Source organism: Microcoleus sp. AT9b-C3 (assembly GCF_036705485.1).
Taxonomy (GTDB): domain Bacteria; phylum Cyanobacteriota; class Cyanobacteriia; order Cyanobacteriales; family Microcoleaceae; genus Microcoleus.
In genome coordinates this window covers 115,344-172,284 of record NZ_JAUBUR010000013.1, presented here as the reverse complement: position 1 = coordinate 172,284, position 56,941 = coordinate 115,344, and the positions used below count along the sequence as shown (strand labels likewise).

At 44.2% G+C, this 56,941-nt stretch carries 38 protein-coding genes (1 of these 38 running past the window's edge); 16 read left to right on the top strand and 22 right to left on the bottom strand.

Going from position 1 to position 56,941, the window contains the following annotated elements; all coding sequences use genetic code 11:
* Positions 1-513 precede the first annotated feature (513 nt).
* From QUB77_RS14675 to QUB77_RS14665, 3 genes are read left to right on the top strand one after another with little or no spacing between them, the layout of a single operon-like run.
* Positions 514-2,208: a hypothetical protein gene (locus QUB77_RS14675; protein ID WP_333323249.1), complete on the top strand. Its 1,695-nt coding sequence runs from the start codon at positions 514-516 to the stop codon at positions 2,206-2,208.
* A 23-nt stretch (positions 2,209-2,231) separates the two neighbouring features.
* Positions 2,232-3,554, top strand: coding sequence for a hypothetical protein (locus tag QUB77_RS14670; protein WP_333323247.1), 1,323 nt, complete (start codon positions 2,232-2,234; stop codon positions 3,552-3,554).
* A complete protein-coding gene (locus QUB77_RS14665) occupies positions 3,547-9,318 on the top strand; it encodes a DEAD/DEAH box helicase (RefSeq protein ID WP_333323245.1) in 5,772 nt (1,923 codons plus the stop codon). The genes QUB77_RS14670 and QUB77_RS14665 overlap by 8 nt, the downstream gene beginning before the upstream one ends.
* 140 nt (positions 9,319-9,458) lie before the next feature.
* Here QUB77_RS14665 and QUB77_RS14660 read toward each other — a convergent pair whose 3' ends face one another.
* From QUB77_RS14660 to QUB77_RS14630, 7 genes are all read right to left on the bottom strand, one after another.
* Positions 9,459-10,613, bottom strand: a complete 1,155-nt coding sequence (locus tag QUB77_RS14660; protein ID WP_333323242.1) for a phosphoribosyltransferase-like protein — start codon at positions 10,611-10,613, stop codon at positions 9,459-9,461.
* 15 nt (positions 10,614-10,628) lie between these two features.
* On the bottom strand, positions 10,629-11,924 hold the full coding sequence (locus QUB77_RS14655; protein ID WP_333323240.1) for a hypothetical protein: 1,296 nt from the start codon (positions 11,922-11,924) through the stop codon (positions 10,629-10,631).
* 2 nt (positions 11,925-11,926) lie between these two features.
* Entirely contained in the window at positions 11,927-12,775 is an 849-nt protein-coding gene (locus QUB77_RS14650; RefSeq protein ID WP_333323238.1) for a hypothetical protein, read from the bottom strand.
* A 380-nt stretch (positions 12,776-13,155) separates the two neighbouring features.
* Positions 13,156-17,061, bottom strand: a complete 3,906-nt coding sequence (locus tag QUB77_RS14645; RefSeq protein ID WP_333323236.1) for a hypothetical protein — start codon at positions 17,059-17,061, stop codon at positions 13,156-13,158.
* Between the two features lie 44 nt (positions 17,062-17,105).
* Complete coding sequence (locus QUB77_RS14640; protein ID WP_333260940.1) at positions 17,106-17,939, bottom strand: hypothetical protein; 834 nt, start codon at positions 17,937-17,939, stop codon at positions 17,106-17,108.
* On the bottom strand, positions 17,936-19,312 hold the full coding sequence (locus QUB77_RS14635) for a GNAT family N-acetyltransferase (protein WP_333323234.1): 1,377 nt from the start codon (positions 19,310-19,312) through the stop codon (positions 17,936-17,938). The genes QUB77_RS14640 and QUB77_RS14635 overlap by 4 nt, the downstream gene beginning before the upstream one ends.
* 1,101 nt (positions 19,313-20,413) lie before the next feature.
* Positions 20,414-20,560, bottom strand: a complete 147-nt coding sequence (locus QUB77_RS14630) for a hypothetical protein (protein WP_333323232.1) — start codon at positions 20,558-20,560, stop codon at positions 20,414-20,416.
* Between the two features lie 164 nt (positions 20,561-20,724).
* Between QUB77_RS14630 and QUB77_RS14625 the strand changes: the two genes are divergently transcribed.
* Positions 20,725-21,039: a hypothetical protein gene (locus QUB77_RS14625; protein ID WP_333323230.1), complete on the top strand. Its 315-nt coding sequence runs from the start codon at positions 20,725-20,727 to the stop codon at positions 21,037-21,039.
* A gap of 82 nt (positions 21,040-21,121) precedes the next feature.
* The gene (locus QUB77_RS14620; RefSeq protein WP_333323228.1) at positions 21,122-21,604 is read left to right on the top strand and encodes an Hsp20/alpha crystallin family protein; all 483 of its coding nucleotides are present in this window, start codon (positions 21,122-21,124) and stop codon (positions 21,602-21,604) included.
* A 414-nt stretch (positions 21,605-22,018) separates the two neighbouring features.
* Here QUB77_RS14620 and QUB77_RS14615 read toward each other — a convergent pair whose 3' ends face one another.
* Entirely contained in the window at positions 22,019-22,849 is an 831-nt protein-coding gene (locus QUB77_RS14615; RefSeq protein ID WP_333323226.1) for a KilA-N domain-containing protein, read from the bottom strand.
* A gap of 472 nt (positions 22,850-23,321) precedes the next feature.
* Here QUB77_RS14615 and QUB77_RS14610 point away from each other — a divergent pair, with 472 nt between their 5' ends.
* From QUB77_RS14610 to QUB77_RS14600, 3 genes are all read left to right on the top strand, one after another.
* Complete coding sequence (locus QUB77_RS14610; RefSeq protein WP_333323224.1) at positions 23,322-23,483, top strand: hypothetical protein; 162 nt, start codon at positions 23,322-23,324, stop codon at positions 23,481-23,483.
* Positions 23,484-23,628: 145 nt separating this feature from the next.
* Complete coding sequence (locus tag QUB77_RS14605) at positions 23,629-24,018, top strand: hypothetical protein (protein ID WP_333323222.1); 390 nt, start codon at positions 23,629-23,631, stop codon at positions 24,016-24,018.
* Positions 24,019-24,031: 13 nt separating this feature from the next.
* Positions 24,032-24,424 (top strand): hypothetical protein, encoded by a 393-nt coding sequence (locus QUB77_RS14600; RefSeq protein ID WP_333323220.1) that lies wholly within the window; start codon positions 24,032-24,034, stop codon positions 24,422-24,424.
* An 888-nt stretch (positions 24,425-25,312) separates the two neighbouring features.
* Here QUB77_RS14600 and QUB77_RS14595 read toward each other — a convergent pair.
* The 3 genes from QUB77_RS14595 to QUB77_RS14585 form a co-directional block, all read right to left on the bottom strand.
* A complete protein-coding gene (locus QUB77_RS14595) occupies positions 25,313-25,528 on the bottom strand; it encodes a hypothetical protein (protein WP_333323218.1) in 216 nt (71 codons plus the stop codon).
* Positions 25,529-26,056: 528 nt separating this feature from the next.
* Positions 26,057-26,491 carry an aminoacyl-histidine dipeptidase gene (locus QUB77_RS14590; protein WP_333323216.1) on the bottom strand — a complete coding sequence of 145 codons (435 nt, stop codon included), beginning with the start codon at positions 26,489-26,491 and terminating at the stop codon, positions 26,057-26,059.
* A 296-nt stretch (positions 26,492-26,787) separates the two neighbouring features.
* Positions 26,788-27,483: a hypothetical protein gene (locus QUB77_RS14585; RefSeq protein WP_333224292.1), complete on the bottom strand. Its 696-nt coding sequence runs from the start codon at positions 27,481-27,483 to the stop codon at positions 26,788-26,790.
* Between the two features lie 318 nt (positions 27,484-27,801).
* Between QUB77_RS14585 and QUB77_RS14580 the strand changes: the two genes are divergently transcribed.
* The 3 genes from QUB77_RS14580 to QUB77_RS14570 all read left to right on the top strand — a co-directional run bounded on the left by QUB77_RS14580 (position 27,802) and on the right by QUB77_RS14570 (position 36,751).
* Complete coding sequence (locus QUB77_RS14580; protein ID WP_333323214.1) at positions 27,802-29,388, top strand: AAA family ATPase; 1,587 nt, start codon at positions 27,802-27,804, stop codon at positions 29,386-29,388.
* 257 nt (positions 29,389-29,645) lie between these two features.
* Complete coding sequence (locus QUB77_RS14575) at positions 29,646-32,834, top strand: hypothetical protein (RefSeq protein WP_333323213.1); 3,189 nt, start codon at positions 29,646-29,648, stop codon at positions 32,832-32,834.
* Positions 32,834-36,751 carry a helicase-related protein gene (locus QUB77_RS14570; RefSeq protein ID WP_333323211.1) on the top strand — a complete coding sequence of 1,306 codons (3,918 nt, stop codon included), beginning with the start codon at positions 32,834-32,836 and terminating at the stop codon, positions 36,749-36,751. The genes QUB77_RS14575 and QUB77_RS14570 overlap by 1 nt, the downstream gene beginning before the upstream one ends.
* 22 nt (positions 36,752-36,773) lie before the next feature.
* Here the strand turns inward: QUB77_RS14570 and QUB77_RS14565 are convergent, their stop codons facing one another.
* From QUB77_RS14565 to QUB77_RS14555, 3 genes are all read right to left on the bottom strand, one after another.
* The gene (locus tag QUB77_RS14565) at positions 36,774-38,567 is read right to left on the bottom strand and encodes a bifunctional 3'-5' exonuclease/DNA polymerase (RefSeq protein ID WP_333323209.1); all 1,794 of its coding nucleotides are present in this window, start codon (positions 38,565-38,567) and stop codon (positions 36,774-36,776) included.
* Between the two features lie 195 nt (positions 38,568-38,762).
* Positions 38,763-39,347 carry a class I SAM-dependent methyltransferase gene (locus QUB77_RS14560; RefSeq protein WP_333323207.1) on the bottom strand — a complete coding sequence of 195 codons (585 nt, stop codon included), beginning with the start codon at positions 39,345-39,347 and terminating at the stop codon, positions 38,763-38,765.
* A gap of 55 nt (positions 39,348-39,402) precedes the next feature.
* Positions 39,403-40,083 carry a hypothetical protein gene (locus QUB77_RS14555; RefSeq protein ID WP_333323205.1) on the bottom strand — a complete coding sequence of 227 codons (681 nt, stop codon included), beginning with the start codon at positions 40,081-40,083 and terminating at the stop codon, positions 39,403-39,405.
* A gap of 368 nt (positions 40,084-40,451) precedes the next feature.
* Here QUB77_RS14555 and QUB77_RS14550 point away from each other — a divergent pair, with 368 nt between their 5' ends.
* The 4 genes from QUB77_RS14550 to QUB77_RS14535 all read left to right on the top strand — a co-directional run bounded on the left by QUB77_RS14550 (position 40,452) and on the right by QUB77_RS14535 (position 44,921).
* Positions 40,452-40,790: a hypothetical protein gene (locus tag QUB77_RS14550; RefSeq protein WP_333323203.1), complete on the top strand. Its 339-nt coding sequence runs from the start codon at positions 40,452-40,454 to the stop codon at positions 40,788-40,790.
* Between the two features lie 336 nt (positions 40,791-41,126).
* On the top strand, positions 41,127-43,436 hold the full coding sequence (locus tag QUB77_RS14545; RefSeq protein WP_333323201.1) for a M23 family metallopeptidase: 2,310 nt from the start codon (positions 41,127-41,129) through the stop codon (positions 43,434-43,436).
* 50 nt (positions 43,437-43,486) lie between these two features.
* Positions 43,487-44,005 carry a hypothetical protein gene (locus tag QUB77_RS14540; protein ID WP_333323199.1) on the top strand — a complete coding sequence of 173 codons (519 nt, stop codon included), beginning with the start codon at positions 43,487-43,489 and terminating at the stop codon, positions 44,003-44,005.
* A gap of 208 nt (positions 44,006-44,213) precedes the next feature.
* The gene (locus QUB77_RS14535) at positions 44,214-44,921 is read left to right on the top strand and encodes a hypothetical protein (RefSeq protein WP_333323197.1); all 708 of its coding nucleotides are present in this window, start codon (positions 44,214-44,216) and stop codon (positions 44,919-44,921) included.
* Positions 44,922-45,069: 148 nt separating this feature from the next.
* On the opposite strand, the gene QUB77_RS14530 is transcribed toward QUB77_RS14535, so the two are convergent.
* Complete coding sequence (locus tag QUB77_RS14530; protein WP_333323195.1) at positions 45,070-46,110, bottom strand: DUF5895 domain-containing protein; 1,041 nt, start codon at positions 46,108-46,110, stop codon at positions 45,070-45,072.
* Positions 46,111-46,351: 241 nt separating this feature from the next.
* Entirely contained in the window at positions 46,352-47,125 is a 774-nt protein-coding gene (locus QUB77_RS14525) for a hypothetical protein (RefSeq protein WP_333323193.1), read from the bottom strand.
* A 246-nt stretch (positions 47,126-47,371) separates the two neighbouring features.
* Here QUB77_RS14525 and QUB77_RS14520 point away from each other — a divergent pair, with 246 nt between their 5' ends.
* Entirely contained in the window at positions 47,372-49,297 is a 1,926-nt protein-coding gene (locus QUB77_RS14520; RefSeq protein WP_333323191.1) for a type IV secretion system DNA-binding domain-containing protein, read from the top strand.
* A 109-nt stretch (positions 49,298-49,406) separates the two neighbouring features.
* Here the strand turns inward: QUB77_RS14520 and QUB77_RS14515 are convergent, their stop codons facing one another.
* The 6 genes from QUB77_RS14515 to QUB77_RS14490 all read right to left on the bottom strand — a co-directional run.
* Positions 49,407-50,033: a hypothetical protein gene (locus QUB77_RS14515; RefSeq protein WP_333323189.1), complete on the bottom strand. Its 627-nt coding sequence runs from the start codon at positions 50,031-50,033 to the stop codon at positions 49,407-49,409.
* Between the two features lie 490 nt (positions 50,034-50,523).
* Positions 50,524-51,822 (bottom strand): ParB N-terminal domain-containing protein, encoded by a 1,299-nt coding sequence (locus QUB77_RS14510; protein WP_333323187.1) that lies wholly within the window; start codon positions 51,820-51,822, stop codon positions 50,524-50,526.
* Between the two features lie 617 nt (positions 51,823-52,439).
* Entirely contained in the window at positions 52,440-53,426 is a 987-nt protein-coding gene (gene holA / locus QUB77_RS14505; protein WP_333323185.1) for a DNA polymerase III subunit delta, read from the bottom strand.
* Positions 53,423-54,967: a DNA polymerase III subunit gamma/tau gene (gene dnaX, locus QUB77_RS14500; protein WP_333323184.1), complete on the bottom strand. Its 1,545-nt coding sequence runs from the start codon at positions 54,965-54,967 to the stop codon at positions 53,423-53,425. The genes holA and dnaX overlap by 4 nt, the downstream gene beginning before the upstream one ends.
* The gene (dnaN, locus tag QUB77_RS14495; RefSeq protein ID WP_333323182.1) at positions 54,964-56,400 is read right to left on the bottom strand and encodes a DNA polymerase III subunit beta; all 1,437 of its coding nucleotides are present in this window, start codon (positions 56,398-56,400) and stop codon (positions 54,964-54,966) included. The genes dnaX and dnaN overlap by 4 nt, the downstream gene beginning before the upstream one ends.
* Before the next feature lie 96 nt (positions 56,401-56,496).
* A protein-coding gene (locus QUB77_RS14490; RefSeq protein WP_333323180.1) for a DUF1998 domain-containing protein crosses the window boundary here: on the bottom strand, positions 56,497-56,941 show its 3' end. Its footprint extends 1,424 nt past the window's final position; 445 of the gene's 1,869 nt are visible here — the last part of the coding sequence; its start codon lies off the right edge, out of view — the gene reads right to left on this strand; the stop codon is at positions 56,497-56,499.

Genomic DNA, 56,941 nt, shown 5'->3' with positions numbered 1-56,941 from the left:
GCCGGATGCAGTGAAAGCTGCACGTCCGCGTTCTGAAGGAGAGGTGTCCTGTGGTAACACAGGCATCGACTCTAATTAACTGAGAGGGGCGGGGAATAATATCCCCCCTCGACTCAATCTGCTTCCCAATGGCAAGGCCCTGCTGCAAGATTTGTACGGGATGGAACCTAAAGTGCTTAGTGATGTTGAGGTGGATGCGATCGGCAGCTACTGATATCAGATCTAGTTATAATTACGGAAAAATTTCCCGCATCAGCTACAAAAATCGATTAAAAGGACACATTTGAGTGGCACTAAGACAGGCTGGAGACGTTGCTGATTCACGGTATGAATCAACTTTTTGCTTGAAGTTACAAAACTTACCCTACTTAGCTTATACGCATTCCGAAATCTTGAATTTATACCTGTATTCAGCAACGCCAGGCTGAATCTCATTAACTACCAATAGTCACACAAACCTGGGATAATTTAAACAAACGGCTCAGATGGTAAGCCAAAGAAGCGAAAACAGCAATGGCAAGCTACAGAGAATGGAACCAAGCATTAGTGTCTTACTTTACCAGTGGCGTACCGCGCGGTACTAAACTTTACGTAAGCGTTGACGACGATGTACTCGAGCGTATTGGTCTAGAATTTGGAAAGGATACGGGCGTCAACAACGGTCGCGATGACTTTTTGATTGCCGTAAGGAAAAAAGTCATCATTGACCAACAAGTTAATTTGAGCAACTTGCGTGGGTGTGATTCTGACGGTTTACCCAAAAGTATTGCCTTTCTCAGTGCCACAGTTCTAGCCGCCTATCAGATGGCTGAGGAAGAAAAAATATCAGAACTAAACTACTTCCGGCGATTGCAGAAAATTTTAGGTCTGTCCGGCGCTTGTCGTCCACCGGGCATGGAATTTGGTTACGGAGCTGAAGAACCGCTATGGAAAGAATGGAATCTTTGGCTAAGGCAACAGGGATTCTTACCTTCAGCAGTTCGAGGTCGCGGTGGTCCAACTACCTATATAAATTATCCAATTTCGCAATCTCTTCTGCGCCACGCTGATAAAAACCGACTTCTAGATCTATTTAACGAAAAGCAATGGACAGCCCAATGGGATGCCCAAACTTTATTTACTCATGTCCGCCGCGAGACACCAAGGCTTTGCCAACACTTAAAAGAGTTACTGACGGGCAACAGGCAGCGGTATGAAGCCGTTGCCGAAGCAATTCACGAAGTTTACGAACAATGGCAAAATGAGGGGAAACCAGTAACACTAAAACAAGGGGTACGCACCTGGAGCCGCTATCTTTTTGCAGGTTTATATCGCACTGAAGATCCATTCTTGGGCCAGATTGATTACTATCTCTACCCGAAACAGCTAAAATGGCGACCAGTAGAATCGGTACAAGTTCAGTACAGAGATAACGTTCACCAGCTTCGGGACGAACGCGCTGGATGGTATTTCCCTCTAAAAGATCCAATAAATATGAATGAATTGGATCGCGGTGCAAGATACCAAATTAGTTCTCCTACAGACCTGGATTCCCTGATTTTGCCCGAGCGTAACTTTTGGATATTAATTCCAGATCCCGATAACCCAGATTCAGGAGCCTATGCTTCTTGGGGAACGCCATCCCTCGGTACGCCATTTATCCTACTCTACAAAAAAGAACTGCTCTCAGATATTCAACGGTTGCAAGATGAGCAGTTATTGAAATGGCAGGGTGGAGCACAACCAGTATTTTTAAATTCTACCTGGTTTGAAATTCACACGTGCATGGTTGTTTCCCAAGCTTGGGATGCAGTCTTTATCAAAAGTCAAGAACTTAAAGATGCTTTGCAACCCAGTGTCCGTTTATCTATTAGCTTTTCAGGTGGTTTGCGCATACCCCAATTGGGTGCATGGTTAGAGGGACATAGCCCTCAAGTAACTATCTTTGGTTTTCATCCCACAGTTGAGTTACAAGTAACTCGATTATCGGATGATTCCCAAGTCTGGGAAAAGTTACAGCAAAGTACAAATATTCCCATTGTAGTTAACTTTCCTAGTGTAGGTGACTATCTCGTAAAAGCTACTTGTGGAGGTGAATCTAGCGAGCGCTTTGTCAGAATTGTTGATTGGAGTTGCCTGTCAATAGCAGAACCATCAAGTTGTGAAGTGATGCCGATAGGTTCAAGTCATAATATTTGTGGCAGCGTCCTTCAGTCATTGGCTCAATAAAGTTAAATAAATTCAGAAGTAAAATGACCAAAATTCAACGTTGGTACAGAGGATTTTCATACAAAGGGAACCCAAAACAACTTATCGAGGAAGTTTCCAAACACATCCAACACCAAAATATCAGTCAATATGTGCCACTTCTGCGACTGGAAAAAAGAGCCACTTCTAGAAAAAGCTTTTATTTTTTTCTGGCAATTGAAAGTAGTACAATAGGAGAAATACCTCTAGAAATTGAGAAATCAAATTTGCTCAAATTTCCATGTTTTAAATTTTCGGCAGTTCCCGGCAATAAGAGCTTCACCTATGAACAAATAAAATCTATGGTTGGGGCAGCCCATGAAGTTTACGATTACACAAACCCCATTCCTTATCAGCCTGTAGAGAAAGTTACCTATGATAACCCATTTGAGGCGAGCGCCTCATCGCCTATCAATCAATCGTCACCAGATATTGAGACACTTTCCCAGCGTTACGAACACCTTCTCTACTGGCTATCTACCCTTGGTAGCGGAACGTGGGAATCCTTCAAAAAAGCCTGCGATGCTCTGAGACTTGAGGAACCAAAACGCATTTTACGGAGGCTTAGGTTGCTTGGGCATATTGAATCTTCTTCTGACGGTACACGATGGTCTATGGCTCCTACAGCCCTCGTTAAGATTAAATCAGATTCTCCAGAATTTCTTCTTTGCGGTCAACGCAGCATCAAGTTGCTGAAGGAGTTGGAAAAATATACAGATATAATTTCCAGTCACCAATCAAGAAGAGACGCACCGCCTTGCCTTCGTCTCAATTTGAGTGACTTTAATATAATTACAAGCCAGTTTTCTATCCTTTACGCTGGGGAAGTATCGAGCCGACTTGCTGAAATTATACCCAATCTTGACATTTGGATGCAGAATCTCAGAAGCTTGCAAGGAATTGTGCCGAGTATATACGAGTGGAAGCGCTTTGATGGTAATGATTTTGTTAGCTGTATCTCTCCCAATCAAACAGGTATGTACCAGATGTGGAGGATAGATGAGAGCGATCGTCCAGGCTATACACTATTTTATGACCAAGAAAGCGCTAGTTGGCGACAGGGCGACTGGTATGGTCTACGATTTTTAGCGTTGCAGCACAGTGGCTTTGAATGTATTGCACGTTACGATCGCGCGATCGGGCGTTTAGCAATACCTGTCTCCCAGCGTTGGCCTGAAATTTACGAACGTGCGCTAGTGCTAGCATCTGGACAACTCCCGACTTATCAAGACTCCTGGCTCCTGTACGAGAACGTGCCGATGGAAGTAATCTCTCTGCTAACTGATAAACTTAATGTAAAGTGCTCAGAGGTACCTGCCAGTGCATGACTTAGTTGGGGCGTATCAAAGACTCGATCGCATCTATCAGCTATATATCAAAAGTGCTTTTCCCCTGCGTTACCGCGCTTTGGCTGATGAACGCGATCGCCTCCTCCAGCAACCAGGCATTTTGAGTCAGCCTCCTTTAGTTGAGCCTGTCCCGATTTATCCATCATCGGAGATGAATTTGTCAGCCGCCGCCAATCAATTGCCCTCCGAATACCACAACTTGGCAGAACTTGGGCAAATGATTTTCGATCCGGGAGTCCAGCTTTACCGACACCAATGGGAAAGCCTGCGGGAAGTGCTAGTCAATCAAAAAGATTTAGTTGTGACTACTGGTACGGGTTCCGGTAAAACCGAATGTTTCCTGTTACCACTACTAGCACAGTTAGCGAGGGAATCGAGCACTTGGTCAGCTAATCCTCCAACGCTAAATAATTATGGCTGGTGGAATGGCAATGGAAACCGAGTATCTCAATTGGCGCACACCCAGCGACCAAAAGCCCTCCGCGCCCTAATTCTTTATCCCCTCAATGCCTTAGTTGAAGACCAATTGCGCCGGCTGAGAAAAGCACTGGAAGCACCCTCAGTACATCAGTGGTTAGATCAAAATAGAGGCAGAAACCGAATTACTTTCGGTCGTTATACGGGACAAACGCCAGTTTCAGGGATACAAAAAGACGAGAGCATCAAACGACTGAGGAACGAATTAAGGGAGATTGAACAGGAGCGGCAAAAGATAGAAACGGCTATCCAAAACAATCCGTCTCTACTTCATGATATGCCCGATTTGCCTTACTACTTCCCGCGACTCGATGGCGGCGAGATGTGGTCTCGCTGGGATATGCAAGATAGTCCGCCGGATATTTTAATTACTAATTACTCGATGCTCAACATTATGATGATGCGGAGTATCGAAAACAATATTTTTGATGAAACTTGTAATTGGCTGGCAAGCAACCCAAATAACCAATTTTTCCTAATTATTGACGAACTTCATGCTTATCGGGGTACGCCGGGAACAGAGGTTGCCTATATTCTGCGATTGTTGTATTCGCGTTTGGGATTGACACCCGACTCGCCGCAACTGCGGATATTGACGACGACAGCTAGCCTTGAGGAAAATCAACAGGGCAAAGATTTCCTGCGCGAATTTTTTGGACGCGATAATTTTGCCTTCATCACGGGGCAACAAACACCACCTACTTTTGGGGCGCGATTCAATCTTTCTTCGTATCAGTATCAAAGTGCTTTTGCCCAGTTTGCTCAGTCAGTACAAGCTGACCCATTGCAGGAAATGCAACCGCCCGATTCAGCATCAAATCAGGTGCGGGATGCTATGTCTAATTTGGCGGTGCAACTGGGACAGCCAGTGGCCTCAGGACTAAGTGCCCAACAACATCTTGGCGAAGCTCTGGCTACTGTTGGTGCTGCCGATGCACTGAGGGATGCTTGCCGAGAAATCGATCGTCTGCTTAACCCAAATAATCCTAATCCTACAGTTCGAGCTGCGAAAGTTAGAGACCCAGATAACTCAAATAATCCAACAGATTTAGACCGTCAAATTTTCTCTGGTGCGGCGACTAATGGTTGGGTATCTGATGCGATGCGCGGACTGCTTCTAGCACTGGGAATGTCTCAGCGAGCGAGTACGGGGCGATCGCCCCAACCCGTGCGCGGTCATTTATTTTTCCGCAATTTGCAAAACTTATGGGCTTGCTGTAATCCTAACTGTACCGATTCTGCAGTCGATCGCAATATCAGGCAGAACGCTCCAAACCCTCCAACTGTTGGTGCAATTCATGCCAAACATCGCCTTAGCTGCTTCTGTGGTTCCCGTGTTTTGGATTTAATTGTTTGCGAAGTGTGCGGTGATGTCTTTCTGGGCGGCTACAAAACAACTCGCAAAATAGGTAATGCCAACGTCGAAATTCTTACACCAGATCAACCCAATTTAGAAGGGATTCCCGACTTGGTAGTTCTCAATCAAAGCTATGGAAACTACCGAGTGTTTTGGCCTTTGCCCAACGAAACACCAGCTTGGAGTACGCAACCTCAAGACTTAGAATGGGAGCTTGACAAGAGAAAACGGAAATGGGTTCGTGCCAAGCTCGATCGGGTTACAGGCGTACTTAAACAGAATAACACCGCACCACAACCTGATGAAATACCAGGATGGCTGTATCATGTTGCTGGGAATCATCCAGAAGAACGAGCATTGCCAAGTAAGTGTCCTCGTTGTGATGCCGACTACGGTAAACGGAACAGATTCCCTACCCCTTTCCGTTTTCATCGCACAGGATTTCAGAAAGCTTGCCAAGTGCTTGCGAGCGGACTGCTTAGGGAAATGCCAGCACCAATAAGCCCTACAGCAGCTTCATCTCGCAAGCTAGTAATATTTTCTGACAGCCGTCAAGATGCTGCCAAGTTAGCAGCAGGAATGGAGCGCGATCATTACCGCGATATGGTGCGGATGCTGTTAATACAATCATTCCAAGATTATTGGAATGACTTTGTATCTTTCCTCCGCATTAGTTGTGCAAATAACCAAACAGTAATGGCTAGATTGCAGGCATTGAACCCCGCTCTTTATGCTGCTGTTGTTGCGAATTCACAGCCTGATGATATGGTTCGGCGTAACCGATTTCGCAACGCAAATCAGGTAGAAACAAATGAAGCACGAGACTGGATTGATGATTTGCCTTCAAGCAATCAACAAGCTCGGGATGAATGGCTAAGATTACTACACCACTACCCAGGGCGAATTCCTCTTTTAAATTTGCGGGCTAAGATTCGAGATGCCCTTCTCAATTATGGCATTTGTCCCGGCAGACCTAGCTTTCGGACTATGACTTATACAGTCGGACAGCAAAAGGGACTACAAAGGTTTCCTTGGTTTGATTGCTACAACTGGAACGCTAATCCAATTGCACGAGTTGTTCCTCTCACACCGGAACAGAAAAATCATGCCGATCTGCTAGAAGCACTGCTAACTGAGGAGTTGATGTATGCTCTTTTCCCCCATATTGCTCGGACAATTGAAGGACTAGCACAGGGTTGGGTAAGTTATCAATATCAAGGAAACCGAACTCCGCTTATTGAAGCAACTGAAGCAGTGATTAGACAATTAGGAATTCGGAAATTACACTGCTATTTTCCCTATGTGGGTCTCGATAATAATTCAGATTTGCCTAAGTTTGCTCAACGGTACATTAGTAGAACTGACATCGCACTAAGCGACGTGCAGCATCAGTTGCAACAAGTTATCCCAATCCAACCTTCAAATCAAACTCAAAGTCAACGATTTATACTCGATCCCGATCGCCTCTATCTTGTTCTACCACCAGAAGCCAATCCAGATGGTTCGCGCCCTGGATACCGCTGTCCGCAATGCAATGCTTTCTTTCTTCAACCTGCGGCTGGGGTTTGCCCCGAATGTAACAGCGATCGCCGTTTTGACAGTCCCAACACTCCTACAATCCAACTGACCCCTGGACAGACAACCAGCGACTTTGATTACTATACTTATCTTTCAGAGCGATCGGGTCAGCCCTTCCGCATGAATGCAGAGGAATTAACAGGTCAAACTGACAAAAAAGAGCGCACTAAGCGTCAGCGCTGGTTTCAAGACATCTTTATTAATCAGGAGATTGGACTGGTTCAGGGAATCAATTTACTGAGCGTAACAACGACAATGGAAGCGGGGGTTGATATCGGTGCATTGCTAGCAGTAATGATGGCAAATATGCCACCCCGCCGATTTAATTATCAACAGCGGGTAGGTCGCGCTGGCAGACGTTCTGCAGGAGTTTCATTAGCTGTGACTTTCTGTCGAGGCAGAAGTCACGATGATTTTTACTTCCAGCGTCCTGAAAGTATTACAGGCGATCCACCGCCACCACCTTACGTTGAGATGAAGAGTCAAGAAATTTTCCAGCGCGTCCTTAGAAAGGAAGTGCTGAGGCAAGCTTTCACAGACACAGGCATCAGTACATTAAGTGGAACCGATAACGTACACGGTGAATTTGGTGATGTGGCTGATTGGGCTAATACTTATGAACCATTAATTACAGGTTGGTTAAACAATCCAGCTAATGAGCCAAAAATTTTGTCAGTTTTAGATATTTTGCGGGTGCAAACAACATTACCAAATGCTAGTAATTCTGAAATAATGTTGAATTATCTGCGCGATCGCCTAATACCTGGTATCCAAAACATTGTAAATGATCCAACATACACCCAAGATGCACTGAGCGAACGTTTGGCAAATGCAGGATTATTACCGATGTTTGGTTTTCCGACGCGGGTGCGTTTGCTTTACACGCGCTGGCCGTCACCGGGCGCTCAATGGCCTCCAGAAACGGGAATAGTCGATCGCAACCTTGATGTCGCTATTAGCCAATTTGCACCCGGGTCGGAGACTGTCAAAGATAAAGCCGTTCATACTGCCTGTGGTGTAGTTGAATTATACCCTCAAGGCAACAAAATTGCTTCCGCACCCGGCTTAGTCCCAGCACTATCACACGGCAACCAATCTCTCGGACTCTGTAGTAACTGCCAAGCCGTAATTTACCCGCACACACTCTTAAATCAACCGCTCCCTGGCGGTCAGCCATCGCAAACAACTCAATGTCCAGTTTGCGGTGTAAATGATGTGCTGCGTTGCATTGATGCCAGGGAACCCAAAGGATTTTTTACTGACTTACAACCAGAGGACTTTGATGGGCAATTTGAGTGGCAACCGCGATCGACTCGACCTTCTTTGAGTATCGGTGCAAATGTTGGGACGTCTGAATCTGTCCTCAATGCTTCTGTATCTGCATTCAATGACAATATCATTTCGGTTAATGATAATGGCGGCATTGGAGGATTTGACTTTTACGAAAGAGTTAAGATTGATAATCGGCAGAAATCAGGAGCTTATGCTGTATCTACACCAAACAGTTCGGTTAGTACCTCTGGAGCGGTTTATCGGGTAGCTCTACTATCTCGACGTAAAACAGATATCCTATTAGTAAATATCGAGCAATGGTCTAATGGTGTATTTGCCAACCCAACTACAGTGGAAGGTCGTGCAGCTTGGTATTCTTTCGCATTTTGGCTGCGGATAGCTGCAGCGGCTCACCTTGATGTGGATACACAGGAGTTGCAGGCAGGTTTTCGATCGCTAGAGCAGAATGGAGCGATAATTGGTCAAGCTTTTCTGTGCGATCAATTGGAGAATGGGGCGGGTTATTGTCGGTTTCTAGCCCAACCGCATGAGTTTCAACAACTGATGGATCGGGCAGATCCAACAATTTCAAACAGCATTGCCTGGAAATGGACGAATCCTCACGAGCACGGAAGTGATTGTGATACTTCATGCAATTTGTGTTTGCGGGACTATCAAAACCTTGCTTATCACGGGTTATTGGATTGGCGATTAGCTTTAGATATGGCACGATTGGTGTCTAATCCTGCGTCGGCGATCGATCTCAACTCTTCTTGGGGCAATTTCCAGAATGCTTGGCTTAACCTAGTTCAAGGCCCAATTCCGGCGGCACTCCAACGTTTGGGCTATGGTACGTCGGTGCCGTTTGGAACTCTCACTGGCTATGTGCACCAGAATGCTCGACGGCCGACAATCAAAATGATTCGACATCCTTTATGGAATGATGACCATCCAGAGTGGATTGCAGCGGTGGCGATCGCGCGATCGCAGTATTCTGGTTATCAGGTCGAGGCTGTCAACCCGTTTATGGTGCTGCGGCGACCGGGGGACTGTACGTGATGTGGGAGCAGATACAGCAGATTCCAGGCAAATAGAGTACACCTTAATCCCAAACACTTACCAAAATGGTTGACAAACCCTTACAACCGTACTCCATAAACGTGGAAATTACTGTATTTTCAAACCAATCACGATGGAATTTAGCGTTTTCCATAGGGTGTTGCGTTTGGAGTCTGGCTGTGGTCAAAAATTGCTGTCCAGTCACGAGAAGATTTCCAAAAAAATGTCAAGGTATTGTTAGGGCAATTACGGTGATGACAAGTTAGAGAGGCAGAGTCAAGATACCCCAATGATGTGCTTCCAGCCCGCCGACAATATTTATTAACAAATTCTTCATATTCTGTTTCTGATATCTTATAATTAGATAGAGCAGCCAAAATTTTTAAATCCTTATAGTAAAGCATTTGTTCAGCATAAATTGTTTGCCAGTTGTCGGTAGAAAACTGTATTATTTCTTTTTTAAAGGTTTTTGATTGAGCAATATACATGATAATAAAAAATGATTTTTTCCATTTTGGGAACTGATCCAATAGATTGTTGATTAGGGAGACACACCCAGATAACTGTTTACCAGTTCCATTTATGTAATCCATAAAAACAAAAACAGTATTTTCTGGATTAACATCGAATTTAGGATCATTGTACCCAGGGTTTTCAAAATAGTCTTTTAGTAGTCTAGGTTTACTCGCAGGAGTGCAAGATGTCTCAGAACCAGTGAGAGAACCAGTGAGAGCATGATTTTCGTAATACCCCCAAAGTGTATGCTGGCTTTCAACACCCTTTGTTTTAGGTTGAGGAAGCCAAGCATACCGGATAACTTTATGACGCAGCCACCTTTTAAATTTTATTTCACTCTTCGTTGATGGTTTTGCGAGAGAATGAAATGCTTCAATTAAATGTTCTTGCTCCATCAGAAAATTCAGAAGTTTGTCTCGTAAGTTTTTAACGTCTGATTTAATAGTGCTTTCTGAAAAAAACTGAATTTCTCTCAGAAGCAAATAGGCTATATTTTTTTCAAGAGAAGTGTCAAATTGATTTAGCCATTCCCTGAGTGTATTAGTAGATATAGTTCCAGGTGCTTGTCTCAGTCGTTCAGCGATGGCATCTATGTGATGAATATCATAGATTACTCTTTCATCTACTTCTCTTTCTTGAGGAAGAATAGAAGAAATTGGTGTGTGATAAAGCGCAGTTAAATCATACCAATTTTCTTGTAGTGATTCTAAATACTTTCTCAAATCATCTTGGTCATCTGAATTCGAGAAACTACTTAACTGCTTTTTTTCCTGAGTCATATTTGGGATAAGTTATTAGTGAGTTTGACTTTCAAATGTATAAATATTATTAAATGTTTTCTTGGTTAAAGAAAAACAAAATGGTCTTCTTCCTGAAATTTCTATTATGTCAGATAATTCTGGTGTTTCTCGAATTTTAAAACTTGCTTTTTTGTATAAAATATAGCGCGCTTCTGAATCAGTGCGATTGTAAAGATAATTATCGAAACTATTATTTCTTTTTGAAATCAGTTCATTAACTGATAACCTATATCCACCTTCCGCGAATAGGACTTTTAAAAATCCTTGGACATCTCGATCAAGTCCCAGATTTTTACAAACATATTCAAAGTAGCTAAATGCTTGAGCGCGGTACTGATTAACAAAAAGTCTTCGGGCTGTGTTGATATCTACTGAACCATTAGAATTTTCATCAGCTTTAGAAGCCCAAATCAGATGACACAAAACTTCTATATTTCTCGGCATTCCTCCAGAAACAATAGATACAAAATCAATAATATCTTGATTAAAAGGATAACTTTTATCCTTAAATCTTAGTGTGATCTTACTATTTTTTTCTTCTATATAATCCTTGATTTCTGTTTCACTTAATGGCTCAACCAATCTAAAATCAAATCTGCCATCTTTCAATTGAGCTGCTTCTGCTTGAATGTTAATCAAGTAATCTCCTGTCACACTAACACATATTCCCCAGCTTCGATTCGTAGAAAAGCACTTTTCAGATAAGTCGTGCAGGAAAGTCATCAATTGGGAGACATTAATTTTTAGGCTTGAAAATAAAATTTCTACCTCATCAAAAATCAGCAAAATATGACTTCTGGTAGTAGCGGCAAACATTCTCATAATTAAATCTATAAATTCAGGTTTATCAGCTTGCTTGATTAAAGTCAAGCATTCCTCCCTACTTAAAGCTCTCTGAGAAATCAAGCTTCTCCGAATATTATCCAAAACCATTCCATAAAAATTAGTAATTTCGCTCTTATTTGGATCGCCAGACATGGAAATTTGATTTGCTACTTCTTGAAATCTGATTGGAATACAAAGGCTGCGTTCAGCTTGAAGTACCTCTCGTCTGACAAGATTCAGTCGAGTTGTTTTACCAGAACCATAATCTCCCACAAAGAAAAACCTGATTGGTTCTGTTTTATATTTGATGCTATATCTCACTGTCTTCAGTAAATCAGATACTGTCCCTCTTTCTACAATAGGGTGAAACAGCTCATAACCTGCTACTGATGAAGCAGATCCTTTAGCTGCATAGGGATTTTGTGCAGGAGAGAGTAAGCCGCCATTAATATCTGTGTAAGCCATATTCAACCCACCATAGTATAGTCAAGTATCTTCATAAATCCATACTTAATACCTTGAATATCGATTAACTCGATACCAAGGTTCTCAGCAAGCTGTGATTTAGTTATTCTCAGTTCAATTCGATTGGTAATGCGAAGTCTTACTAAAAAGCTTTTAATTTCATCATGCCGGTAATCAGAAACTTCTTTCAATCGATTCAAAACATGACTAAGTGGAATTAACCCCATATTTTTTTGGGCATATTCTTGATAGTTATTAATAATAAACTTCATGAGTTGTAGATAATTATTGATTTCAATTTGCTCGGTGTAAACTAGCTCTAAATAACCTACAGGATTTTTGTTTTGATTTCCAATAAAGCTATAGCCACAATGCTTTATTAATAGTTGGCGAATCAAGGCAGGAGCTGGGTTATCACCCAGTTGATACTTATCTTTAAGTAGTTGTCTGTCGGAGCTATATATTTTAACTATTTGTGAATACTGTGAGCAAACCTGAGTTAACTTTTCGTTAAATGACTTGGCTTCTAAAACCCACTTCAAAGGTTGAATAACTTCGATTTTGGATTGAAGCGAAAGTGAAACCGTTCTACCAGGAGTTAAGTCGCGGTAAAAATTATTATTAGCCTTGAATAAGTCAAGAACGTAAAAACCAGCTAAATAGTTTTTAATGGTTGTGGCTGACATCGGGCTTCCTGCTTTTGGGCCACTATGAGCAATAAGTTTGCCTTGAAGCCATGAGACAGCAGACTTGATAGTTAGTCCATCATTGGCTAAAATTCCCTCTGCCAGCAGCTTCATGTCTTCTTCATACTCTTTGGGTAAGTAGAAAATCGGGATTACCTTAGACATACTACGTTCTAAGCCTATAAGCAGAATATTGCTTCTGCAATAATCACCAATACCATCATACTTTACTTTAGTCTTCTCAACTATACAGGTTAAAACAAAAGTGAAAACAACTTACTTTTTCAAAGTTATCACCCAATTTGGCTTCCGAACTGATCTGTTAGAGCCTTACGCTCTCGCTTTGAGAGGAGAACCCATAAACCAGAGCCCCTTCTTAAGCTTCGCTAACGTAACCTTGCGCGAACAGACGCTCCTCTACCAGTAGCCCCCTGCCGACAATCTTGCTGCAGGTAAGGTGATAGAAACACCATCCGTCAGAACAGGTCAAGTGCTCGGACTCAGGTCTGCCAACAAGTGAGTGAGAGCCTCTCACCCTTTAAAAATTAGTCCCGGCGGCGAAGCATAATTTCTAGATGTCCCTTTTTGTACAAAGTCTTTAAGAGTTCCCATACCTCCTGATTATGTGGCAAATTTTGACGAAGTTGGCTAATGGCGATCGCACTGTTGTCAGAGCTAATGGCATTTAAAAGCTGTCTTTCTTCCTCCTGAAGGCTTTCATCTCTTTTAAAATGAATTTCTTTCAATTTATCCTGAAGAACCTGACTGTATTCAAAAATAGATTTGAGTTGGGTTATTCGTTCTTCAAGGTTGGTTAAGTTGTCGATCGCAGATCGCAACTGTTCTCTTTGTAATGATAGCTGTGTTTTTAAATCAGTGAGTTGACTCAAAAACTCTGTCATATCGTGGTTGCGTTCTTGGGAAATAAAGGAAAAATCACGCTCCAATTGCTCCCATTCTGAAACCAAACCTTCGCAGAATTTTTGCAAAATTTCCCACAAAACTCCTTTCATAATGTGGTAAGATCCATCCCGGTCTTCATCATCAAATTTGCATCTATTTTTCAAAGGAGATTCATTAATTGAAATTAGATCCAGTAAGACTTCGTAACGACTAAGCATTTGCTCGAAAGCCTCTCGACGCGAGCGCTGTTCACCATTAATTTCCTCTTCAAGTTCAACCAAAGGTTGTTGCAGTAAATCGTACTGTCTAAAACTCTCAAGCTGATTGTTGCTAAAATGCTTAACAACCCGGTCAACAAAGTCATCATCATAACGCATCAAGCGAACTGGGTCTTTCTTCAAATTCTCTCGTAACATCTGTGCTCGATTTAGAATAATCCGCCACTTCTCTAAACCATCTACCAACTCCTCAAGCCTAAATTTAGTGGTTTCGTAAGTTAGCAAAAACTGCTGACAATGCTTTAGCTGATTATGCAATGCAAGTATATCAATTTCATTTACTTTAAGCGAACTAGCTAGGCTTTGGCAATCTTTATCTAGCTGATTTACTTGCCTTTCCAAAATTATCCGGTAGTCATTGAGACAAGATTCTAGGCCGCTATCACTCTCAATCATTTGACTAATTTTAGAAGCATTCAAGTCTAGGGTAAATTTTTCTAGCCTGAGTTTAATTCCACGCAGTTCTTTTTGCAGGGTTGAGCGCCTCTCAATGCAAAAATTTTCTAGAAGCTCCCGTTCGGCTTGGATATTTCTATGAACTTGATCGAGAGCTACCTCAGACTCATGGTTAGCATCAATAATTTTTTCCTCCTCATTTATCTTTTCATTGATTTCATGTAAAATCGTCTCATCAAAAGTTTCAACTAACGAAGAAACCCGAACGCGGAGTTCTTTTAATTGAGCATTTAACTCATCTGGCTCTAATTCCAAACTGGCTTCGCGGATAACATCCGTTGAACGCGCCCACTCTATGTAGCGTCGTCGCTGCAACCATTCAAGAGCTTCTTGAAACTCGTCTTCAAGATAGCCAAGCAGTTTTACTGCTTTCCATAACTTTGAATACTCTAATGCTTTAACATCTTGCTGTCCCCACGCCGTCTCAACTGTCTGTGTTCTGCCTTGTGATTGCAGTTTCTCTTTAATAAACGATTCCAAAGGATGTTCTGTAAATTTAACTTGGGAATTTCCTTCTTTCCGTTTGGCAATTTTCTCCCCACTCATCAAGCCATGTTGTTTGAAAACTGCTAAAACACTGGGTAGGCTAGAACTTCCCATTTCAAACAAATTTTCAAATTCTTCTTTGGAAACTTGATATAACTGACGACCTTTGCGAACAGATAAAGGTATCTTTTCCAAGAGGGACTTATATTTACGTAACGTCGGGTTCAGACTATTATAGAAAGACTTATAATCGGTAAATAAGGCTTTACATTTTTGATAGAACACTGATTCGATAAGTTTACTGTCTGAGCCATTTACCCCCTTGAGGCCCCCAATTTCCCAAGTTTGAGGCGAAATCGCCGGAAACAGCAATCGCATGGCATACTGGTGACACTCTTGGCGATGGTGTTCTAATCTAGAGCGATCGGCTTTACTGACTTCAGGATTTTTTGAGAGCCAGTCTTGAATATAATGAGACAAACTCAGCAGCGTACAAACAGAACATTGTTCGGAAGCCATGACTTTGCGGAGTAAGCCGAAGGATGTGGGATATTCGCCTTCAAAACTTCGACCTAACTGAAGATGGAAGTCTACTTGATTAGTTCCGGCGATCGCAGTTAAAACTTGTGGAACGACGGTTGCTTTTCCCTCATAGTTAAAGTAAAACCGCCAATCTAAGTGAGTTTCTTCTGGGGATTGAAACCTCATTAAACCAGATTCTTTACTCCCGACACTGATAACAAGAGAACGCTTAGGAAAATCCGCATTATATTTTTCTGGAGCCCCTTCTAATAAATTAAAAACTCCAAATCTATCCTGCTTCCACTCTCCTTTATAACGCCAAGACCAATTGGCTTTCTGACCAGTTCTAGAAAGTGGGAAGAGTAAAGAAATAATTTCCGACTTGAAAATCGTTGTAGCCATCTCTTCTTTTTGAGTATCGTTCCACTCTCCAAACCATTGCTGACGAAATCGATTTAAAATTTTATCTACAACTGTGGGAATGCTTGTCTGAAGAAGGGCGACTAAAGCAAAAGTGCGCTCAGTCGGCTGTATAATGTGCAGCCCGTAAAAATTGTCATCTTCTGCTAGTTTTTTCAACTCCTTTAAGAGTTGAAATTGTTTAGCTACACTTTCAGAAAGGCCTGAGGGGAAACCAGCGAGTAGCTTGATTACCTCTCGCCCTTTGGGGTGTTTTGGAAAGGAGATCAACGGCTCCAAGGTTTTGATAGTATTGCTAATTTTGTGTTGTTCCGTGCCATATAACTGTACTTGTCCTTCTAGATAATCCTGAATCAAATCTAAAGGAGTATAGGGACGCTGATTATTTTGAGCAAAATGGATGATGCGTTTAAATACTTCAATGACGGTGCGAGGGCCATTGCTGAAGTTTTGTCGATCGCATAATTGCCCTAAACTTTCAATTGTTGCTGGATGTGCTAAGTGATTCTGCTGCGCCTTGTCTTCCAGAAAATTAGTACACAAATAATTCCACAGTTTTCCTGGGAACTCAGAACTGTACGCACCAGCTAATCTAAGAGATACTTTCTGTTCCTTCATACGGTGAATAATATCACCAGCTTGTTCTTCAATAGCTGATTCAGTCGGAGTAGTCGGCATACTTAGAATTAATGCAACAGGCGTAGAACCCAAAGCTCGCATTCCTTTAACTAAATCGCTCAAAATCTGGATGCGAACGCTAGCACCTTCTTCTGTTCGCAAAAATTCTTGGCTTTCATCCGCAAATATTGCTAAACCTGCAAAACCTGCTTGTCGGAGGATAGAAACTGTTTCCTGCCAAAAATTCAAAACATTATCAGTATTTGTGGTGTCAGTATTTAATTGTTGAATAATTTTTAAAGCTTTGTCTTCAGATAACTTGTACTTGAGCGCTATTTCTGCTGCTATATTTTGCTGAGACTTCAAGCCATATTTGCGATACAGTACCTCAATCTGAGGAATAAATTCTGGTTGGAGGCACGTTTTTATCCAGCCATAAGTGGCAACCATCAAATCTCCCAGTTCTTTAAACTTGAAAGGCGGCACCGCGATTATCTTATGATCCTGACACTGCTGCCATAAATAAATTAGTGTTGCTGTCTTACCATACCCATAGTCGGCACTGAGGTAGCCAGTAACAGGTTTACCCTTACCAATTTCCTCAACCAAATGGTCTTTTAGAGTTTTTACGGGTTCAATTGGGTTATAGCTGCTTGCATATAGATTATAAACTCTGGCTACTTCTTGAGGCTCATTTTCTATCTGGGAGGGATTGACTGTATCGACAATTGCTTGGATTGAGTTTAGTTGTTCTAATAATCTTTTCATGGATTGTAAATATAAAGTTTGTCTCGGAGAATGCTAATACTTAGCTAAAGCAATTGAGTCCACTCAGGGGATTGAGTCAGCATTACCCATTGTCCGTATCCCCCTTCATAGCCACAGTCAAAGAAGCCACCTCGATCATAATCATAGGTGCATTTAGCATTATCTATGCTACCATCTAATCCGCTCGGATCTAGCAACAACATTTGACAAATAGCCTCTTGAACTTCTTCTCGCAAGAAAATCTTGACTCCATAGGTTCGTTGTTGCTGTTTGTAGATTGTGTCTACTGCCTGAAGTAAAATAGGAGCGGCGCTGAAGTAGCGACGGCTGAAGTGTTCGTATTTGCCTTCTGGTTCTATAACACTGGGTGATAGCGATCGCAACCAATTGAGGGCACCAGCCACACTCGTATCACTAAATGCTATTTCACTGGTAGGTAGTTCAAACTTGACAGCAGCCTTTTCAATTACTTCTCCCACTAGAGATTTTTTTTCGGGAGGCGATAAAACAACTTCTTTTCGCAGCCAGAGTTGTTGTACAACTGTAGCATAAGTCCAAGAAAACCTTTTTTCAGATTCTTTGTGGTGCAAATTATAAATTAGTAAATGTAAAAAATCTCCTAACAATTCGGGGTTAGACTGTTGAATTATAGCTGCAATTCCACCAAGAGGTGTCAGTGAGGGTGGATTTTTTTTTGAAATAATTGAAATGTTTCGCAAAAATGGGAATACTACCTTTTGGATAACGGAAACTCCTAAATTACAAGTAGCTGCCAATTCTTCAAAATTTGTTTCTTGGTTTTTTAAGAAATCAAGAATTGCAGCTACTCTTTCTAGTGTGGTGTTTTGCTGAATGTGTAAAGTTAATTTGTTGCTCATAAAGCGCGTTGTAAGGTATCTAACCAAGCTGTTAAATTGTGCATAATCCGATATTCTCTGCTGGTTCTCAATTTATCAATATTTTGACAAAAATAACATGAATGCTGTGTAGACTCTTTAAGGGCCTCTAAACCTGTTTTAGTAGTTTCAAAGCTGCGTCTAACGGTTATTTGAATTTGAGAAGTACCCGGAAAAAAGATGCTACCGAAAGCTCCAGCTTTCGACCAAGTTGAGCTATCCAAACTATGAGGGACAAGAGAGTTATTGCGGAGGCGATAAAAGCTGTTTGGGCCCCCAATGCCAAAGCAGTGAACTTTCATGTTTTTTTCACTGGCGATACTGCAAACAATCTTAAACAATGCCAAACTAGATTCAGAAATCATATTAACGCTGCCGTTAGGCCCTGACGTTCCCCAAGAACCGAAACCGATACGGGTAATACCCATTTTTGCATAGGTCTCAATGCAGCGATTGATTTGGTTAATGTTGCGTCCATGTACAGGAGCGATCGCACGTTCTTGTACATAAATTGGCATTTTACTGAAAAAATTTTCGCAATGGTAAAGCGTTTCGCGAACTTTGTACTCCACTATTTTATCTGAATCAGTTGAGATGGGTACAATATCGGGCAATACATACCCATCTGCCCAAGTATTATTGCGATAAAAATTATCTAAAAATTCCAGCAGTCGATCGTAAGTAAATTTTCCCTGTTGCACCTGATATGCCCCGCAATCTAGCCAAACTTCCGAAATGTTGCCCACATCTTTTTGTTGATGAAAGTATTCTGTAGTAGAAGCTGGGCACGTTATTGGTGAGTAAAGAACGCGATCAAAAGGATTACGCTGATCGCCGCCAGAAATCCACAACTGTCTACTGCGTTCAATTTCAGGGCCGCCAGCACTTACAGCCGCCACAAACTGGGGAGTTGTGAGAGCATTATTGCATAATATCTTTTCCCAAACAACTAAAGAGCGACGTTTACCAGGCTCAATTTGTACTCGATCGAATCCCATCTTGTTGTAAAACCCGTTAGCTTCTATGTCCAGGGGGCATTTTAGGCGCAGTTTTGTAATACCGCACTTCCTACTGTGTTTTTCCCATGCACAAATAAGCTGACGACCTATGCCTAGCCTGCGGTGGTCGGGGGAAACGCAAAGATGGTAAAGAGTAGAGATTTTGTCTCGACGGTGATGAAAATGGAGAAAGCCGAAGGGGTGGTAAAGAATTTCACGGCTTGCGATCGCTTCTGCCAGAACTGCCCGATTCACAAAGCCTATCTCTTGCCGATGCACATCGGCAAGCACCTTAATCTGAAATAGCTCCTCGCTCGAAGCAAATACCACCTTTGACTCTAAACACCTAGTCTGCACACATACCTCACTTCTTCCAACCAACGAACGTAGACAAGTGTAGCCGATGTCCGCACCTGTTAATTTTACACTTGTTGCTTGCGGTAAAATTTATACTATTAATTGTATTGTACTTTTACGACTTTATTAAACTTTTGCCTTACTAAATTTTTGGATTAAAACATTACATCTTGATTAGTTAATTGTTTGATAGAATAACTTACTTAACCAGGAGCTATGCAAGTCTCCCAATTAATAAGGTAGACCCGATAAGAACCCCCTGATAATGTGATAATCTATCCATAATCAAAGTCTGACACACCTTACAAGCTGATTCGCGTATGCTACTTGCATAGTCCTATCAGTAGGATGTCATGGTTACATCCTATGACCAGCAAGGGTTGGGCTGGCTATTACTGTCACACCCGGTACTTGCACGAAAATTAAGCATTTTAGAAGGATAAAGACTTCAGAATATAGCACAAGTGCTAACAGATCACAACACCAGCAGCACTTAACCGGATTTTTAAGAAAGCCCCAACACAAAACTGGATGGATAATTTATGGAAGAGAGCGCGAGCTACTAGAATGGCGAACTTATCCTGCAACACTTAGAACTTTTAGGCGCTTACCCGCTGTTTACTAATTGATGTCCCCAATGCGGAATAACTTATTCCAAGTACGAAACCCCCTCAGCACTGGGCTATTCCAAATGTTGCGAGCTAGAGATTCGATGTAAAGCGATAGTTCGGAACGGTATCCTTAATTTCTTAGCAACGGGAAAGCGCTCGATTGGTCACCCATCTGAAAGTGCAGCCGACCAAGCCCTCAGCAAACACGACAAACGCAGACTGAGGCAGCATAGGTAACAGCACAAGCTGGTGAAGCCACTATTGCTGAGCACAGAATAGCATTGCGGTAATTGTGGCTAATCAGTTATTTTGCTGGCAATTGCTTCGCTGACCCAACAACACTACCACATTTCCACCCAATAAACGACCGCCCGTTTTATTGACAGCACGAAAATAAAGAAGCTAATGATGCCACTGTTAATTTACTCGCATTGTGGGAAGACTAGGGAGATGTCGAACTATACTTCAAATATCGCTACAAAGTTTTTAATTACCGCATTGGCATACTGACGGAATATTTTGCGTTTCCCAACGTCACGGTTGTGCTGTAAGATTTGTGCGAGATGAAAGCCAAAGTGCGAGCGTAATGTTGAGTTGGATGCGATCGGCGATCGGGATAAAAGATGATGTGAGCCAAAACCAGATGTCAACGGATTAGATAAGTGCCCAGAAGGCGTAGGCATCGCTCTCAAGTACAGCCATTGACTCTTACACAGTTTACAGAAGCGCTTTGGGATCTTACTACTTGTTGAATTAACGACACATAACCTCTTGGGCGATCGCGTTTTTAAGAAGGGGATTATGCGAGATCCCTCATACGGGAGCGATGGCTCTGGGAAAGCAGCGATTACCCGCTCTGCACGTCAGAGCGCGCCTGCTACACATCACCCGCACCGCGTTTTTGGTACGGTTAACACCAGCGATACTTCCCCCGACGCTCGCGCCGTGCAGAGTTCCCTCGGCAGGGTCATCATGGCATTGCCACCACCTTTTCGGTTTCTAGGAATAGCTTTGTACGGTTTTCTTCAATACCAGTTCCCCCTGGTTCTTTCACGTTCATTCTGGCAAATACGACCAACAGAGTTGGGTTCTCCTGACTGTTCCTCCCACTTATAAAGCGGCATCATAATAACTGTAAGCAATGAGCTTCAACTCAAACAAACTTATAGAGCTTTACCAATCTTTGAGGTGACAGATTATGTTGATGCGCTCTTGGCAACCCTTCACGGAAATTGAAACCATCCGTCAGCAACTCGATAAAGCTTTTGATCAACTGGCAGCAACGAGAGATAACTCAGAAACCGCTTGGATGCCCGCTATGGAATTGGCTGATGCTGGGGACAACTTCGTATTAAAAGCGCAACTGCCTGGAATTGACCCCAAAGACATTGACGTTCAAGTCACTCGCGAAGCAATTTCCATCTCTGGCGAACGCCGCTACGAAAACACAGACGAAAAATCTGGGTACGTCCGCTCTGAATTCCGCTATGGCAAATTCCAACGGGTGCTTACCTTGCCCGCACCCATTCAAAACGACTCCGTGCAAGCTGAATGCAAAGATGGCATTCTAACACTAACACTACCGAAAGTGACTGAAGCTCGCAATAAAGTCGTCAAGATTAACTTAGCCGAAATTGCTGGAGCTTCAACGAATCCCGCTTTGGAACAGGCTAACCAATAACGATCGGCTGTGCTTAATGGAGTGAGGCAAATTTTCCTAAATTGAGCCGGATTGGATTTACTTAACAACAACGGAACTGGAAAAGCTGATGCCGGGAGCTACTTGCTCTCGGTATTTTTTATTTGGGAAAGCCTTATAAAAATCTACAGATACCGTGGAGCGACGCTGATTTCAGTAAGTGGACCAAAATATTTCACGCTTGTCGGCACCAATTTCATTGAGTCTGCGAACCTACACAGCATTAGCGATCGCTCCAATGTCCGCACTCTCGTTGCAAACTTGAGATGGGATGCTGGCGTTTTGATTCCAATAATTCAGTTTCTACCGGGCGTTGCTTAACCTTTATTTACCTCATGTCCTCAGAAAGCGGTTATCTCGGCTGTACCGCAAAATTGTTTGAGAGTAGTGATAAAGTTACTTAGAAGCAGGCTGAGACTGATTTGTTTTAAGCCTTTTTTGAATAGGCTTCACCTCACATCCGATAGCATCTGAAATTAATTTGCATTCTTCTGCCGTACAGAATTTTCTAACATATTCAGGAAATTTGTCGGGAATGTATGTATCTTGCAGCCACTGATGAAACTCTCCCAGCAAGTTGAAGGGATAAACGTTTGCAAGTTGCTCTCCCCTGCGGTCGGGATAATGATGGATGTACTGCTCGAATTCATCGGTATTGTATCCTTGTTCCCTCAGCCAATGACACCACGCTCGACCTACTGAAATATCTATAGTGGCTGTGTCGGGCAGCAGAACGCCTTTAGCCTCTAAATCTCTCATTAATCCGGCTATCTGCTCAAAAATACACCACTTACCCCGCGGCAGCCTGGTATTTTGTTCAAACAAAGTTAATCGTTGATACCAAACCCGTTGGTAAGGATGCAATTGAACAGTCTCGTAGACCGGGGTTAGGCCAGTTGTCAGCCATTTTTCTACCCATTCAGCGACTATCATTTCAAATTCGGGCGAGAGCCACATAGCAAAAGAGATAGCTAATTTTGGATGAATCCAAGTCTCTTGGTTTCTCCCGCTTCCTTTTTTTTGTACTAGGTCGTATACCTCAAGCCCTGTTTTATCCGATAGCAGTTCTATATATTGAATAGTCCGATCGTTTTCAAACCATTTTGTAGCGTTCTTGCGAGTTCCGGTTTTTCGTTCGTAAGCTTTAGTTAGCTTAGTTGCATTGATGTAACCATCATTTTGGCGTTGCTCGACAACTAAATCACCGATTTTGTGGTCTATGTACATCGTTTAATTCTCTAATGGCATGAATTTATAGAATGTAGCGTTTGCTTTCAACAGGCTGATTAGAGTTGTCCGTATTGCTGAGAGTCGGTTTTCACTACCTAAGTCCCCAATCATTGTCGCTCGCTCCCAACACCAAAATTTTTGGCAAACTAAACCCAGACCAAAACCTCAACACCCCCGCTGCCCAGAATCCATGAGTGCGATCGATGTTTCCTCTACGCACGCAACCCACACCTCATCTGTGCCGTACATCCCACAGGCCCCAACACCGACACTTGCCCCGACTTTCAAGAAAACCCCGACGCCGAGCCGGAGGAACTGTGGGAACCCGAGGGTGCAAGCTAAAGCAGGCGGCGAACTTATCCTGCAACGCCCGGCAGCGGTGGACACGCCTTGCAACAGTTAGAGCTGCTCGATACGCACCCCCTGTTTACTGGCCGGTGTTCCCAATGTGAAATGACTTATCTTCAGTATGAAACGCCGCCTATTGATTGGGATTGTTCGGCTTGCGGGTGGATGGATGATTCGGTTTGAGGCGACGGTTGACAACGATAATTATCAGCAACGGGAAAACACTCGCTCGGTTGAAGTCGCAAGGCTGGCGATCGCTCTCATCGATGTTGTAATGGAATAGAGGAACCGTCCCCCAATATGGTCCCTACACGGCACAGACCTTTACCCCTTCAACTCCCCGCATATGCGTTATCTGTCAACAGACGCGCAAGGGGCGTGTCGAGCAATTCCTTTACAAGTTTTTTAACGGTGTCACGGTACCAAAATTGAAGAGACAACCTTTTGCAAAAGGGTTTATCCACAAGTACGCCCTTGATGGAGCTGAACCTGAGTTTTTCCTTACTGAGGACAACACAGCAGAAGCGTATAATCGAGCGGTTAGGCAAGCTCTCGCCCACCAAACAAGGAAAAACTTTAAGTGGGATTTGGCGTTGGTTCAGATCGATGAGGCATTTCATCAACTATACGGAGATAACAATCCTTATTTGACAACCAAGGCCACTTTTCTTGCGGAACAGATTCCTGTTCAAGAGTTTCAGATCGAGACTGTTGATGTTCCCGATCGAAGTCTTTGCTATGTTCTCAACACTATGGGACTTGCTACTTACGCCAAGCTGGGCGGAATTCCGTGGTTGATTAAAGCTAATCCTACATAACACTGGAGATACTATGTCACAAGGACTAAAGAAACTCTCTAATTGGAGCTTACACAATCCTCAGATTGCTGGAGGTCTTGTAGATGCTGAGACGGTTCACGCTCATCAGATAGGTGGCAACATAACCAATTACACGCCCGAGCAGAAGCAAAACCTGGCAGAAGCCGCAGCAGAGATTCAGCAACTTCTACAGCAACTGGAGCAGAATTATCCCACGACTACGCCTCTAGAAAGGGAGGCAGTTGTAAAAGAAGCCCTCAAGCAAATTGAGAGCAATCCAACCTTCAAAGCACGGGTAATTGGAGTTCTAAAAGCAGGCGGTACTGAAGCCTTAAAAGAGCTGGTAGATCATCCCTTGATCAATATCTTTCTAGCAGGTCTAGAAGGCTGGCAAGATGCAGAGTAGCTTAGCGATCGCGCAAGATGCAGAGTAGCTTAGCGATCGCGCTCGAGTGGATGTTGTGATGGAATAGAGAAACCATCCCCGATATTAAAGCCTGACAAATGACCGACCCACCCGTCGAAAAACTAAATTTACTGGACACCGAGTACGCGAACATCCTTGCCTGCTGCAGCTATCCCGCGCCTAAACTGCAATTGCTCAGGTTGGGGGTTGACCCAGCATCAGCCCGCACCACAGCTAAGCCTAAGAAATCAACCGTTTCGCTTGCTGACATAGAGGCAATTTAGAGATTATAGAGGAGTCCTGAGACGACACATCCTAAGGAGATTAGGAATGACGCCCCTTTAAAAAGGGGCTTTACTACACAAAAGTTAATGGTTGTAGCGTTGACAAGGTAGCTGAGATACGGAGATCGTAACTAACTAATTTTCTGACCTGGCTTTCGCGGTTGCAAACCATAGATGGGGAAATTTGAGTTAATCCTAGAAAACATTTGTCGAATTCCAGCAGACTTATCTGTGAGCGACTTGCACCTTGAGAGAAGCCGCCACCAAAAAAATTAGCTAATTTTTGTGTGCCCTAAAGTCTGGCAAGTGCCGTATAAAGTCAGGCGGAAAGCTGTACAAAATCAGTGAGATACAGGTATTTGCAGGGGCTGCACTCTACCTGTATTTACCCGAAAATATCCTGCTTGCCGCCTGCAATTTTATGCCAAATTACTGCTTTTTTGTGTCGAGCGTGCATTTACTTGTTGAGGCTGGTTATAGCTGTTCTCTCTCGGTAGCAAGCAATGTTTTTGTGATCACAAACCAGACTTTTACGTGCAGAAACAAAAACAATGCACCTCATGAATGCAGTAATCCTAAGTGCAAGGTGATCGCGTTAGGCTAGCTATCGGACGAACGATTCCCTCGCGAGCATCGACATCTTTACTGGCTGCAAAATCGCAAACAGAATAGCGGGCGTGCGAAACCAAAGGGCATCCGCCGCCGATACCGAACTGCACCAACTGGCTTGTGTCGTACCCGATGACGCTCCATCGTAAAGGCGGTTGCCCTGTACACCAACTGGCTCGCTCTTGGCTTCAAGAGCGACTGGCAGGAGCACAGTTCTATCCTTGTCCAAACTGCCCCATCAAACTTTCTTGCCTTGATTGCCCAGAGTGAACGTGAGCTAACTTCAACTCCCAACAATTCCTCTGGCACTCTTGCAAAAACCATAAAAACCATAAATTGCTCATTTTTACCCCCCTATAACGTCTATTTGACATGGCTTGCTATGCGACTACCGTACTTATTACGAGGATTGAGGAGGATTTACAAGGGTCTAAAACACAAAAAATCACGCCAAAAGCAACAATTCTTTACAAAAAATGATAAGCATTTATACTGATTGTGAGGCTAAAAGTAGGAAATAGGAGGTGTAATGAGTAAAAAATGTGCTGTTTTCTCCTCTTTTTTCCTCCTTTTTTATCCCTCTAAAATGCGCATCTAGGTCAAATACGGTTTTTACAAAGTAAAATAGCTCTGAATCAAAGGGTGGGTGGCAATAAGCTTCCCCACTCCTAGAATGGATGAGGAGTGGGGAAGCCGTCCTTAACAGGCTATTTTTGACATTCTTAGTTGCTCAAGCGACTTAATCCAAATCATCGATGTCGTCGTCAGCAACATCCACTTCTTCGTACACACTTTTTGAGCTGGAAGCAACTGGGCTGCTCTGACGGGCGAGCCGTTGATTGCGAATGCCCCGATGCTTGGCGCGACGATCGCGGATTGCATCCATATCGGTCAATCCGTATAGGATGCGACTAGCACGCATCAAATCTTTTAAAGGTGTCTCGCTGTAGTCAGCGCGAAATTGGGCATTATGTGTCTCCCAATCAAATTCGCCGCCGTTAAAGCGAGCAACGCTTGCAAGTTCCCGACCTGATTCTTCTCTCAAAACTTCTAGTACCATTAGGCGAAGTTTATCGTTGTAACTAATACACTTGTCTAGCGCTTTTGTGTGAGTTTTTTGCGCTTTAGCGATATGGGTTGCATTAGTCTTGTAAGCTTTTTCAGTAACTGTCATTTTTCAGCTTTCCTGAATTCAATTTTGTTCATTTCCACAGCAGCAATAGCTGCCTTTTTTAGTTAATCAAAAAGTTTTAATTTTTTAAATAACAGCAATAGCTGTATAGATAATTCAGTTTTCTTAAAATAGTTGAAAAATTTAACCAACTAATTATTATAGTTAAGGTTAGTTAACCTACTCTAATAATATGAGAAAAAAAACTCTGTTCAGCCTTTTTTAGGCAGAGCAGAGTTTTACATATTCGACAAAAGCACTGGTGAAGGAAAGCTATAAAATTGAGTGACGGCGAAAGACTATTCTAAGTCTTCGTCTTCATCTTCTTCGTCCTCATCTTCTTCGTCCTCGGTATCGAAGTCTTCTTCGCTGTCCTCATCCAAGTCTTCTTCGGATTCATCTGTTTCCTCATCTTCATCAGCATCAAGTTCATCTTCTAAGTCATCCACATCATCATCATCTTCATCATCGGATTCATCCTGCTTGTTATAGCTATTGCGTTTAGCAAGCGATTCTTGATTGAATTTGACAAGACCTTTAATTGCTTCTTGCGGGTCAAGCTCGAAAACATCGTATAGTTTTGCCATCACAAGCGCAATGACTTCCATATCGTGGCGCAGTGCATCGGGTTGACCAAATAGAGCTGGAAACACTTCGTTATTCCAACGCTGCCAGTTCATCGTTTTGCCGCGTTTTTTTAACTGTGCAGCAATATCCAAACCTAGTTTTTCCTTGGTAGCGTGACCTACCTTAGTTTGGAGGCGTTTTTCGCGCAGTTGAATTTTGACTCCAAACTTTTTCAGAATGGTAGTTCGCACGCGGTCTAAAAGTGCGTCTGCTTGCTCTTCTACAGTGAGTGTCGAACGGCGACTGACCTGCGATTGGGTAGCTGTCGCTGGGCTCTTTGACTTAGCAGCACCATTGCTTTTGCCATTCAAAGTCACCGCTCCATTGGATGGGCGAGAGTTATGGTTTTTAGCTGTTGTTGTAGCCATGAAATTTGATTTAATTAAACTACTTCACGGCTAACAGCGCCGTTAGGCGCTCTCAAATTTCATCAAATTTATAATTATTTTTAGGGGATTAACAATTATTTATAAACTTGTTAGTTTGAAATAAATTTATGTAATAATTCGGTGTGTTTTTTTGAGAGGAGCCGAAATACATAATTATGTATATTGAGGAAATTCGGTAAATAATTCCTAAGAATTAAGAGTAGGTTTGGCTGCTGTAGAACTATTGGCTGATGGCAACGCTCGACCGTAGCATATCAATGAGAAGAGTACCTTTGAATATTTCTTACCGTTGAATTTATGCGTACCATCAATGACTGGCTCGCTTTGGCCCAAAGAGGCATTAAGATTGTCGGGCTGGAGTATTACACGCCTGACCGAATCAGAGTGTTAGCACAGTTCCACAATTGGGGGCAGGAACTGCATTTGCCTGTTTTCTTTTGGAACTCAGGGTACAGCTGCTTGCAGGAAATTGTGAGTCAAGACGGTCAGTGCATCTTGCAAAATACTGACTTGCACCCAGATTCTGACGTGCTTGAGTTTCTATTAGAGAGTAAGAGAGAGGGAATTTACATTCTTGAGGGAGTGCTAGATTTTGACGAATCCGGTCAGGTGAGTTCGCGTCTGGGGTTTCAACTGGCAAATGCTTGCTATCACTCATCTTGGTCTGCGGTTCCTCAGTTTTGGGTGATGCTGGAAAACTACATACAACTGCCGGTGAACTTGCAGCCGTTGATTCCCGTACTGAGGACTCCATTACCGTCCCGAGTTGCAGCGCAAAAGGTGGTGGAGTTGTTTTGCGATCGCAATCCTTGGCTTGGCGACAAAGGCGACGAGGTGTTGCAAGCTGCTTTGGTTCGAGCTTGCCAGGGGTTGCCCCAAGGTGAGATCGAGTTGATTTTGGAGCGATCGCTAGCTTTTGCTTCGACTGTGGAGGAAATAGCGCGGTTGGTACTCGACCACAAGGTTAACAAGCTGCGGGGGCGAGGCTTAGAGTTTATTGCCGAGGCAGATGTGCCGGATGCAGGTGGTTTAGACTTGCTAGAGGAGTCGCTGTCAAAGGTAGCTTCTCTGTTGAGTCCAGAAGCAGAGAAATACGGACTCAAATTTCCCAAGGGAATGATTCTCTGGGGGCCGCCGGGTACGGGCAAAAGTCTGAGTGCTAAACTTGCGGCTAAGAAGATGGGAGTACCGCTGTTGGCGGCTGATTGGGGTTCGATTGTCGGTTCTTCCAGACCAGATTTAGCTTTGCGCGAATTGCTGGAACTGACTCAGGCTTTAAGTCCTACAATTCTCTATTGGGATGATTTTGATAAAGGTTTTGCAGGATGGGATTCCAATGCAGATGGCGGAGTTTCTAGGCGCTTATCGGGGAAGCTTTTAACGTGGATGCAAGAGCATCAATACCCAATTTATATCGTGGCGACAGTTAACCGTTTGGGGATGTTACCGCCGGAATTAATTCGTCGCTTTGATGATATTTTCTTTGTGGATTTGCCTCACGAAGGGGCCATATATGAAATTTTCAATCTTCATCTGAAAAAATATTTTCCTGAGTTTCGTAATGCTTCTAAGTCGCCTTGGACAGATGATGAGTGGCGAATTCTGTTGAGGGATTACAGGCTTTGTACGCCAGCAGAAGTCGGCAATGCTGTGAGAAAATGTGCTGAGGAAATTTACTATCGCGATCGGCTGCAAGGGAAACAGCCTGATGAATTGAAGGTGACTTTGCAGGACTTGCGACATCAGCGCTATCAGTTTACGCCGTCGATGCTTCGCGATGAGGAGCAGATTCTAGCGATTCGCAATCAAGCGAGTTATGCTAGATCGGCTAGTGGGCCGGATCGATCGCGATTTTCTATTCCGTTACAGGAGTTGTTTGGTTAGTGTCCAAGAGGAATAGAGTTCTTAACTAACTCACTTACTGCAAGCAAGACTTTCCTATGATAGCCACAATGTGTCCGCAATCGCTTTCATCCATGCTGGCGAAAGCCTTTTCAGAGAAGCGTTACAGCCGTGAGAGTGAATTGGGTTGACAGATTGCCTACTCTTAAGTTATTAAGTGAATAGGTTCCATCGGTTCGGACTGTAAAGCTCGAATAGGTGAAGCAGTCAAAAGACTGGTATATAAAGACAAAACTAATATGCACTCAAAAGAAAGCGGTGCCGAAATTCAGGCACGATCGCCCAAGTCTTCTATTGATCTGGCTACGCTCGTAGATCTAATTGCTAAAGCACTTTCACCAAACAACCTGACGGAAAATGCTGACAACAAAGACCCCAAATACAAGGGAGCATTGATTTTCCAGCCAGAAGACAACCGCCTGAGACTTTGTACTTCAGCTGTTCTTCACCGGTTATTTTCACAGCCGGAATTCAAAAAAGCTTTCAATCCAACTAAAGGCGATGGGTTTATTCAGAACTTGCCAATGCCAGCATACGGCACTCGCTCTCGCATTGGAGGCTGTTTGACTGAAGGCAATGCAGCGAAGTTGCCTGCTGCCCTTGACCGATTAATCGCTGCGATAGACCAGGCAATCGATACTGCTTTACCCCAAGAAGCCTCTTTATCTTCACTGCTGTTAGAGCAACCCATTCAGCAAATCAATCAACTGGCACAAGCAGCGGGTACTGCTTTCAAAAATCAAGCCAACACAGCTAATCTTATCCCCCTAGAATTTCAATCCGCAGATGTTAAGCCGGATAATTCTTCCACAACTGTAGCCAAAGTAATATCAGCAATTGAACGAGTTGAGGCTATTGATTATTTTGAACAAATGTGCAAGGCAGTCAGCCAGCATCTTGTTCAGCGTGACTGTGATGAAGATGACATTGAATCAGCTCTTGATAGTCTAGCTGCGGAACAGGAAAGAGAGGATAGCCAAATCAATCGTTTTTTGAACTTTTTAGATGATGAAGCATTAGCCCGCGTTCGCCTAACAATTACCTTCCAGATTATGGAAGCGATCGCAGAAAATGCCCAGATGCTTAATAAACCGGACTATCAACTATTAGCAGAATACATCAATCGGGTACTTACTCTGTTTGAATTGGCCAAAGAAACCAGTTACACCGTCGATCTAACCGCTCATTTCGGTAATGCTGCTGAATTCGACTTGCTAGATTACTTGAGCAAAGCAATCTTCTATTCCTGTCTTCCGGTTTGGGCTGAATGGAAAACCCAAATTTTTGAGGAAAAAGTTAGAAATCAAGCAGCAACCAGTTCCAGTTATGGCGTGATTCGGGAGGTAAGCTATCGCTTTCGAGTCAACGGACAAAATCCTGAATTGGGCAAACCTGCTTTTGAGGGGCGACTCGATCAAATCAGAGCAGAATTAATTGGCGATAATGAAGTTTTACCTCATCCTTGTCGTCGGTTAGCTGAACTTATATTTTTAGCAGTCGTTGTTCCAAAAGAGGATGAAGCATCGCTAAGTAAAGAATCACTATCTGATTCAGTACAGCAACTCCTTAAAACGCTAAAAACTGGCGGCGTGGCTTCTGTTAGTCAGGTGCTACAGGATTTAGAGAAACGCGCCCCATCAATGGAATTAATTGCAACAGCTTTGATTTCCATACTCCGCACAAAAAGCCAAAAGATTATTTCTCAAGTTCAGCATCGTTCCTCCCAACAATTCATCTGCGTGAACCGAGATATCATCGAGTGGTCGCGATTAGAAGGGGCAGAATCTGGTGTTCGAGATTTACTTGTGGGACCCCAGCAACGTTCTCGCGAACAGGTGGAATGGTTTAAATATATTGAAATTCGCGATCGACCAGAAATGCAGGGGCTTCTATTCTCAGTCAAGGTGAATGCTCAACTTTCTGAATACAATTTGGCAACCAAAGGAAATCCACATTCAATTCAGGTACAGCGGTTATTACCAAAGAAAATTCTTCAAATTTGTTGGGTTCCATGTTCTTCTCAACAAGAAGATGGTAAATGGGTTTACAAATTTGTGGAATCGGCAAAAGCAATCAAAGGATGGGTATTACCAGCCGCCATCCAAGTTGAATACGATATTCAAACTTTGAAGCGACGACCAGATCGAAAAGGATCTGAGGAAAGTAAACAGTATCATGCAGCAGCAGTTACTGCATTTATAGTGCTAGTTTACTGCTGCTTATGGCGGATTATCCAACGCTTGAAACAATCTGGTGATTTAGAGCTAGTTGAGTTTACAACTTTGATGCTGCGAGTACAAGAAATAGGTAAACAGAGTGATGAAGGAAATGGTGATTCCTATGTTTATGCAGCAGCCCAAGCTCTTGAAGCAATTTTGAGTGAAAACACTCCTATCCGAATGCAAGGGGTTGTTCTTCAAAATCTTGAGAGTAAAAATTCCAAATATATTAAATTGGGCATTTTTAACGCTTTGTTGAGTGCATTTCCCATTGCCATCAGTACACCGACTCCCCCAACAGTTCCAAAAATTGGTTTAATTTCCTATGCAACCCGTCCCTGCGATGAGATAAATTGTTTGAGTGAAGATGAAAAGGGCTATCTTTTTCTAACTCAAAGTTACATTGCTACAGCTATTAATCAACCGTTTTCAGGTTACGAACTCAAGATGGATAGAATGCAGTCAGACGTAGTTAATTCTCCCGAACGGTTGAGAAAACAACGACTGGTGCAAGAAGAGATTGGTTATCTAAAAGCCAAAGGATGCCAGCATATTATTTTATTGTCTCATGCCTATGGCGGTCGTCGAATAAATCGGGCAGCAGATTACAATTCTCCCTTAACTCATAAAGAATTCCTGGAAGAAGTCTTTCAAACTTTCCCCGATTTGACGATTTATACAATGCAGCGGGATGTATTTCCAGCTACGAGATTGCGGAAGCGAAACTCTAATGAAGCCGCCTTTGAAATTTTACGGGCTGGAGACCATACGAGTTTCTTGATGTCTGTTGAAAAAGTTCGCGTGCGCGATGTGATTCCGGTTTATACATTTGCCACACTTTTTGCAATTCAAGAAGCTCAGCGTCCTCAGTCGGGTTTCTGCGTTTATTTCCTAGTATCTGACCAACGGGTTAGCAATATTGACTGGACTGAACGTAGCCGTCAGCATTTAGTTAATCCAGAACAGCAGTCTAGCGTTCATCCCTGTTTAATTTCAGTGCTGCGAGGATTGCATTTTATTGAAGCCGAACGAGGGGTGCAAAATGGACAACTGATCCCGGTACTAGACCCATTTAGCTGGATATCACCTACCACTACTGAAGCGGCTGGAGAAGTGGAAGTTTTGCACACTCGTCGAAAAGGACGAGTCTTACTCAGCTACCCCGCTTTGCTCAGTCATGTTTCTCAAGTTTTACACCGGAGGAAGTAATGCAATTATCGTTTCTTCGTCAGGCATCTATTTGGGGTCAGGTGTTTGAAATTGCCGTCAAACGTGGGGTGCTACTGCATCTGATTCATCAAGGATTGCTTCAGGATAATCATCCGGTTCTCCAACCTTGGCAAGTGGTCAAGAATGCAGATATTTATAATCAACTGGTTAGAACATTCCAACTGACAGATACAAATGCCAAAGAATGGGCAGGGACGATGGTGCGTCATCTGCTAGTAATGGGCTATGGTTTAGGCTGGACGGCGATGCGGGAATGCCTCAAGCACAATCCTGTTCGTAAAGCAAAGCTGGAAGCAATTTGGTGTCCTCTGGCACTTCCAGGGCAACTATCTGGCAGAGATGAAGAGAAAGAAGAGACGGCTAAGGCATTCCAAACGGCTTTCAATCTACCTGGAAAACCAGATCAGGCTTTACTTTACACAGGAGAACCTGCTAGAGCCGATTTTCTCTTATGGTTATCAACTGAGGAGAACACAGAAGGTAATTTAACGAGTAAATATGCAAGATTTCTGACCCCAAAGGAAAACAAACGTCAGAAATTTGACAACTTTATTCTTTGTCTGGAGTTCTCGTATAACGCACCTGCAAAATTGGCAGACTTTAGAACTGAAACGTCTCACCAACAAGAAATTAATCGCTATGCCCGTTATATGGATGCACGGGGAGTTTTTTCTAAGGTTTGTGCTGAGGTAGAAGGTGAGGAGTTTTCGCTTTCGTCCAAATTGGCGAGTCATTTATCGGCATTTAGCAGTTCTGATAAACCTTTGTTTAAGCTCTGTCAGGCATCATCTTACACTGAACGCCTAATTCACATTTTGCGATCGCGCGATCGCTTAAAGGGAACTTGTAGTGCCAGAGCGATCGCAGTAACATCTAATGGGTTTGAAAGCCTCGCAGCTCATTTCATCGATCGAGAGCCAGAACCAGACCCTAGAGCTAGATTGATGAAATCATTGGGGGAAGCCTATCGAAATGTTCGCAAACTGAGCGATGATATCCCCGGCGAACTAGAGCAAGAAATTCGTGTAGTGTTCAATAAGTTGGTGCGATCGCTACCTCCTAATTTCAAGCAGCAAGCGAAGCAAATTGCTCAACTACCTGAATTGGGAGGAGATATTCACTTCCTGTTTCAGGAGAACGTAGAGGGATTTTATAGCCCGATGCAGGAAATTTTACGGGAGAATGCGATCGCCGCCATTGAGGAAACAGCAGAACTGAAGGAGTTTTTTGGTGAAAATCCTCAGTCCCAGTTTGCACTTGCCCTTGACATACAGAGTCAACAAAACGCACAAATTCCATTACGCAAAGTTCATGCTGCCGCAGTCGTTGCAGGTTTAAATGCTGCCCAATCGGGGAGAATAAATGTAATTGCTTTAGAGGGAAATCCGGGAATTGGCAAAACTACGGCTGTTATAGACTTTCTTACTCAACAGTCTGAAGGATTCCTATTTCTTTACGTCAGTCCGCGAGTGGTGATTAATCGAGATGTAACAGCAAAACTCGCTAGAAAAAACGGTAATGCTACTGGTATATTGACCCTAACAAGTAATGCTAATTTAATTGCTTCAGCTTCTAAATGGTACAAGCAACAAATCGAGAAACATGGATTGGAATATCGACGTATTGATGGTGCTGTTGTTGTTGATGGGATTGAAAAACTCAATTATCCCGATTGCAGTACCATCTTCCTGACCCCCGAAGAGGAACACGAAATTGATTGTAATATTGTCGCCTCTACCCGCTATAAACATTCTCTTTCCGAACGAGAGGACAGTATGGCATCATCTCAACCTCCGGGTGTCTTACGCACCCTAGCAGGCGCGGCGCGACGATTGCTAGAAGCTAATCCGCAGGTGAATCGTCTGGTTATGACTGCTGCGATTCAAGGCTATCGTTTGCTCGATCAAAAAACCACAGTCGATGCCCTCAGCAATTTGTTTAGAAAAAAAGCGCATACGACTTTGGGAAAAAATGAACGTCAGACCTTTGCGAAGCAAATTCCTACAATTATTGTAATGGTAGATGAACTAGCTGGCGATGGTGCAGGAGCGCCCTTTGTTCATAAGTTAGCCGAATGGTTACACGAACAATTTATTGAATCATTTGAAGGAACTCAATCGCCCTTTAAGGTTGTTCTGATTGTTGCCGATGCCTCGTTGAGCAATGAAATTGTTCTCAATAACTTTCTTAATTCAGGGAATCGCGCTCCTGACAAAGTGCTAATTAGTGCAAGTCAGGGTGAAGCTGCATTTCGGGTGACGGGTACTTATACAAAAGTCGGTCCCAAAAAATACCCGACACTGCACGTAATGACAAATAGCTATCCAGCTTCAAAACTGAACATTGACTATAGTATTCGCCTTTCACTTGTCACACCAGAGTTAATCAGTGATGGCAGAAAGCAGGGAATCCGACAAGCGATTAGAGAACAACTACAAGACAAATTTTTGATGAATGCTTATCAAGAAATTCAAAACGGGTTAAAACAAGGAGCAGAGCAGCTAATCTTCTTTGCCCAAGATAAAAGATTTCTCCGTCAGTTGCGTGAGAAATTGACAATGGGAACAGATGCTATATGCGAGAACGAACAGGTAGCGGTTTTGGATCAAAGCGTGCCACCGCATCAACGCTTGGAACTGATACAGGAACCACGACGCGATCAAATCCGAGTTTTTCTCATGACTTCTTCAGGGGCGAGAGGAATTTCTTTCCCTAAAACCGATTGGATTATTGCGGCAATTCCCCGCTTCAATATTGAAGCCGCTTTGATGGAAATTGCACAACTGATTTATCGAGGTCGGGGGGAGTATATAAATCCAGAAACTAGAGAGAAAGTTTCTGGAGATGACAAAAATCGACGGTTAGTCATGCTCATCAACGATGTTATCGTTGTAGAAGAAGATATCGATCGTCAAAGAGTCTGGTTGCGTCAGGCAAGCGATTTATTGACTTTGCTCGTGATGCTGCGTTCTACAATTTACACGCGCATCAAAGGAGATGCCGGATTGAAGCGGCAGCGAATTGCCTTTGTCCCAGTTGGTTCGGTTGGGGACACAGAATTATTGAGCTTGATGTCTGAAGATGTTTGTAGTTTCTTACACGAGGCTACAGTTTTTATGTACGACAGTCCCCATAAAGATGTTAAAGGAATTCTCAGTAAGGCAATGCAGCTAACGAGAAAAATTTTTGCTCGTTTCAAATTGCAAGGTTTAGCACCGGATAAAAATGCTAAGTCTTATGTAGATTATCAAACTCTAGAAGCGATGGTCAAGACTGTTTCTCGTCCTTCAAGTCGGTTGTTGCCATCATTGGAAAACGATGCGTTGGTGATTCCAGAGATCCTAACTTGTATCGGACCGTTTTGGATGGAAGACTGGAGCGATCGCAAAACCGAGGAACGATTCAGCTTTGAGGGATGGCGAGCGGATATTCAGGAAAATAGCCATCATCTTTTAGGATTGTTACGACAAATTTATGAGGGAAATAAGTTTCCACCAAAACTCAAACGTCCGGCAAAAGAATTGCATAAATTATTGATTCGCGAACAGCAGGAAAGCATCATTGAATACTCAACTATTCAGGCTTTCAAAACAAAAAAGATGGTAATTGGTCTACCACTGGATTATCCCCACTTTTGGAGCGAACAGTTAGAGGATGGGATTGGCGAACAAGTATTAGAAGACGCGGAAATTTGGAGGAATTCACTAGGACGCTCCCTAACACCTCAAGGTTTAGTGATGCCTGTAATAGCACAATATGAATCATTCCCTTGGGTGGCTGTGGCAGGTCGGCGAGTATTTGCACAATTAGAAACCGTTTTCGCCGATCGCTATTTTATGGCATCTAGTGAACTGAATCTTCTCAACACTATCTTGCTTGAAGATGAAGTCGAGTAAAACTTTTAAATTCTAATTAAATTCAAGCCCAAGAAGAAGCAATTTTTACTTCCACTTCTACAGGAACTTGCTGCAAATATACCTCTCCAGATTCTACCATCACTTTTTTGAGAATGCGACTGGTTCTTTTTAAAGTAGTCTGCGGACACTCTAACAGAATCTCGTCATGTACCACACCGATTAATTTTGCTCCAGTCTTGGGTAGGAGTTTGAACAAACGAGCGATCGCCACTTTCAACATATCAGCAGAAGTTCCTTGAACAGGGTGATTTAGCAACTCAGAAAGTCGGGGTTTCTTTGCCCACCGTCTTCTGCGTCCGCCAATTGTACGGATTTGCTTGATGTCTTTGACGTACACCGTTTTCCTGATGCTGTCGTGCCATCTTCTGACTCCAGAATAAGCTTGGAAAAATCGTCTTCTGAACTCTTTAGCTTCGTCCAAGGTTAAAAAAACCTCGTACTTTTCCTCAGCATAAGCTTGCAGTTTGGCAGCACCCATCCCATAAATTAATCCGAAATTAACTGATTTAGCTATCCGTCTATCCTCTGCCGTTACCTCCTCTAACGGCTTTCCCGTAATCAAAGAAGCCGTTAAAGTATGCAAATCTTCGCGTTTAGCGTAGGCATTCAGCATTCGGCGATCGCCAGATATTTCAGCGACAATCCTTAGCTCGATTTGGCTGTAATCTGCTTTAATAATTTGATATCCGGGAGCGGCAATGAAGCACGCACGCATCCCATTTGCCGTACAATTCCTGGGAACGTTTTGCAAGTTTGGCTTCTTGCAACTAAAGCGTCCAGAACGAGCGCCGCATTGCCGATAGCTGGGGTGAATTCTCCCCGTTATCGGGTGAATGTGTTTGGGCAATGCCTCAGCAAAGTTGGAACACAAAGATGCTAATTTCCGATAATTCAGTAGCAACTGGATAATCGGGTATTGACGAGCTAGAGGAATAAGTTCGCTCTTACTTGTTGACTTAATTGGAATGTTGAGAGCCTGAAGAGCACTTAAAACTTGTACAGACGAACGGGGGTTTATGGTTTCCACAAACTCTGGAAATAGCGAAAGTTGTGCGCTAGGGGCTGGTTTAAGACCGGCTTTCACTAATTCCACCAGCGTAGTCTGCTTTTGAGCTTCCAGTTCCTCGCCCACCAAATGCCAGTGTTTTGCATCCAGTAACATTCCATTTAGTTCCATTTGGGCTACAGCAGGCATCGCTTCAAATTCAATTTCGGCGGTTTCGAGTAACCCAGCACTCTGAAGTTTTGAGATGAGTCGCGCTCTAAGTTTCAGCAGAACAGCAGCATCTAAAGCGGCGTATTCTAACTGAGAAGCTGATAACTTACCTCCGAAATTGCTCGACTGTAGGCTTTTGTCAAGTTTGATTCCTAAAAATTCAAGAGCGAGGGATTGTAGATCGTGGTCTTTCTTGAGTCCAGATCGCAACACCTGACTCGCTAGCATGACATCAAAAAATGGGCCAGACGGTCTAAGTCCAGCTATTTCTAGTACCTGCCAGTCGAACTTACCATTTTGAAATATTTTGAGCGCACGGCTGTTTAGAAGTGCTTTTAAAGGCGATAATTCGCGATCGGCAAAAGCAGCTAGATCGACAATTATCACTGGGCGGTGGGGGACAGCTATTTGGATAAGTCGGATGCGTTCCGTAAGTGGATCTAGCCCGGTGGTTTCTGTGTCTATGGCTATAACACGAGCTTTTATTAAAGGCGAGAGGACATCGTTTAGTCTGGAAAAGTTTGTAATCAGCTCGTATTCCACAATAGAATTTGGGGCGTAGTGTGGGGAATTATTCATGGGATTACAGGGGTTTTAAGGTAATATTGTTAGTCGTAAAATTGATAGAACTAGCGGAGATAGTTGGGCAGATATTTGGTATTGAAGTGTAAGTTACATTCTTAATATGTATTTTGAGAATAAGTAATAGTAATGTGTTGAAAGGTAAGTTGTGCTGTCCCCACTAATAAAACGGTATAGTGGGGAAGCAATCGTCTATTTTTTGTCTATTACGACTAGGTAGCTCTCAACAGTAACCGGGCGATCGCTCGCCCAAAAGATTTCTAAGGGAAGTTCGATTAACTTGGCAGACGTGCGCTTAAGAAAAGCTCGAAATGCTTGCGATCGCGGATCGCCTCGGACATTCATGGAATTGCTAACAACACTTACCAGGCGTCCAGAATTGGCTAAAAAAAGGTTATAGGCACGTTGTATGATATCTAAATCAACTCCTTTGATGTGGGGCGTAGAAAATGGGGGATTTGCCAAAATTCTGCTATATCGCCTCTGCGGTTCAGTTGTTAAAAAGTCACTTCCAACTAGATTGAACCCTTTTTGAAACAGAAGTTGTTGTAGCAGGGGGTTTATTTCAATTACATCAACGATTGCACCCGCTCTAACCATAGCCTGCGCCAATAAGCCGTCTCCTGCTGTTGGTTCTAAGGCGTAGATTCCAGAAACTAATTGAGCTTCTTCAATCATAAGCTCAATTAGCTCTGGAGGAGACGGAAACCAGGAATAAGGTGGAGCTTCTAGGATTCGCTCATATAGCATTTCTGCAAGCGATGAAGTATCTTTCATTTTAATTTTGCTGCTATTCGGGCTATAATTGGCGAAAATTGCCTTTTTTTCCGTGTTAAAATAAAGTCAATTGCCCTTCAACTTTTGACTTATCTTTTGGTGACTTAGCTGTTACCATTTCTGTCGGTAAATCTGCATCAGCGCTTTTATCTTGGGACAATTTACGTTTGCCCCAGCCTTGGGACGCTGCATGGCGGACAACGCTTTTCCTAATTGCTCCAGCTAGATGGTAATAATCATTTTTGATGCTGTCAAAGTTCACCGCTGAAAATTCAGATAATTCGGATAAATTGTAACCATTTGGTAGCCGATTATGTCTTGTCAAGGCGTCTTGTGCTGCCCACATATAGACGTTGTAATAACTGTGGTGCAGAGGAGCTTCAAATGTGGCTCCCATCATATACGCCACGACTTCTGTGGAAGTGCAGTAATTCCCTACAATTCTGTTGCTGTACTCCTCTAGAATCAAATCGAGCCTATCGGATAAGCAAGCCGTTTTCAACCAGTCAGGTATGCTTTCTGACCAGGGGGTTTTGTGTAAAACTAATGGGCCTGCATAGTAACGTAAAAGGGGAAGGGGAATTCCGGTCAATTCCAGTAGCACGGCTATTAAGTCGCGGTGCATACCCATCTGGGCTAATAGCTTCAGCTTTTCCAAAATGCCGGACTGAGGTTTTACAGGGTGAGTGGTAATTTGTTCAAGTAATTCGGGCGTTAACAGATTTAGCTGAGTCATATCTTTTTGAAGGATAATTGTGTGACGAATGAAGGTCAGAAAAATCGCGTAGCGAATTCAGTTACAGAGATTTGCGCCGTCTGTTGGGCAAACAATTCGGCAAAGATACGCGCCTCTATATTTCTGAGTAATTTTTACCCACCTTGCTGGATGGAAGGCGGGCGAAATTAAGAGCAATTCCAGCGCTATATTTTGTTTCGTGCAATAGCAGTAGGTCTTGGTTGTTTGCAGATAGGCTACGTCAATCGCCGCCGTAGCCTATCCGCCGATAGGCGGTAGTTTAATTACGACTATCGGATGAAACCCCTACTCGTTATCCCTAGCTACGCTTAATTGTTGATTCTTACGACTTTGTAGCTACATAATTTATGAACTATCCAAACAATATCTGTGGCAATGAACCAGGTTACAGCGCTGATGGCTATGCTGTTAGCGGCTGTGAAAGTAACCCGTGCGAATCCTCCCTTAACGGATATCGAAGCAACGGTTATAGCAGTCAGCAAACAGAGGGATACGGGGTTCCAGACTACTTTGCTGATGGCTATCGAGAAAACCTTTTTGAAGGGAACTTGAATTTAGCAGATACTCCGTGGACGGAGACGGCTGCTAACCCTAACCCCTATTTTAAGGGAGGCGTAAATGACGCGAATCCCTATCAAAATCAAACAGCTACTTCTCATTTCTACGGCGGTGACTTAGAGCTGTAGTGCTTCAGATGGCAGGCTACAAATCGCCTGTATGAAACTTCTCATTTCGGCGACGATGACTTAGAGCTGCAGTGCTTTACGCCGAGGCTGCTCCATGTAAAGCCTCGGTTGACTGCTTTATTTATTTTAAGAAGCGCAATTGCAGCCTCATCAAGTTCGGTGGGTTCCTTTCTCCCACTTAATTGCTTAACTTTTGTACAGTATCCTCAACCAATAACCAAAGTTTTTTGCACAAACATGAGAAGAATATTATCAACAAGATTCGGGCGAGCATCAGTATGGTTATTCTCTGTAGCCTTAACAGTTTCCATTTTGTTTGAGCAACCAATATTTGCTATGGCACGAATTCCTGCTGATACAACTGAAATGCCAACCAAAATTTTAGAAATACCAGGGATGGACAGGCAAGGAAATCCTACTTCAGTTAACGCCCTCTTGCCAGATTGGACACAAATTTCTTTTTCTCAAATGCCACCCATCAGTCAATCTGGAAGCCTTTCAGCGGGAGAGTACAAGCAGGCAGTTGGCTATGATTTGAGCCGAAGTTGGACAGCAGGGCAAACTCCTGACCAGTACATCATGTTGGGCGATATCAGCCAAGCTTTGCAACCAGAATTGTTATCCTTTGGTTTTGTCACACAGCAAGCTGGTCTGAATTTAGATAGCGTAGCTTTAAGCGCATTTACTTTAGTTGCCAAGCAGTCGTTAAATCAGTTAGTTCAGGCTATCCCTATTCTCGGTCAATTTAAAGTCGCAGAGATTGCGCCGGTGGCGGGACTGCTAGCAACAAAAGCTGCTGGCATTGATGTAGCCGATCGCACTCTAGATCGGGTTCTCACTTCCAATCCACAATTAGGTCAGTTGAAACTGGGAGAAATTGACCTGTCTCAGTATTCAATGTCTTCGATTCCGAACTTAAGCAGCGCTCAACTTGGCGCGTTTTCAGATTGGCAAACGACCTTAATTAAAGACGTACCTGGCCTGAATGCTTTACCTCTGTCTAGCTTTCCCAATCCAATAGCAGAATTCGGCAATTTAGTAATGAGAATTGATGCGGTTTATGGTCCCGCCGAGCGGCGGCGAACTAAGACAATATCAGGCTCCGACGTTCAGGGATTCTCAGTTAACTGCCAAGAAAATGATTGCGCTTACATCGAACTAGACGATCTGGAGAATTCGGGTCGGAACGCTCGCGGTTCGCTCGAAGGCAAGCAATGGATTAGCGGTAAGTACCAGGAAGTGGAGGGCGGATCGGGCTGTCTTAAAGGTGTCAACGGCGGCAAGGAACCTACGGGAAGATTGCCTTTTGGCAGTGCTTTTAAGGTAGTGGTCATGGAACCGGACGAGCAAACCGATACCGTTGATACGGCTCTATTCTTCCGATTTTGTTCGCCTTGCGGCTGCTCTCCTTATTTCATTGGCCCAGTACCTTTCTTCACCTATCGGGTTAATTCTCCCATTTTCGTTGGGGCGCTGGAATCGTCCTCTGGCGGCTCTTCCTCTGTACCAACTGGGGCAGTTCGCGGCGGAGTATCTTCTCCTGTTACAAAAGGCGTAGCTACAGCAGCTAATATTAATGTTCCTTGCCCTCCGGGTAGCACTGCACCAGCGCCAGTATCAGTTGGCAATGTTCAAGGAGTCAATGTTCCCGCTTTGTCGGAAGCGATCGCCAGTATTGAAAGCAGCGGTTCTTACGAGAATGCCGGCGTTAATGCTTGCGTTGATGGCGGAAATAATTGCGGGGTTTTGTTGGGCAAGTACCAGTTTATAAACTACGACGAGTACGCTGCTAGTTCAATTTCATCTAAACCAGGGGGTACGCAATTTTTAGCCAAACTGCGAGGCGGTTATCAACCCACTCAAGCAGAACTTTTTCAATTTTTTCCGCCTGCCGATCGAGAAGCTGTTTTTGCTCAAAGTCTCGCTTCTAAGCTGAATGCCACCTCTCAAGAAAAAGACCCTACTACTGGAAGTTTTTTTAGTGGCGATCGCCTGATTGAGCGAGTAGCTCAAAAGCATTTCGGGGGCGACTATTCCAAAGTTGACGGCTCTTCAACCGATATATTCGGTCGTTTAACTCTCTCAAGTTACGGACAGGATGTTTTGAGGCGCTATCGAGAGGGAGGTAGGGCGATCGCGGAGTCGAATGCTGCTGCTTGCGTTCCGACTTCCAGTGCGGCGCAATCCTCTAATTCTGCGAGTGCTGCCCCCGGCGGCGGTCAATCCACGAGTCAGTATATCAAGCCTGCGAATGGGCCTGTAACCAGCCGCTTTGGGATGCGAACTCGTCCGGTTTCCGGGGTGCGGAAAATCTATAACGGCATTGGAATTGCCGGCTCAATGGGAAGTCCGGTAAAAGCTGTTGGCGGCGGCGTTGTCAAGACAGCGGTGTCTAACTGCCAGGAAGGGTTAAAGAACTGCGGCGGTGGCTACGGCAACTGGATCGAAATTGAACACGGCAACGGTCGCACAACTCGGTATGCTCATCTGCGCGAAGGTTCAGTGAAACTCAAAGTTGGCGATCGTGTTTCTCAAGGTCAGGTCATAGGCGGACTAGGCAGCACTGGGACAACGGCAGACCCTCGCTTGCACTTTGAAACCCGCATTAATGGAACGGCTGTTAACCCATCTCAAGAAGGAATTTGAATTAAACGGAGATGTTCTGCACCATGATTTCCTTGAAAAAACGGACAATTATGTTGAAATTTACCTGGGGCTTGCTAACAGCTTTTTTGGTTTATTTGTTGAGCAGTTTATTCACCCATCCCCCAGCTTTTAGCCAGCCGACTCGGAACGCTGATTTCCCTTCAGCTTGCCTTCCAGTTGGTCTAGGGACTCTCAGGACAGAGTTTGTAACTGAAGTAACAGATGGCAGCACTCAATATCGCTTGTTCGATGCCTATTTGCAGGGAGATGCCGTGCCTTTTTCTGTATTGGTTTCTCTCCAAGGGAAGCAGTGTAGCTTGCTTTATTCCAACCCGACAAACGATTTTTATCCTTACAGCCACACTGTCAAGCTACCGATAGCAAGGCAAATTGCTCTGGGAGAATTGCGTTACTCCATCAACAAGGCAGGGAGTATTGATAAGTTCCGCTCTACCTTGCAGCCGAATTTGGGAGAACCCACTTGGCAATTTTCGGAAGAAGAGCTTTGGGCATTTAAGCAGGTTGGGATTACTGTTCCTTCACTTAATAAAAGCAGCAAAGATAAGTGAGATATTTCGCTTTAATAAGACTCCTACAAGGGAAAACCAAACTTTTGCTTAAAGCGGATTTAGTAAATCTGCCGGGTGTCTTCCATAACCGGATTTAGTAAATCTGCCGGGTGTCTTTCCTAACCGGATTTAGTAAATCTGCCGGGTGTCTTCCATAACCGGATTTGGTATGACATCTACATAGAAATAATTCACGGAGGTTAAAGCAATGTTTAGCAAAAAGCAACAAGTAACTTTAGGTTCAGCACACATAGGGGAGCCACCAATCATAGCTGCAAAGAAAAATTTATTACTGTTTTGTCAACCTTCTCATAAGGAACTCCCAAACCCCACTTCTAATTCCCTAAATAATTCTCAGTCCAGAGTATCATCGTTTTTATTTATTGGGCGGTGGTTCCGCTTTGGAGTGGTCTTGTTCTTGCTGTTATCGATGTTGTTAGGAACTGCTGGTTGCACCGCGAGTGCTACAACGATTTCTTGGACACCTGCTACTAGACTCATCCCTGTTGAAACTGTTCAAGGCATAGTTGCCGAAAATTCTGACCTGAACCCCCAGAATTCAGCATCAAATGTGTTGGCTTGGGCTGTAAACGGACAAGCAGGCCGGTTAGTTATTTTTAATTTTAACAGCCCTGGAGTTTGTGGGGCGGGAGGTTGCTTATATGCTGGGTATTTATTCAGAAAGAATGTTCCTCCTCATCGTGTATTTGCTAGTTATTTAAACGAAAACTTGCCACCTAATAAACCGCTACTTCAAGTAGTAAGTGACCCCTCAGAAACCTCTGATTTGCCTTGCTTGCAAGTACAGCAGCCGTCACAAAATGGTATTCGACAGTTGTTTCTTTGTTTCAACGGCCGCCAGTACCAGTTAGCTAACAGTTCCTTGATTAATCTTCCCAATAAAACAGTTCCTTGATTAATCTTCCCAATAAAATGGAATAAGCGACTTTAAAGTATTTGAGCTTGGCTCTTCGTTAGCGATCGCCTGTTCCGCACCAATAAAAAAATGCCTCGCTCCCTAACTGGATATGAGGCACTTCTTCAAAAGTAACTAACCGAGGCTGTTAGTCATCTGCTTCCGCATCAAAATCATCGTCGAACTCCTCTTCTTCATCAAAATCGTCGAAATCATCCTCTTCTTCTATTACTTCAGCGGCAATTTTACGAGGGGATTTATGATTGGCGGTCTGCTTTTTTCCATTTTCTATTTTACGAGCAGCGGGTGGCAACACTTGAATTTGCGGTTCGGCTGTACCTGGTAATGCAGGAGTTTCAGTGAATCCGGCAATGATATCGTGCAGTCCCCAAATCGCATTTTTATGCTGCGGGCGTCCCAGATATAGAAAGGGGAAATTATCAGCAGTTGGCTTAGTATAGCTGACAGTTTTGCAACAGTAGCTCTTATTAGAGCCTTCACCTTCTTTAACTCCTTTGAATTCCACCTCTAGGATACCGAGGCTTCGCCATTTATCGGTTTTCCCGCTGAAAGGAATTTGGAAATAGTCGGCGAATGCTTTTTCCAACAGACGGTAGAATTCGTCTCTGGCTGCTTTAAAGCTCCAAAGCGCAACATTCTTAAATCTGATGACAATAGGCGTGCTGTGTCTGGGACGATTGTTTTCATCCAAGAAGACAATGGCGTGTTCGCTAACAACATCCATTATCTTTTTATCGAGTTGAGCTTTATACTCTTCGTACAGCCCGACAACACTACCGCCTAGATCGGGAACGTCATTCTTGTAACGAATGTATTCAGGGACGAATCCCAGCACGCATAAGCGGCATTTAGAGAACAGCAGGCCTGTAACATCTTCTGTTAGTCCAATTGTAGTCATTTCCTCTTCTGTTGGCATGACAAACCAATTGGCTTTTTCTAGCTGATCCTCTGGAATTAATATTCCTGCCACTTGTTCGTTGATGACGATGCCATAGGGCAGAATTGGTCGCCTTACTTGATTGTGACCGGGTTCTAGGAGTTCGGGGTCAATTTCAAAATCAAGGTCTTCTGACTGATGTGGGATTGTGCCTTCAGTCATTCCTGCGTTATTTGAGCTTTTTGCTTTAGCTTTACTATTGGTTTTAACCATTCTAAAAGTTTGTGACATTGCAGTTCCTGCAAGGCGGTAGCCTTACCTTTAAAAAGGGTAAGAGGTAGCACAGTTAAGCCTAGTAATTTTGTCAAAAAAAATTAAAAATCATAAAAAAATTAACTGGTAGTACAGAACTACCGAATCGTGAGGAAGACTAATTAAGTGTGCAAAAAAAAGAACGATTGTGAAAGCGCTCGCGCAGCTTCAGCAATTTATGAAGTTGCGCTATTATCAGAATCAAGCACTCACAATGCTTTTAATTTTCTCGCTGCCAATATTGGGCGCTATCGACGCTCGGTAAAGCGTTTATTCCTATTGTCCGCAGTAGAGGTAGCCCTTCAACAAAGTTGATGGCTCCTTTCAAACCCGCGATCGCGTACAAAGAAGCTGCATCTGCTTGTTCGGATAGACTAGCATTGGCTTCTTCTAACAACTTTATTAGATATTCAGGAACCTGTACGAAACCGCCATCAATACAAGCAAGGGGGACAAATTTAGTATCGGGAGCTAGGGCTTTTGGCTTCAAAAAAGGCAGTTCGCGCTGGAAAGGTTTTGGAGTGGGGCGACTATTTGTTACAGGCGATCGTTCTGGTTTGCGCCTACGCCACCGCTTGGCTCGGTAAAAACTCCCTTTCAATAATGGGGGCTGGCTTACCATCAGTACAGCTTCGTGAAAGGGGAGATTCATCTGTTCTCCTTCCTGAATTTTCACCTCTTCTAAGTTAGATTTTGTCAACCAGTCAGGCGCCAGCGGACAGTGAGGGTAAGACACGACTTTAGAGTTGTAGGTTAAGTCGGAAAGCAATTTGCCCGTTCTGGATAGTCTGGCGTTAAGATAATGCCACTTTAATCCAGGTAGATAGGCTCCTGAATATTTTACTTCAACGGCTCCCATGTAGATCCATTCTGTACGTTCTAAAGTTAGCGAAATGTCCCCTCTTCCTAGTTTGATGGTGCTGCGTTTTAAAAATTCATAGTCCGGGTGTCTCTTCAAAAGCTCTGACAGCCACTCTTTTTGTTTCTTGTTCACGGTAAAAAAATCTTTCAATAATTTTGATTCCTATCCTGCTGACTGCGTTAGCAGGGATAATATCAAGTGCTGGTTGTTTTCTACCGAAAGTTAGAACTGTTGGCTGTAATTGCTCGTTCCCAAGACTGAACTAACACTGAGTAATTTTGATTTAAGCTTACTTGTCTGCAAACACTAAGTTGTAGCTACAACTGAGGTCATAGTTAATTGAGCGATAGACAAAATATTGAATTCAGATAGATACTTATGAATTTTGAGATTAAATTTTTGATAGCACAGGCTAACTCTACTCCAGTTCTCGCTCAAGCCCAGAGGAGAACCCAGCAACCCACACCCCTATCGTCAATTGACTTAGGCGGTCTCTTCCAACAATACAATAACCCGGATGGATATCTAACAATAGGAGCGCTGATATTCCTCCTCTTACTGTCTCGGTTTCTGGGAAATGGAAAGGGCAAAATTACCACTGGCAAAGTGTGCGGAACTTCCGAAAAAATGGCAGCCACTCAGCTTGCCTTGAAACAAATTAAGGAACGCAAGCATAATAAAGTCACGCTATGGTGTGGCAGTCCTCGCTATTGGTGGAAGGGGAAAAAACTTAAAGGTTTTGTTACCACTATTCAGACAGCTTTTGGTTCTCCTCCCACTGTTTGGCTCCCTCATGCAGAACGGTCAACTTTAGTAATTGGAGCGCCTGGGTCGGGTAAAACTTTTTCTACAATTGATAGGGCGATAGAAAGTGCAATGGTACAAGGATTTCCGATTATTCTATACGATAAGAAAGGCGATCAACTCAAACTCCACGCACCTCTGGCAGCGCGGTATGGCTACCAAGTGTCGGTATTTGCACCGGGAGAACCTTATTCAGGCATCATTAATCCCCTCGACTTTATGAAGTCCCCTCAAGATTCGGTCATGGCTGGGGAAATCGGTCAGGTTATTAATAGAAATGCGAGTTCTGGCAATGGAAAAAGTGATGAGTTTTTCTCTAAAGCCGGAGACTTATTGGCTAAAGCACTCCTTCAATTAGTCAAGGGTTCTAGGTATCCAGACATGGCAATGCTCTATGCAATTTTGAGGTTGCCAAATTTGGTAAAGCGGATTGACTATGCGGTTCAATCCCGTCGAATCGATGAGTGGGTTGCCACCAGCTTCAACCAATTTTTGAGCGCTAAGGAAGCAGAAAAAACTATTTCAGGAATTCTGACGACAGCGGCCGGAACGTTCAGCAGTTTTATCCAAGCTGACCTGTTGCGAGCATTTTTGGGAAAGTCGGACATCCCAACGAAAATAGAAGGCCGACAGATGATTGTTTTCAAATTAGATGACGAGCGGCGCTCCGTCGTGGGGCCTCTGCTAGCAGCCGCGATTCACCTCCTCGTTGTGTCCAACTTAAGTCGCCCTCGGAAAGACCCACTGGTTATTTCACTCGATGAATTTCCCTCCATTCGATTGGATCGGATGCCGCAGTGGATTAACGAATATCGCTCGAATGGAGCTTGTTTCATTCTAGGAATTCAGAGTTTGGAGCAACTGTACGAAGGGTACGGAGAGAAAATGGGGGCGGCGATCGCCTCTGCTTGCAGCACTCATATTTTATTCAATCCGGGTAACACTGATACTGCAAAAAAATACTCCGAACGCTACGGAGAAAAAGAAGTTTTGCTGAAAAGCAAGTCCACCAGCCGTTCAATGGGCGGTCAATCTCAAAGCAATCAATCTATTAGTTGGAACGAGTCGCTTCAAAAAATGCCGCTGTTTTCGGTGGACGAAATTTTGCGGTTCCCCCAGGGCCGGTGTGTAATTACGAACCCCGGCTACAGTTCCGGCGGCGAGGGGTCAATTCCTTACGCGCTGACCATACCCATTCCCAAAGCCGATTTGCAGCGGCAAAGCGAGAGCGAGGCTCTCTGGGATACAGAGGTCAGGTTCCGGCTGGAGAGTCGGGTGCAACTTGCAAGTCAAGACCAGCTTACAGCCGCTTTGTACGATCGCATTGAGGAAGCAGAACGGATGCTGCCTCTGCCAGACGCCGGAGGTAACGTTCCATCCCAATCGCCGATGGCGCCAGCTTCAGGCAAGAAATTTGGCTCTGACCCGCTAGACTCAGTTGTCAGTAAAACTGGGCGTTCTAGGCGGGTTTTTGCCACTGGCAGCATTGGCAAGCGCTAGCGGGAGTGTGGCAGCCAATGGAAAATTTTCCATTGGCCTTGACCTGGAAGTTGGGATCGATTCGGATAGCAAAAGCCGCGATCGGATTCTGAGCGGCTGCGATAATAGTCTAAATCTCTACCTCTGGAATTCCCTCGATGTCGAAATGAGTTAGGGACGCGCAAGCAGGCGGTGGTGTTCTTCGAGCAGCAACAGGCCATCTCGCCTGTCCTGCCAGCGCGGACGCGAGCCAGTCTTTCGCCTGCGCGTGTTGCCGGCTGTCCCAACTGATTTCATGCCTCGTCCCCGGATGGGCGGGGTGCAGTGCTAACACGGTCAACTTGATATTTTCTGGCGACAGCGAGAGAGATTCGGCTGCTGTCCACAATTTTACTCGGTCAGACCAATTTAATGCAGGATGGCGGATTGCCCATTCAATTAAATGGACGGATTGAGGTTCAAGAAAAGCTGCATTGGCGTTGATTTGCACGCATACATCTTTATTAAGCCTAGCGCTAAACTGAGTATCGACTAAGAATGTAGGAGGTTCCCATTCAAATAGCTCTGGAAATAGCAAACTAACTTCCATAATCCACTTATCCACTTTGGGCTCCGCAAGTAGCAGGGGTTCAGTGGGTAGTTTCAAGAAAGTTTGTTTCATTATTAGTTGAAATTCCTCTTGTTTCAATTCAATGGGAACTGTTAGTTGTGTCGGATTGGCTAGAAAACTTAAATCTGTGAGGGTGATTAATTGCATAGGTGGGTAAGACAGTTACAGCCTACCCAGAGGCCGCGACGTTAGTCGCCTGCATGCTATTTATTGATAATGAACATTTTGGTTATCAAATATTTATAAATAAGAGTTGAGCGACCTCAAGAAAAATGCTCACGGGCGATCGTCACTTGAGAGGGTTTCGAGTACAGGGAACTTCAGTTTAAGGGCGATGTCTCAATGCCTGCGACTACGCCATTGCTGCCCAGGAACATTGTTAATAACCCTCTCAAGCAGTCATCATGCTTGTCGAGGTTAAGGAGCCTCAACGATTGACCTATCAAGGTTTCAGAGGCGTTGTCACCCGCGTCAGACCCGGAAGCGAAAAAACGAGCCAAACAGTTATAGGTTGCACTGCTCGGCTATGGTAGCGACGAGTTAAACTGCGACGCAGCAGCACTCAATGCTGTGCGATCGCACATTCAAACTCATTGGTAAACAGATCATCGGTTAGTTTCAGTAAAAAGGAACCTTACTACAAAGCCTGCTCGATCGCCCGCCGCGCCAATTCCACCTGTTCCACAGCATCCAGATAAGCTAGCGCTGCTGCATCCCAAACCACTCTTCTCTGCATCCTGTTCAAGACGATTTTCCCAAACTCGTACACCGTGCCGAAGCTTTGCAGCCTGAGAATTCGCTCAGCTATTGAGCAAAAACTCGGCGTTGGGTTCAATATCGCCACCACATCTGATTGAAGGAGCGACACCACCTCTGAACCCATATCGACTTTCAAAGTCGCTCCAACCTCCACAATCCGGCCCCAAAATCCATTCCACTTCCTTTCCGCTATTTTTTCAGTAGGAATAAAAGGAATTTTGACCATGACCCATGCTCCCGCGCTGTCTGGACCAAAGCGCGTTTTGACTCCCTCACCCGTAATTGGTTCGCAAGGAGTGCAAGTTTTACATTCTCCACCGCAATCGCTTTCTTGAACCGGCTCGCTACTAATGCTGCCCTCGGTTTCCTTCGAGGCGGAAGATTTTCTCAAAGCAGCCTTAATCAGAGCTTTAGCTTGTTTCGGGGTTTTCGCTGCTCCCGACGAGATCGCAGCCAACGCCACTACTCGCTTGTCCTCTTGTATCTTCGCAAGTTGATACCCCACATCTATGCTGTAGTCATTAATAATGTCCAACCACTTTGCAGCCAATTCGGGGCGATCTTTCTTGAGCTCGTCGGCTGCTTTGACGGCAATGCGCCCTTTCCTGTAGTTCCTGCCGCACCCTAAGCCGACTATAGCCGCCACAATATTTTCCGTCAGTTCCATTTCCCTTGGAGTCAGACCCAAGTCGATCGGGTTCAATGGAAAATTTTCCATCAGCGGTTGCTGGTTGTCCAACGGCGGCTCTGCTGAGTCAGCAGCTTCGTGGCGAGCTTTCTTGGCAGAATGTCTGTTCCTCAGCTCTCTAGCTATAGGCTCCACAACAATTCCTTCCCGAATTCTCTGTACAGGACTTTGGTGGCGGTGGCGGTTTTCTGCCACCAAGACGAAGAGCTCGTCATCTTCAGTCTGGAAGTGGCGGACAATAACTGGGACAAACTTCCAGCCCAGCGCGGATAGCGCCCTCCACCGCCGATGGCCGCTAACGATCGTGCCATCTGTTTTGACGGTCAGCGGTTGGACGTAGCCTTTGAGTTGGATCAACTCTACCAGGTCAGCAATACGAGCGGTGCACCCGTAAATTTCCTCATTGCGAGGGTGAGGCTTGAGTTGGTCAAGACCAATATGCTGAATCGCGTCGCTGACTGAGAGCGACACAGTTTCATTTTTATTCATTTGGATAGCCCTGGTTGTTTATTTGGGGATTGGGGCTTTGTACCTTTGCCTGCTAAACCCAATAAGGTTTCCTAACAGAAAGTTGGGGTTATTCTCTGTCGGGGCGGCGCGGGCTGTATCGGCAGGTCGCCTTCACTGTCAAAAGGTTCCCTGCTTTTACCTTCTTAGAATAGCATATTTCTTAAACTAGCAATGCGCTACATTATGGTATAAGAAAAGACTATTATGTTTAAAATCTTTTAAATAATTATTGATTATTATGATAGCGTTTCTGATAAAAAGTGGAGAAGTAATTAAAATTAATTATAACAGAGCCTTTATCACGTTGTATTTCAAAATCAAAATTACTACAAACATAATGTCTGTTGGAGACTTTAGCCCAGTTCTTACGAATCTTTCCACATTTCTGGCATCTCTGTGAGGGTGTTATTTTTTGAGTAGCAAGCATTAACATTGGAGTGACTTTAGTTTAATTAATAAGTTTTATAATGTGTTTGGGTAAAAAAATAAAAGATTCCCCCGTTTAACTTCTTGCATTAGTTAAACGAGGGGAATGAACACTCGCGCTCGCCCCTATATCGCCCCTACATCACTTCTACATCGCCCCTACATCACTTCTACATCGCTTCTACTTCGCGTTTCCTTGCTTTCTTAGGAGGAAACAGTTGAGCGATCGCCAGAATTGCAGGCAACATGGAATCCCCTTTACGCCCAAGCTTCAGCGAACCCTCTAAGTCAAGCAGCAGGGACACCGCAGACGAAAGGGATGTTAGAGAAGCAGTAGCTACTTCTTTTCTCAGAAAGTACACTCGCTTCGGGTTGGCAATTTGACAAATCCGGGCAATTTCAGCGTCTTGCTTAACTCCTCCAACTATCGCCGCTTTCACCCATAACCAAGTTCTAAATTGGGCAATCAGCGTCGCACAAATCGCCAGCGGGAAAGTTTCTATTGCCAAAAGGTCAAGCAGCAAATAGACTGCTCTCTTAGAGTTATTTTCCCTCAGCGCTTCGGCAAGATGAAGGCTATTTTGAGTGGTTGAAGGAACCAGCGATCGCACTTGGTTTAAAGTAAGGTTCGCGCCGCTGCTCAGGGTCGCCAGCTTGTGCAGTTCTGATTCGGCGCGAGCAGGATTGTTGCCGATCGCAACCGCCAAGTAATCAATAGCATTTGAGTTCAGCGACAGCCCTATTGCCAAAGCTTGAGTTCGGATCGATCGGGCAATGAGATCCGTTCGCCAGGGGGGAATAAGGTCGAACTCGAACAGCTTAGCTTGAGAGAGCAGGAATTTTGCCACCTTCAGGCGTTTGTCAATGGAAGGCGCTACAAAAACCAGGTGCGTCTTTTCCGGCACCTGCGGGAGCAACTGGAGAACCTCCAGCGCCTCTTCAGTAAACTGTTTGAAATTACACCCTTCTACCACCACTAACTTTGCTTTTTCCGTTCCCAAGGCGGGAGTTAAGGCGCAGTCAACCGCCTCATTCAATGCCGAAGCATCAAAGCGGTGATAATTGAAGCCAATCCAAGCGGGGTCGAGGTTCTTTTTAAAGGCAGAAAGCTTTTTGTGAATCGCGTGGAGGTCATCCCCTATCAGCAAGCTAATCATGGGTTCTTCTCCTCGAACGACACAAGATAGCGGACGCCCGTTGCAGCCAGAAATATCTTCTGCACCTTAGCTGCGTTCCGGTTGAACTTGTCCAGGTATTGGGCGGGCACGGCCAGCACCGCTTTCTTTTCCGTCAGTGCTACCAGGGAAGCAGCACAAAGTAAAGCGCGGTTCTTCTCAGAAGTTGCTGAGAGCACTTTTTCCCAAATGGCTCGCTCTTTGGAACGAGGAGCTCGCAACAAGGAGGTACTGGGCAGCTTCTGGGTGCGATCGGGCTGCCAAGAGTTGCCACTCGCGTTCTCTGCGGCGTGGGGTTTTAATTGTGGCACCCTTGCCAATCCCAGCAAGCAGAGTTCCAGCCACAGCGTTGGGTGAGCGCTCTTGCTGAGCTGCCATTCCGAAGCCTGCAACTGTTCGAGGCCAGCAGCGATCGCATTGCAGTCCCAAGCAGAGGCAATTTCCATCAGGGCCGAGTGCGAAATGCCGCTAACTAGCATCAGCGAACAGTCCGGCACGCTCGTTGCAAGCAACAAGTCCCGGTAGCAGGCTAGCAGCGACGCCAGCAGCATTTTAGGGCTTTTCCCGCTGTCAATGAGTTCGCGGGACAGTTGCAGCAGCTTCAGCGCGTTGCCGGTGCGGGCCGATTTCAAAATTGCAACTAAATCCGACTCCGGTATCCGCCCCGACAGCTCCAATACGTGAGAGCTGGTAATTTCCTCTCCTAATAAGCTCAACTGATCGAGCAACTGCAAGGCGTCCCTCATCCCGCCATTCGCGGCGCGGGCGATCGCAATTTTAGCTTCTTCGGCAATTGCAATTGACTCTTTCTCAGCTATCATTGTTAGCTGTTTGACAATTGCTGGGATTGGCAGCGATCGAAACAGAAACGTTTGGCAGCGACTGTTAATTGTTGGCAGCACTTTGTGTTGCTCTGTTGTACACAAGATGAACACTACATGATGCGGAGGTTCTTCCAAACATTTTAGAAGAGCGTTAAAAGCTTGGGAACTTAGGCAGTGAACTTCATCTAAAATAAACACTCGGTAGCGGCTGATAACTGGTGCGAAGTGCGATCGCTCGATCAGGGCGCGAGCGTCATCCACGCCGTTGTGGGAAGCCGCGTCAATTTCAGCAACGTCTAAGCTGCTGCCTTTTTCAATCGAGCGGCAGGACTGGCACTTGCCGCACGGCTTTACTGTGGGTTTGTCTGCACTGGTGCAGTTGAGAGATTTAGCTAAAATGCGCGCCGTTGAAGTTTTGCCCGTTCCCCGTTCGCCGGCGAACAAGTAAGCCGGAGCAATTTTATTAGTTTTGACCGCATTGGAAAGTGTCCTTTGGATGTACTCCTGTCCGGCCAGTTCAGACAAGCTACGAGGGCGGTATTTTTGAGGCAATGCTGCGTACATGATTGAATGGTTAGGTGTAATTGTTTGCTGAGAATTAGAGTCATATTTGCGGAGTTTGCACTCAGAAGAAGAGAGAAGTAAAAAACTCAATATTTTTACTTCTGCCAAGCGAGCCTTTTCTGCAAAAGACATCATTCTTTGAAAATCGGCATTAACAAGTATTTGGCATCCATTAGGATGTTGGGCTTGGAGGGATTGCCAGCAGGAACTAAAATGGCGGGGCCGTCGCGCTGAGTGAGGTGCATTTGGAGTTGGGAACTAGCGATCGCTTTTGCACCTTCCAACAAATATTTTATGTTGAATGAAATTGACAAATTGCCGTCTGAGTTAACGTGCGCCGCCATCTGTTCCAAGCCGTTTCCAAATTCTCTGAAAAGCGACAGTGACACTTGCTGTGCTTCGCTATTAATACGGATGCTGAGCGTTTTTTCTTTCTTGTCTGCCAGCACAGCAATTCTCTCTATAGCTTTGATGAAAGGTGCTTTTTCCAGCGTTACCTGATGTTGGAAATCCTGCTGCAATAAATCGGGATAAGCTGGGTATGCGCCTTCTAAACAGCGCGTTACTAAGCGCTGCGCTCCCCACCGGAATTCTATCAAAGCGCTCTCAGTGCTGTAAGAAAGCTCTACTGGGTCAGCGGATGTCCTACTCGATAAAATTCGCTCCAGTTCGGCAAGCGATTTAGCTGGGACTGTAAGCTCTAGAGGCTGTGTAATTTCCGCTTGTTTCTTCTTAGAAAAACCTTGAATTGAAGTATTGAGGACAACCAAACGGTGGCCGTCTGTGGCAGCAAATTCGAGGCTATCTTGGCCGATTTTGAAGTAAACACCTGTCAGGATGTGCTTGCCTTCATCGGTAGCAGTGGCAAACAGTGAGCCTTTCAGCCCTTCTTTCAACGTTTCAGCGGGGATGCAAATTGTTTGCGCTGTTTTTACTTCAGGAATGGCAGGGAATTCTTCACTCGAAAGCCCTCGAACTTGATAGCGACCGCAAGCAGCAATTAGGGTAGCAACTGGACTGTTGCTAACAGCCTCTGGCCAGGTAGCGCTATTCCCGCTATCTTCGCTATCTTCACCTTCGCGATTCAAGGCTTCGCGACTGACCAAAGTGATATCTCCGGGCGAGAATTTCCCGACAATATCGCTAAGTAGCCCGACAGGAATGGTCATGTCGCCGGGAGATATCACTTTGGCATCAAAGGATGTTTGAATGGCCAAGCTCATGTCGAAGACTGTGAGTTGGACTCGCTGCGTTTTTTTGCAAGCGACCAAGAGGACATTTCCTAACACGGGGTGGGTGGGTTTTGCTGGGACAGCTTTGCTGACAAGTTCGAGATGGTTGGCTAAATTGTCTTGCGTGCAGACGAGCTTAATTTCTGCTGGCAAAAGCTGGGGAGAATCGCCTGCGCTATTGGAGGAACTGCGATCGGGTTTTTCTTCAAGTTTTGGTTCATCTTCGACCAAAGGTTCGGTTTGTTCTAAGGGAACACTTGCCTTGGGTTTTATTTTGGAAAATCCGCTCTCTTTTTTTCGGCTTTTAGCTGTCGCGGTGCGGGATTTGGTTTGCATCTTTGTGCGTTAAAATAGCTGCTAAGCGGGGGCAGCGCTAGCTGCCTGGAGAATAGCTCGCACGACTCAGCTTGTTACTCGACTTTAGATATAAGATTATTGAAAAAAAGCTAATTCTGATAAATCAGCATTCATAGTAGGAATTAACAAAGTGCGATCGAGATATTTATTGCCCCGTTCGCAGGATGTTTCAGGACTAAACAAACAAGCATGACAAGCCGCCCAATGCAAAGAAGTTGTATTTTGTAAAGGGCTATGTTCTGCACATAAAGGGTCAGAAGCACATAAACCAATTTGTTCTAAAGCTTGGTCAATATGACGACCCAAAAGACCCGGTTCACCTAAACTGACTAATCCTCCTAGCGTACCTTCGCTGTCTGGGGCGGCTGTATAAATCAATACACCAGCCATGGGGCCATTATCTTCATTAGGATCTTTTGAGTAAATGCGTTCCCGCAAACTAGCAGCATTGTAACCACATTCTATTACTAATTGCCGCATCAAAGCATGAGCGAAGGAATGAAGTAAAATATAACGAATA

Excerpts from the sequence above, each read along its gene's own strand:
- QUB77_RS14675 (WP_333323249.1), top strand. The coding sequence starts at position 514 with ATGGCAAGCTACAGAGAATGGAACCAAGCATTAGTGTCTTACTTTACC.
- QUB77_RS14670 (WP_333323247.1), top strand. The coding sequence starts at position 2,232 with ATGACCAAAATTCAACGTTGGTACAGAGGATTTTCATACAAAGGGAAC.
- QUB77_RS14660 (WP_333323242.1), bottom strand. The coding sequence starts at position 10,613 with ATGACTCAGGAAAAAAAGCAGTTAAGTAGTTTCTCGAATTCAGATGAC.
- QUB77_RS14655 (WP_333323240.1), bottom strand. The coding sequence starts at position 11,924 with ATGGCTTACACAGATATTAATGGCGGCTTACTCTCTCCTGCACAAAAT.
- QUB77_RS14650 (WP_333323238.1), bottom strand. The coding sequence starts at position 12,775 with ATGTCTAAGGTAATCCCGATTTTCTACTTACCCAAAGAGTATGAAGAA.
- QUB77_RS14645 (WP_333323236.1), bottom strand. The coding sequence starts at position 17,061 with ATGAAAAGATTATTAGAACAACTAAACTCAATCCAAGCAATTGTCGAT.
- QUB77_RS14640 (WP_333260940.1), bottom strand. The coding sequence starts at position 17,939 with ATGAGCAACAAATTAACTTTACACATTCAGCAAAACACCACACTAGAA.
- QUB77_RS14625 (WP_333323230.1), top strand. The coding sequence starts at position 20,725 with ATGCGAGATCCCTCATACGGGAGCGATGGCTCTGGGAAAGCAGCGATT.
- QUB77_RS14620 (WP_333323228.1), top strand. The coding sequence starts at position 21,122 with ATGTTGATGCGCTCTTGGCAACCCTTCACGGAAATTGAAACCATCCGT.
- QUB77_RS14615 (WP_333323226.1), bottom strand. The coding sequence starts at position 22,849 with ATGTACATAGACCACAAAATCGGTGATTTAGTTGTCGAGCAACGCCAA.
- QUB77_RS14610 (WP_333323224.1), top strand. The coding sequence starts at position 23,322 with ATGAAACGCCGCCTATTGATTGGGATTGTTCGGCTTGCGGGTGGATGG.
- QUB77_RS14600 (WP_333323220.1), top strand. The coding sequence starts at position 24,032 with ATGTCACAAGGACTAAAGAAACTCTCTAATTGGAGCTTACACAATCCT.
- QUB77_RS14590 (WP_333323216.1), bottom strand. The coding sequence starts at position 26,491 with ATGACAGTTACTGAAAAAGCTTACAAGACTAATGCAACCCATATCGCT.
- QUB77_RS14585 (WP_333224292.1), bottom strand. The coding sequence starts at position 27,483 with ATGGCTACAACAACAGCTAAAAACCATAACTCTCGCCCATCCAATGGA.
- QUB77_RS14580 (WP_333323214.1), top strand. The coding sequence starts at position 27,802 with ATGCGTACCATCAATGACTGGCTCGCTTTGGCCCAAAGAGGCATTAAG.
- QUB77_RS14575 (WP_333323213.1), top strand. The coding sequence starts at position 29,646 with ATGCACTCAAAAGAAAGCGGTGCCGAAATTCAGGCACGATCGCCCAAG.
- QUB77_RS14570 (WP_333323211.1), top strand. The coding sequence starts at position 32,834 with ATGCAATTATCGTTTCTTCGTCAGGCATCTATTTGGGGTCAGGTGTTT.
- QUB77_RS14565 (WP_333323209.1), bottom strand. The coding sequence starts at position 38,567 with ATGAATAATTCCCCACACTACGCCCCAAATTCTATTGTGGAATACGAG.
- QUB77_RS14560 (WP_333323207.1), bottom strand. The coding sequence starts at position 39,347 with ATGAAAGATACTTCATCGCTTGCAGAAATGCTATATGAGCGAATCCTA.
- QUB77_RS14555 (WP_333323205.1), bottom strand. The coding sequence starts at position 40,083 with ATGACTCAGCTAAATCTGTTAACGCCCGAATTACTTGAACAAATTACC.
- QUB77_RS14550 (WP_333323203.1), top strand. The coding sequence starts at position 40,452 with ATGAACTATCCAAACAATATCTGTGGCAATGAACCAGGTTACAGCGCT.
- QUB77_RS14545 (WP_333323201.1), top strand. The coding sequence starts at position 41,127 with ATGGCACGAATTCCTGCTGATACAACTGAAATGCCAACCAAAATTTTA.
- QUB77_RS14540 (WP_333323199.1), top strand. The coding sequence starts at position 43,487 with ATGTTGAAATTTACCTGGGGCTTGCTAACAGCTTTTTTGGTTTATTTG.
- QUB77_RS14535 (WP_333323197.1), top strand. The coding sequence starts at position 44,214 with ATGTTTAGCAAAAAGCAACAAGTAACTTTAGGTTCAGCACACATAGGG.
- QUB77_RS14530 (WP_333323195.1), bottom strand. The coding sequence starts at position 46,110 with ATGTCACAAACTTTTAGAATGGTTAAAACCAATAGTAAAGCTAAAGCA.
- QUB77_RS14520 (WP_333323191.1), top strand. The coding sequence starts at position 47,372 with ATGAATTTTGAGATTAAATTTTTGATAGCACAGGCTAACTCTACTCCA.
- QUB77_RS14515 (WP_333323189.1), bottom strand. The coding sequence starts at position 50,033 with ATGCAATTAATCACCCTCACAGATTTAAGTTTTCTAGCCAATCCGACA.
- QUB77_RS14510 (WP_333323187.1), bottom strand. The coding sequence starts at position 51,822 with ATGAATAAAAATGAAACTGTGTCGCTCTCAGTCAGCGACGCGATTCAG.
- holA (WP_333323185.1), bottom strand. The coding sequence starts at position 53,426 with ATGATTAGCTTGCTGATAGGGGATGACCTCCACGCGATTCACAAAAAG.
- dnaX (WP_333323184.1), bottom strand. The coding sequence starts at position 54,967 with ATGATGTCTTTTGCAGAAAAGGCTCGCTTGGCAGAAGTAAAAATATTG.
- dnaN (WP_333323182.1), bottom strand. The coding sequence starts at position 56,400 with ATGCAAACCAAATCCCGCACCGCGACAGCTAAAAGCCGAAAAAAAGAG.